The 53,731-nt window shown below is 70.3% G+C and carries 66 protein-coding genes and 2 pseudogenes (1 of these 68 only partly in view); 32 read left to right on the top strand and 36 right to left on the bottom strand.

Going from position 1 to position 53,731, the window contains the following annotated elements; all coding sequences use genetic code 11:
* Positions 1 to 684: DUF6192 family protein (locus AQJ67_RS10040; RefSeq protein ID WP_079055863.1), on the bottom strand; the 684-nt coding region annotated here is incomplete at its 3' end.
* Positions 685 to 846: 162 nt separating this feature from the next.
* Here AQJ67_RS10040 and AQJ67_RS47530 point away from each other — a divergent pair.
* Positions 847 to 1,092, top strand: coding sequence for a hypothetical protein (locus AQJ67_RS47530; protein ID WP_159058740.1), 246 nt, complete (start codon positions 847 to 849; stop codon positions 1,090 to 1,092).
* Complete coding sequence (locus AQJ67_RS47535; RefSeq protein ID WP_159058741.1) at positions 1,089 to 1,640, top strand: DUF6192 family protein; 552 nt, start codon at positions 1,089 to 1,091, stop codon at positions 1,638 to 1,640. The genes AQJ67_RS47530 and AQJ67_RS47535 overlap by 4 nt, the downstream gene beginning before the upstream one ends.
* Positions 1,641 to 2,198: 558 nt before the next feature.
* Here the strand turns inward: AQJ67_RS47535 and AQJ67_RS10045 are convergent.
* From AQJ67_RS10045 to AQJ67_RS10060, 4 genes are read right to left on the bottom strand one after another with little or no spacing between them, the layout of a single operon-like run.
* On the bottom strand, positions 2,199 to 3,620 hold the full coding sequence (locus AQJ67_RS10045) for an amidase family protein (protein WP_062717745.1): 1,422 nt from the start codon (positions 3,618 to 3,620) through the stop codon (positions 2,199 to 2,201).
* On the bottom strand, positions 3,617 to 4,825 hold the full coding sequence (locus AQJ67_RS10050; RefSeq protein WP_062717746.1) for an MAB_1171c family putative transporter: 1,209 nt from the start codon (positions 4,823 to 4,825) through the stop codon (positions 3,617 to 3,619). The genes AQJ67_RS10045 and AQJ67_RS10050 overlap by 4 nt, the downstream gene beginning before the upstream one ends.
* Positions 4,822 to 5,334, bottom strand: a complete 513-nt coding sequence (locus AQJ67_RS49140; RefSeq protein ID WP_244190412.1) for a hypothetical protein — start codon at positions 5,332 to 5,334, stop codon at positions 4,822 to 4,824. The genes AQJ67_RS10050 and AQJ67_RS49140 overlap by 4 nt, the downstream gene beginning before the upstream one ends.
* Before the next feature lie 41 nt (positions 5,335 to 5,375).
* Complete coding sequence (locus AQJ67_RS10060; RefSeq protein ID WP_062717747.1) at positions 5,376 to 5,816, bottom strand: hypothetical protein; 441 nt, start codon at positions 5,814 to 5,816, stop codon at positions 5,376 to 5,378.
* Between the two features lie 876 nt (positions 5,817 to 6,692).
* On the opposite strand from AQJ67_RS10060, the gene AQJ67_RS10065 reads away from it, so the two are divergent.
* The 10 genes and pseudogenes from AQJ67_RS10065 to AQJ67_RS10110 all read left to right on the top strand — a co-directional run bounded on the left by AQJ67_RS10065 (position 6,693) and on the right by AQJ67_RS10110 (position 15,469).
* Positions 6,693 to 7,595 (top strand): helix-turn-helix domain-containing protein, encoded by a 903-nt coding sequence (locus AQJ67_RS10065; RefSeq protein WP_062717748.1) that lies wholly within the window; start codon positions 6,693 to 6,695, stop codon positions 7,593 to 7,595.
* A 2-nt stretch (positions 7,596 to 7,597) separates the two neighbouring features.
* Positions 7,598 to 8,314 (top strand): zinc finger domain-containing protein, encoded by a 717-nt coding sequence (locus AQJ67_RS10070; protein ID WP_062717749.1) that lies wholly within the window; start codon positions 7,598 to 7,600, stop codon positions 8,312 to 8,314.
* Between the two features lie 164 nt (positions 8,315 to 8,478).
* Positions 8,479 to 9,120, top strand: a pseudogene (locus AQJ67_RS10075) (WhiB family transcriptional regulator); the annotation flags it as partial.
* 227 nt (positions 9,121 to 9,347) lie between these two features.
* On the top strand, positions 9,348 to 11,084 hold the full coding sequence (locus AQJ67_RS10080; protein WP_062717751.1) for a hypothetical protein: 1,737 nt from the start codon (positions 9,348 to 9,350) through the stop codon (positions 11,082 to 11,084).
* The gene (locus tag AQJ67_RS10085; RefSeq protein ID WP_055493674.1) at positions 11,081 to 11,272 is read left to right on the top strand and encodes a hypothetical protein; all 192 of its coding nucleotides are present in this window, start codon (positions 11,081 to 11,083) and stop codon (positions 11,270 to 11,272) included. Before AQJ67_RS10080 ends, AQJ67_RS10085 begins: the two co-directional genes overlap by 4 nt.
* 87 nt (positions 11,273 to 11,359) lie before the next feature.
* Positions 11,360 to 11,590 carry a hypothetical protein gene (locus AQJ67_RS10090; protein ID WP_079055864.1) on the top strand — a complete coding sequence of 77 codons (231 nt, stop codon included), beginning with the start codon at positions 11,360 to 11,362 and terminating at the stop codon, positions 11,588 to 11,590.
* Positions 11,587 to 12,213, top strand: a complete 627-nt coding sequence (locus tag AQJ67_RS49145) for a hypothetical protein (RefSeq protein WP_244190413.1) — start codon at positions 11,587 to 11,589, stop codon at positions 12,211 to 12,213. The genes AQJ67_RS10090 and AQJ67_RS49145 overlap by 4 nt, the downstream gene beginning before the upstream one ends.
* Positions 12,210 to 13,952, top strand: coding sequence for a relaxase/mobilization nuclease domain-containing protein (locus AQJ67_RS10100; protein WP_107122835.1), 1,743 nt, complete (start codon positions 12,210 to 12,212; stop codon positions 13,950 to 13,952). Before AQJ67_RS49145 ends, AQJ67_RS10100 begins: the two co-directional genes overlap by 4 nt.
* Positions 13,953 to 14,256: 304 nt before the next feature.
* Entirely contained in the window at positions 14,257 to 14,703 is a 447-nt protein-coding gene (locus AQJ67_RS10105) for a hypothetical protein (protein ID WP_062717753.1), read from the top strand.
* A gap of 79 nt (positions 14,704 to 14,782) precedes the next feature.
* On the top strand, positions 14,783 to 15,469 hold the full coding sequence (locus AQJ67_RS10110) for a hypothetical protein (RefSeq protein ID WP_062717754.1): 687 nt from the start codon (positions 14,783 to 14,785) through the stop codon (positions 15,467 to 15,469).
* Positions 15,470 to 16,085: 616 nt separating this feature from the next.
* On the opposite strand, the gene AQJ67_RS10115 is transcribed toward AQJ67_RS10110, so the two are convergent.
* The 3 genes from AQJ67_RS10115 to AQJ67_RS10125 all read right to left on the bottom strand — a co-directional run bounded on the left by AQJ67_RS10115 (position 16,086) and on the right by AQJ67_RS10125 (position 17,664).
* Positions 16,086 to 16,904 (bottom strand): SPDY domain-containing protein, encoded by an 819-nt coding sequence (locus AQJ67_RS10115; protein WP_062717755.1) that lies wholly within the window; start codon positions 16,902 to 16,904, stop codon positions 16,086 to 16,088.
* 15 nt (positions 16,905 to 16,919) lie between these two features.
* Positions 16,920 to 17,210, bottom strand: a complete 291-nt coding sequence (locus AQJ67_RS10120; RefSeq protein ID WP_062717756.1) for a hypothetical protein — start codon at positions 17,208 to 17,210, stop codon at positions 16,920 to 16,922.
* Between the two features lie 79 nt (positions 17,211 to 17,289).
* Positions 17,290 to 17,664: an SPDY domain-containing protein gene (locus AQJ67_RS10125; RefSeq protein ID WP_062717757.1), complete on the bottom strand. Its 375-nt coding sequence runs from the start codon at positions 17,662 to 17,664 to the stop codon at positions 17,290 to 17,292.
* A 676-nt stretch (positions 17,665 to 18,340) separates the two neighbouring features.
* Here AQJ67_RS10125 and AQJ67_RS10130 point away from each other — a divergent pair.
* Entirely contained in the window at positions 18,341 to 18,538 is a 198-nt protein-coding gene (locus AQJ67_RS10130) for a hypothetical protein (protein ID WP_062717758.1), read from the top strand.
* A gap of 54 nt (positions 18,539 to 18,592) precedes the next feature.
* Here the strand turns inward: AQJ67_RS10130 and AQJ67_RS10135 are convergent, their stop codons facing one another.
* Entirely contained in the window at positions 18,593 to 18,757 is a 165-nt protein-coding gene (locus AQJ67_RS10135; RefSeq protein ID WP_244190441.1) for a DUF6207 family protein, read from the bottom strand.
* 121 nt (positions 18,758 to 18,878) lie between these two features.
* Between AQJ67_RS10135 and AQJ67_RS10140 the strand changes: the two genes are divergently transcribed.
* Positions 18,879 to 19,205 carry a hypothetical protein gene (locus AQJ67_RS10140; protein ID WP_159058742.1) on the top strand — a complete coding sequence of 109 codons (327 nt, stop codon included), beginning with the start codon at positions 18,879 to 18,881 and terminating at the stop codon, positions 19,203 to 19,205.
* Positions 19,202 to 19,726 carry a hypothetical protein gene (locus tag AQJ67_RS10145; RefSeq protein ID WP_062717761.1) on the top strand — a complete coding sequence of 175 codons (525 nt, stop codon included), beginning with the start codon at positions 19,202 to 19,204 and terminating at the stop codon, positions 19,724 to 19,726. Before AQJ67_RS10140 ends, AQJ67_RS10145 begins: the two co-directional genes overlap by 4 nt.
* A 3-nt stretch (positions 19,727 to 19,729) precedes the next feature.
* Here the strand turns inward: AQJ67_RS10145 and AQJ67_RS10150 are convergent, their stop codons facing one another.
* The 4 genes from AQJ67_RS10150 to AQJ67_RS10165 form a co-directional block, all read right to left on the bottom strand.
* A complete protein-coding gene (locus tag AQJ67_RS10150) occupies positions 19,730 to 19,966 on the bottom strand; it encodes a hypothetical protein (protein WP_062717762.1) in 237 nt (78 codons plus the stop codon).
* A gap of 156 nt (positions 19,967 to 20,122) precedes the next feature.
* A complete protein-coding gene (locus AQJ67_RS10155) occupies positions 20,123 to 20,401 on the bottom strand; it encodes a hypothetical protein (RefSeq protein ID WP_062717763.1) in 279 nt (92 codons plus the stop codon).
* Positions 20,402 to 20,563: 162 nt separating this feature from the next.
* Positions 20,564 to 21,124: a DUF6233 domain-containing protein gene (locus AQJ67_RS10160; RefSeq protein ID WP_425264143.1), complete on the bottom strand. Its 561-nt coding sequence runs from the start codon at positions 21,122 to 21,124 to the stop codon at positions 20,564 to 20,566.
* An 86-nt stretch (positions 21,125 to 21,210) separates the two neighbouring features.
* Complete coding sequence (locus AQJ67_RS10165) at positions 21,211 to 21,945, bottom strand: hypothetical protein (protein ID WP_062717764.1); 735 nt, start codon at positions 21,943 to 21,945, stop codon at positions 21,211 to 21,213.
* A gap of 233 nt (positions 21,946 to 22,178) precedes the next feature.
* On the opposite strand from AQJ67_RS10165, the gene AQJ67_RS10170 reads away from it, so the two are divergent.
* On the top strand, positions 22,179 to 22,952 hold the full coding sequence (locus AQJ67_RS10170; protein WP_062717765.1) for a GntR family transcriptional regulator: 774 nt from the start codon (positions 22,179 to 22,181) through the stop codon (positions 22,950 to 22,952).
* A 128-nt stretch (positions 22,953 to 23,080) separates the two neighbouring features.
* Complete coding sequence (locus tag AQJ67_RS10175) at positions 23,081 to 23,329, top strand: hypothetical protein (protein WP_063807308.1); 249 nt, start codon at positions 23,081 to 23,083, stop codon at positions 23,327 to 23,329.
* 107 nt (positions 23,330 to 23,436) lie between these two features.
* On the opposite strand, the gene AQJ67_RS10180 is transcribed toward AQJ67_RS10175, so the two are convergent.
* The 8 genes from AQJ67_RS10180 to AQJ67_RS10215 form a co-directional block, all read right to left on the bottom strand.
* Entirely contained in the window at positions 23,437 to 24,582 is a 1,146-nt protein-coding gene (locus AQJ67_RS10180) for an MSCRAMM family protein (RefSeq protein ID WP_107122857.1), read from the bottom strand.
* A gap of 10 nt (positions 24,583 to 24,592) precedes the next feature.
* A complete protein-coding gene (locus tag AQJ67_RS10185) occupies positions 24,593 to 25,435 on the bottom strand; it encodes an SPDY domain-containing protein (RefSeq protein WP_062717766.1) in 843 nt (280 codons plus the stop codon).
* A 72-nt stretch (positions 25,436 to 25,507) separates the two neighbouring features.
* A complete protein-coding gene (locus AQJ67_RS10190; RefSeq protein ID WP_062717767.1) occupies positions 25,508 to 26,002 on the bottom strand; it encodes a hypothetical protein in 495 nt (164 codons plus the stop codon).
* 32 nt (positions 26,003 to 26,034) lie between these two features.
* Entirely contained in the window at positions 26,035 to 26,895 is an 861-nt protein-coding gene (locus AQJ67_RS10195; RefSeq protein WP_062717768.1) for an SPDY domain-containing protein, read from the bottom strand.
* Positions 26,896 to 26,940: 45 nt separating this feature from the next.
* Entirely contained in the window at positions 26,941 to 27,594 is a 654-nt protein-coding gene (locus AQJ67_RS10200) for an HAD family hydrolase (protein ID WP_062717769.1), read from the bottom strand.
* Entirely contained in the window at positions 27,591 to 28,754 is a 1,164-nt protein-coding gene (locus AQJ67_RS10205) for an MFS transporter (RefSeq protein ID WP_079055866.1), read from the bottom strand. The genes AQJ67_RS10200 and AQJ67_RS10205 overlap by 4 nt, the downstream gene beginning before the upstream one ends.
* A complete protein-coding gene (locus AQJ67_RS10210) occupies positions 28,751 to 29,986 on the bottom strand; it encodes an ATP-grasp domain-containing protein (protein WP_062718512.1) in 1,236 nt (411 codons plus the stop codon). Before AQJ67_RS10210 ends, AQJ67_RS10205 begins: the two co-directional genes overlap by 4 nt.
* Positions 29,987 to 30,130: 144 nt before the next feature.
* Positions 30,131 to 30,733: a deazapurine DNA modification protein DpdA family protein gene (locus AQJ67_RS10215; protein WP_062717770.1), complete on the bottom strand. Its 603-nt coding sequence runs from the start codon at positions 30,731 to 30,733 to the stop codon at positions 30,131 to 30,133.
* 423 nt (positions 30,734 to 31,156) lie between these two features.
* Here AQJ67_RS10215 and AQJ67_RS10220 point away from each other — a divergent pair, with 423 nt between their 5' ends.
* The gene (locus AQJ67_RS10220) at positions 31,157 to 32,194 is read left to right on the top strand and encodes an IS110 family RNA-guided transposase (protein ID WP_244190414.1); all 1,038 of its coding nucleotides are present in this window, start codon (positions 31,157 to 31,159) and stop codon (positions 32,192 to 32,194) included.
* Between the two features lie 15 nt (positions 32,195 to 32,209).
* Here the strand turns inward: AQJ67_RS10220 and AQJ67_RS50655 are convergent.
* The 15 genes and pseudogenes from AQJ67_RS50655 to AQJ67_RS10290 form a co-directional block, all read right to left on the bottom strand.
* Positions 32,210 to 32,599, bottom strand: a pseudogene (locus AQJ67_RS50655) (deazapurine DNA modification protein DpdA family protein); the annotation flags it as partial.
* Complete coding sequence (locus AQJ67_RS49150; protein WP_244190415.1) at positions 32,491 to 33,183, bottom strand: VUT family protein; 693 nt, start codon at positions 33,181 to 33,183, stop codon at positions 32,491 to 32,493. The pseudogene AQJ67_RS50655 and the gene AQJ67_RS49150, both read right to left, overlap by 109 nt.
* Before the next feature lie 52 nt (positions 33,184 to 33,235).
* Positions 33,236 to 33,538 (bottom strand): hypothetical protein, encoded by a 303-nt coding sequence (locus tag AQJ67_RS10230; protein WP_062717771.1) that lies wholly within the window; start codon positions 33,536 to 33,538, stop codon positions 33,236 to 33,238.
* 33 nt (positions 33,539 to 33,571) lie between these two features.
* Positions 33,572 to 34,807: an MFS transporter gene (locus AQJ67_RS10235; RefSeq protein WP_062717772.1), complete on the bottom strand. Its 1,236-nt coding sequence runs from the start codon at positions 34,805 to 34,807 to the stop codon at positions 33,572 to 33,574.
* Entirely contained in the window at positions 34,804 to 35,322 is a 519-nt protein-coding gene (locus tag AQJ67_RS10240; protein WP_062717773.1) for a hypothetical protein, read from the bottom strand. The genes AQJ67_RS10235 and AQJ67_RS10240 overlap by 4 nt, the downstream gene beginning before the upstream one ends.
* Entirely contained in the window at positions 35,319 to 36,161 is an 843-nt protein-coding gene (locus tag AQJ67_RS10245; protein WP_062717774.1) for a winged helix-turn-helix transcriptional regulator, read from the bottom strand. Before AQJ67_RS10245 ends, AQJ67_RS10240 begins: the two co-directional genes overlap by 4 nt.
* 42 nt (positions 36,162 to 36,203) lie before the next feature.
* Entirely contained in the window at positions 36,204 to 36,617 is a 414-nt protein-coding gene (locus AQJ67_RS10250) for a hypothetical protein (protein ID WP_062717775.1), read from the bottom strand.
* Positions 36,618 to 36,627: 10 nt separating this feature from the next.
* Positions 36,628 to 37,071, bottom strand: a complete 444-nt coding sequence (locus AQJ67_RS10255; protein ID WP_062717776.1) for a hypothetical protein — start codon at positions 37,069 to 37,071, stop codon at positions 36,628 to 36,630.
* The gene (locus tag AQJ67_RS10260; protein ID WP_062717777.1) at positions 37,068 to 37,541 is read right to left on the bottom strand and encodes a hypothetical protein; all 474 of its coding nucleotides are present in this window, start codon (positions 37,539 to 37,541) and stop codon (positions 37,068 to 37,070) included. The genes AQJ67_RS10255 and AQJ67_RS10260 overlap by 4 nt, the downstream gene beginning before the upstream one ends.
* Before the next feature lie 99 nt (positions 37,542 to 37,640).
* Positions 37,641 to 37,997, bottom strand: coding sequence for an SH3 domain-containing protein (locus AQJ67_RS10265; RefSeq protein WP_244190416.1), 357 nt, complete (start codon positions 37,995 to 37,997; stop codon positions 37,641 to 37,643).
* A 148-nt stretch (positions 37,998 to 38,145) separates the two neighbouring features.
* Complete coding sequence (locus tag AQJ67_RS10270) at positions 38,146 to 38,895, bottom strand: hypothetical protein (protein ID WP_062717778.1); 750 nt, start codon at positions 38,893 to 38,895, stop codon at positions 38,146 to 38,148.
* 17 nt (positions 38,896 to 38,912) lie between these two features.
* Positions 38,913 to 39,611 carry a hypothetical protein gene (locus tag AQJ67_RS10275; RefSeq protein WP_062717779.1) on the bottom strand — a complete coding sequence of 233 codons (699 nt, stop codon included), beginning with the start codon at positions 39,609 to 39,611 and terminating at the stop codon, positions 38,913 to 38,915.
* 16 nt (positions 39,612 to 39,627) lie between these two features.
* Positions 39,628 to 40,113, bottom strand: a complete 486-nt coding sequence (locus AQJ67_RS10280) for a hypothetical protein (RefSeq protein ID WP_062717780.1) — start codon at positions 40,111 to 40,113, stop codon at positions 39,628 to 39,630.
* A complete protein-coding gene (locus tag AQJ67_RS10285) occupies positions 40,110 to 40,661 on the bottom strand; it encodes a DUF4913 domain-containing protein (protein WP_062718520.1) in 552 nt (183 codons plus the stop codon). The genes AQJ67_RS10280 and AQJ67_RS10285 overlap by 4 nt, the downstream gene beginning before the upstream one ends.
* Before the next feature lie 242 nt (positions 40,662 to 40,903).
* Positions 40,904 to 41,659, bottom strand: coding sequence for a DNA-methyltransferase (locus AQJ67_RS10290; protein WP_062717781.1), 756 nt, complete (start codon positions 41,657 to 41,659; stop codon positions 40,904 to 40,906).
* Positions 41,660 to 42,169: 510 nt separating this feature from the next.
* On the opposite strand from AQJ67_RS10290, the gene AQJ67_RS10295 reads away from it, so the two are divergent.
* The 14 genes from AQJ67_RS10295 to AQJ67_RS10350 form a co-directional block, all read left to right on the top strand.
* Positions 42,170 to 43,300, top strand: coding sequence for a C40 family peptidase (locus AQJ67_RS10295; RefSeq protein WP_062717782.1), 1,131 nt, complete (start codon positions 42,170 to 42,172; stop codon positions 43,298 to 43,300).
* A gap of 138 nt (positions 43,301 to 43,438) precedes the next feature.
* The gene (locus AQJ67_RS10300; RefSeq protein ID WP_062717783.1) at positions 43,439 to 43,753 is read left to right on the top strand and encodes a DUF6112 family protein; all 315 of its coding nucleotides are present in this window, start codon (positions 43,439 to 43,441) and stop codon (positions 43,751 to 43,753) included.
* Complete coding sequence (locus AQJ67_RS10305; protein ID WP_062717784.1) at positions 43,753 to 44,445, top strand: hypothetical protein; 693 nt, start codon at positions 43,753 to 43,755, stop codon at positions 44,443 to 44,445. The genes AQJ67_RS10300 and AQJ67_RS10305 overlap by 1 nt, the downstream gene beginning before the upstream one ends.
* Positions 44,446 to 44,481: 36 nt before the next feature.
* A complete protein-coding gene (locus AQJ67_RS10310) occupies positions 44,482 to 45,837 on the top strand; it encodes an SCO6881 family protein (protein WP_062717785.1) in 1,356 nt (451 codons plus the stop codon).
* 81 nt (positions 45,838 to 45,918) lie between these two features.
* Positions 45,919 to 47,391, top strand: a complete 1,473-nt coding sequence (locus tag AQJ67_RS10315; protein ID WP_062717786.1) for an SCO6880 family protein — start codon at positions 45,919 to 45,921, stop codon at positions 47,389 to 47,391.
* A gap of 61 nt (positions 47,392 to 47,452) precedes the next feature.
* Positions 47,453 to 47,920, top strand: coding sequence for a DUF6238 family protein (locus tag AQJ67_RS10320; RefSeq protein ID WP_062717787.1), 468 nt, complete (start codon positions 47,453 to 47,455; stop codon positions 47,918 to 47,920).
* A gap of 25 nt (positions 47,921 to 47,945) precedes the next feature.
* Positions 47,946 to 48,488, top strand: coding sequence for a hypothetical protein (locus tag AQJ67_RS10325; protein WP_062717788.1), 543 nt, complete (start codon positions 47,946 to 47,948; stop codon positions 48,486 to 48,488).
* Between the two features lie 47 nt (positions 48,489 to 48,535).
* Complete coding sequence (locus tag AQJ67_RS10330) at positions 48,536 to 50,050, top strand: VirB4 family type IV secretion system protein (protein ID WP_062717789.1); 1,515 nt, start codon at positions 48,536 to 48,538, stop codon at positions 50,048 to 50,050.
* A 117-nt stretch (positions 50,051 to 50,167) separates the two neighbouring features.
* Positions 50,168 to 50,968 (top strand): ParB/RepB/Spo0J family partition protein, encoded by an 801-nt coding sequence (locus AQJ67_RS10335; protein WP_062717790.1) that lies wholly within the window; start codon positions 50,168 to 50,170, stop codon positions 50,966 to 50,968.
* Complete coding sequence (locus AQJ67_RS47540; RefSeq protein ID WP_062717791.1) at positions 50,965 to 51,468, top strand: hypothetical protein; 504 nt, start codon at positions 50,965 to 50,967, stop codon at positions 51,466 to 51,468. Before AQJ67_RS10335 ends, AQJ67_RS47540 begins: the two co-directional genes overlap by 4 nt.
* Before the next feature lie 204 nt (positions 51,469 to 51,672).
* Positions 51,673 to 52,059, top strand: a complete 387-nt coding sequence (locus tag AQJ67_RS47545) for a hypothetical protein (protein ID WP_159058743.1) — start codon at positions 51,673 to 51,675, stop codon at positions 52,057 to 52,059.
* 91 nt (positions 52,060 to 52,150) lie between these two features.
* Positions 52,151 to 52,720: a hypothetical protein gene (locus tag AQJ67_RS10345; RefSeq protein ID WP_079055868.1), complete on the top strand. Its 570-nt coding sequence runs from the start codon at positions 52,151 to 52,153 to the stop codon at positions 52,718 to 52,720.
* A gap of 107 nt (positions 52,721 to 52,827) precedes the next feature.
* The gene (locus tag AQJ67_RS47550; RefSeq protein WP_159058744.1) at positions 52,828 to 52,998 is read left to right on the top strand and encodes a hypothetical protein; all 171 of its coding nucleotides are present in this window, start codon (positions 52,828 to 52,830) and stop codon (positions 52,996 to 52,998) included.
* A protein-coding gene (locus AQJ67_RS10350) for a hypothetical protein (protein ID WP_062717792.1) crosses the window boundary here: on the top strand, positions 52,988 to 53,731 show its 5' portion. The gene runs 186 nt beyond the window's last position; 744 of the gene's 930 nt are visible here — the first part of the coding sequence; the start codon lies at positions 52,988 to 52,990; its stop codon lies beyond the right edge, outside the window. The genes AQJ67_RS47550 and AQJ67_RS10350 overlap by 11 nt, the downstream gene beginning before the upstream one ends.

The following is a 53,731-nucleotide window of genomic DNA, read 5'->3' on the forward strand; positions in this document are numbered from 1 at the left end:
GCCGAGGGGAGTGGCTTCCTCCTCGAACTCTTCCTCCACCTCCGCGGCGTCGTCCGCTGAGGCCAGCTCGGCTTCGGCTTCCGCTGCCTCGTCAACCTGCTGCCAGTGCTCGTACTGAGCCTCACGCATCAGGCTCCGGGCATGCTGGTCGGATGCGAGACGGGCCCGGACGTCCGGGCGTCCGAGCATCTCGGTGACCGCCTTGGCCGCATCCTCATCCGTGTGGAGCAGGCGCCGGGTGTGAGCCAGACGCTCTTCCTGGTTGGTCGGCGTCCCGACCGCACGGTGGGCGACCTTCTGGGCCTCGTTGACCGTCCAGTGGTTCTCATCGGTGAACGGGTCGTAGGGGTCCTTACGGATCAAGGTGTACCGGCTCCGGACGTAGGCCAAGGTTTGGTGCACCGAGAAGCTCACATCCTCCCGGCGCTTGGCCTCCGGCCACTGCCGCGCCACGTCGTAGTAGGTCCGCAGTGTCTCCGGATTGGCGCCGATCTGATGCGCCAGGATCTTGATCACCAGGTTTACCTCGCCGTGTCCGCGGCCGTGTCCTTCGAGAGCGTCAATCACGAGATCGCCGAGAGCCCACTGGATCCCGGACTTCTGCTTCATCAGCTTCTGCCCGCGGCGGACGATCTTCGTCCAATCGGCCTTCGTGTAGCCGTCGGGAACAGTCAGGGTCGTCACGAGGAGCCTCCTCGCTTGTCGAGCGTCAAGGCCATGGGTACAGCGCTTCCACGCCCCCCTGTGACCAATTTACGCCACTTTGTTAAGATAATCCTGTGTGCCGTAGCCGGGTGAAGCGCTTGCCAACACAGGGGGTTTCCTGACGGGCCTGCGGGGTGCGAGATGTCCCACCGAAGCTTTCCCTCCGACTACTCCGACGAAGAACGTGCCGCACTGATCGCTCGGGGCCGCATGCTGGTAGCACAGCGCAAGGAAAGCCAGCGGAGGCTTGGCTGGTACGTACTGGACATACTCACCTTCCAGGGCCCCGACGCCGTCAAGCGATTCGCCGAAGCGATCGACATGACGCCCAGCACTCTGATCAGGTACGCCGAGTCCGCCGCGCAGTCCGATGAGGGGCAGTCGTGACGAAGCGAAAACTGATCCCCTCGGTCTGGTACTGCAAGTACTGCTACCAACAGCAGCCGATCGACATCGGCCCTGACGGGAGCCTGATCATCTGTACCGCATGCGGATACGGGCTGGCCCCGCTCGATGAAGTCTTCGCCGCCGGATCCATGCTGACTTGGTGGGAAGGAATCTGCGACAAGTTCTACGCCGAAAATGCCGCGTACCAGGTGAAAGATCACAAGGGTAAGGCGGCAAGGTTCCTGCTCGGGGATCTGGCCCTGGGGTTGGTACCCCTGAACGCCCCCTTCACCGGCAGAAGGCTGTCAAATTACGCAGAGTCCGTCGGCCTCACGCCAGAGGCCATGAAGCAGTACCGACGAGTAGCGGCAGCATGGCCCGCGGCCCGGCGAAGCGACGATGCCTGCTGGTCAGTTCACGCCATACTCGCCGCCCATCCCGACCGTTTCAACCTTGTCAAGTCCCCGCCGCCACAAGGGGGACGGTGGACGTGTGCGGACGCTCATGGAGTCATGGATGCAATGCACGCACATCCAGCCCGCTCGTGAGCAGGTAAGCAGTGCCTCGCACTGTCGAGTCGAGGCCACGGCGGGCAGGAACCACGGACCGGTCAAAGCAAGTACGACACGTCCGAGGCAGCGGGCCGGCTGACCACTCACGCGGTATCGGCGAGGCGATACGGAACGGCATCACGGAGGGCGCCCGTTCCGTATCGTCTGGACTCCGAGCGCCCGCGCACAGGCACCGACCCGTCGGACACGCCCTAGTGCCAGCGGGCGTGAGCATCGTGTTCAACACGGAGTGGGGCCTGGAAGCCGATCTCCCCGACACACCCGTCCCGGACGCCCCTCGCCCCGGATCACCACCGCGCTCATGGAGCATCTCGTCGAGACTGGAGGGCTCGAATGATCGCGCACAAGTTCTTCGTGTGTGGCTCGCCCTTCGCTTTCGCCAGCGAGACGTAAGCGTCCCGGGTCTGGATCCGCTGGTCACCCTTGAGTCGGCGTTGGGCGCCCGTCGCGTTCCTTAAGGGTGCCCGCCATCCCTGACGGCGGACTTCCGCGGAGCTCCCGGACCCGCAGGCCGATTGTCCATCGGTCTTTGGATCAGAGCGAAGTGGACGGCGGAAGGAACGTTGCCAGCGTGTCGGCCAGCGCGAGCAGGACTCGGTCGGCGTGCGCCCGGCCGACGATCTGAACGCCGATCGGTAGCCCTTCCATGGTCGTGGTCACGGGCAGGACGAGGCTGGGCAGACCGACGTGGCTGGTGAGGTTGGCCCAGCCGGTCTGATCGAAGAAGTTACGCTCCTGGCCATCGACTTCAAGAACGTCACTGCCTGCAGGGATCGCGGGGGTCGGCGCGGCCGGCATGACGACGACGTCATGCTCCGTGAAGAACCGGTTCCAGGTCTCACGGAGCCGGGCACGTTCCTCGGCCGCGCGGAGCCAGGTGCGATGGGTCTGGGTGCGGGAGCGCAGGAACGCGGCGCCAGGGCTGGCGTCGTCGGCTCGCAGTTCTCGTACGGCGGCGAGTTCTGCGCTGGCGGCTTCGTCACTGGTGGTGGCTGTCGCCGTGGCGTGCAGGAGTTGCTCGAACAGGCGAGTGGAGTCGCCGAAGTTGATGGGGCTGGCAACGTGGCGGACCACGGCTCGGGTCCCGGACAACGCCTTCTCGACGGTGGCGAGGGCCTGGGCGGTTGCGTGGTCGACAGGGCAGCTCGCGTCCTCGGCCCAGATCGCGACGCGGAGCTGCGCGGTGTCCTCGCTCGGGGTAGGGAGGTCTAGGCGCCAGGGTGTGTTCTCTGTCGGCGTGGGGGTGGTCAACGCCGCGAGCAGCAGATCGAGGTCGCGGGAGTGGCGGGCCAGGGGACCGGGCGTGACCATGTCGCTGCTGGTGAGCCATCCAGGAGGTCGGGGGATGTGGCCGCGGGCTGGAACGAGGCCGTGGGTGGGGCGCAGGCCGTACACGCCGCAGTAGTGGGCAGGAAGGCGCAGCGAGCCGGCGAGGTCACTGCCGAGTTCGGCGGGTGTGAGGTGTGCCGCGATGGCTGCGGCGGCTCCGCCGGAGGAGCCGCCGGCCGTGCGGGCTGGATCGTGCGGGTTGAGGGTGGGGCCGAACAGGGCGTTGTCGGTGTGGAGGCCCTGGCAGTAGGTGGGGGTGTTGGTCTTGCCCATGATCACCGCGCCTTGATGGCGGAGCCGTGCGACGGCGTCGGCGTCCCGCTGGGGAACGTGGTCTTTTAGGTCCTCGGCGCCACTGGTGGTGCGCAGGCCGACCGTCTCGAAGCTGTCCTTGATCGTGAGTGGGAGGCCGTCGAGGAGGCCGGTGCTCTCACCGCGGGCTCGGCGTTCGTCGGCGGCACGGGCAGCAGCACGAGCTGTGTCGTCGTCCCGGGTGACGACGGCGTTGACGGTGCTGGCATCGATCCGGTCGAGATGGAGGTCGAGGAGCTCCCGGCTGGAGATCTCGCGGCGGTCCAGCGCGCGGAGCTGGACGTGGGCGGGCCGGTGGGTCAGGTCGGTGGTCATGCGGAGGCTCGCTCACGGTGGGGGGCGCGGGCAGGTTCGCGGGAAAGGCGGCGGGCGACAGCCAGGAGGGCGTCGATGTCGTCCATCGGCTTGCTGATGTCTCGGTCGGCGTCGGCGAAGTCGGTGAGCCGGTCGGGGGCGGGACGATCCCCCCGTGCCCGGGCGGCGATGCCTGCGATGATCTGGTCTGCGGTGACGGCGGCGTCAAGGTCCTCGCCCTTGAGCCCTCTCGCCTTGTGGTGGGCCTGGCTGCGCCGGCGCACGTCGGCGTCGAGGTACTGGCGGATGACGAAGCGGCCATCGCGTATTTCGGTTGCCCGCCGGTACAGCTTGAACCCGATGCTGCGGCTGCGGCGTCGCTGGGCGTGGTCGAGCTGGTCGACCGGGAGTTCGATCTCGGGCGCCACGCTGTGGAAGGCCAGCCACAGGTGGCGCAGGCGGTGGTGACTGAGGTGCTGATTGATCCAGTACCAGGCGCTCTGGGCCTGGTCGCTGATCGTGGGCACCAGCCAGCCGGTGAGTGTGAGGATGGCGCCGATGTCACCGCAGATCCAAGCGAAGTCCTCCCAGGCTGCGAGTGAGGCGTGGAAGAATCCGGCGATCACATTGCCGATCCGGACGGCGCTGTAGCCGAGGGTGATGGTGGCGCCGATGGCGACGATGCGCAGGCCGACACGGACGGGTCCATGGCCGTTGCGGCGCCCCAGGCGCCAGCATGCCCGGGCCAGGAACAGCTCACCGAGGGTGTAGGCAGTGATGTACAGGGTGAGGTAGGCGGCGTACACGTTGTCGTGTGCGTAGTACAGCGTGAAGTCGAGCGGCCGGGGCGCGCTCGGTGTCAGCAGGGCGAACAGCACCAGCAGGCCCGCGATCACCCCGAGTCCGGCGCCGAGCCACGCCCGCGCCCTCCTGCGGGCGTGCTCGGGCGGCGAACCCCAGTAGGTGAGGACGACCTGCTGGCAGGCGATCAGCGCGATCACGCACCCCTGTGCCAGCGGGACGGCGATGTTCACCGTGCCCAGGACGCTGTCGAGGTACGCCCACATCGGGGTGATGGAGAACAGGAACGACAGGCCCGAGAGGGCGAAGACTGCGGTGAGGGCCAAGGTGGCAGGGTCACGGCGCCGCGCGGGGACGTCCCGCAGCATGCACAGGAAGCCCAGGACAGCGACAGAGAGGCTGACCGGGTGGAGCAGGTCCTTCACGGCCGCGCCTCCCGTCGGCGCAGCAGGGTGTGGGTGACGCGGTCCTGGACGTCGTCGCCGGAGGATTCGTCGCTGCGCAGCCAGCGGTCGATGATCCGGCGCTGCAGGAGCGAGGCGCGCAGCTCGGCGTCGCGTTCTTCGGCCTCGTCGTACTTGGTCCGCCCCAGCATCACCTGCACGGTGGCGGGGTCCACGTTGGTGAAGAGCGTGGGCGCCAGGGCGGACAGCGGGCGGGTCTCGTGATGCCTGAGCAGGAGGTGCATGAACTCGTGGGCGATGATCTGGTCCTGGTGCCAGAGGCTGGTACGCGGGTCGTAGGACACGTAGATCGCCTTCTCAAGGACTGCGCATGCCCCGCAGACCGCCGGCGCCTGCTCCATCGGCATCAGGATCACCTCACGGCCCGTGCGACGAGAGATCTCGTCCCGTAGGTCTCTGATGCTCGTGACGGCCGGGAGATTCAGCTCGGCCAGGAGGTCACCCTGGCGCGGGCTAAGTGCGGACCACATTTCCACTCCTTGATCATTTTTTAACTGCCCCCGTAATCCGGCTAGTTGTCGGGCGGAAGTCCCTCCATCTTCCGCACCCCCTCCACGAGACCAAGCACCGCATCCTTTCCGTCCGCCGAGACATCGGACAGACGAAGGAGCACGCTCTGCATCCTCGAATCGCGAAGCATCGCCAGCAACTTCAGTTCCTGCGCAGTCTTTTCGGCAACCTGGTCATCGAACCAATAGGCAGGCGACACCCCGAAAAAGGCAGCCAGGGCTTCAAGATGACGCTTCGTCGGATTGTCACGCTTCCCCGTGCGCAGCATCCACAAGTAGGTGTCACTCACCGTTTCCAGCCCTCGCTCGGCCATCAGCTCAGCAACCTCGGCGTTGCTGTACGGGCCGCGATCGGGTGGGTGCACCGCGTCAAACAGCTGGTTAAGCCGGTCCTTGAGCTCGCGCGGACGCGGGCTCACCGACTCCTCCGTTAGCTCTTCCATGATCCTTTCCTGGATGGGATTCACAGTGGTTCAGTCACTGTATCCCGCCATTAACGAGAGTTGACGCATCGATCTTGCGTATGAAAAGTTCTACCTTGCAAACGCTTTCCGCGTTTGCACGTCCACTCTTCGGGACGGTCTGCCCGCATTTACCTGCGGGCGCACACCGATGACGTGACACGTGTCACTTTCACCCGGGGGCATGCATCACGTTCCGGTTTGCCGGACCAATTTGATCTTCGATATGGCGGGCAGGTGGCAGTGAAAAGCCTAGATCGACTTCGCTATACCGGTGCGACCATTTCCGTACCGGCATTCCGCTTCAAGCACATCGGCGTGCTTCCCGGCATCCAGGGTTCCCGCTGCGCCGGAACGCCCTGCGGCTCCGCGAAAGTCACCTGCCGGTTGCAGTCACGGAATCTGCGCTTCCTGTGACTCTGCGCGACTACTACAGACTTTGAGAACCAACTCTGGATCTTGACGCGGGACTCTGCGTATGTTCGTCGTCGCCTCGGGCAAATCGACCCGGTGCGGCGAACGTGAGGAGCACGGCAGGCACCGACTGACTTGCATAGGCCCGAACACAGCGACGGCGCCCGAGAGCGGTAACTCGCGGACGCCGAACGCTAAGCGGCATACCCGCCCCGGCAAGGGCGGAGATTGCCCACCATCACCACGCTGATCCCTTCCACGGGGCACGTCAGCGTGGCAACACTGCAACGAGGAGTATCGCATGCCTCCTGCCCTGCGCAAAAGGCCCTTCCGTCTGGCCTGCGCGGCAGCCACCTCCGCCTCGGCGCCTCAGCGCCCCGAGCCGGATCGCCCCATTTCGGCCCAGGCGAGCCGCCGGTCCCGCCCGCTCGCCGGGAGCAGCCGATGAGTATCGAAGCCAGCGAGTGGGTGTGGGAGCACAGCTCCAGCCGAGGAGCCGCGCGTCTGGTCCTGTTGTCGATCGCCGACCGGGTGACCGACAACCAGTGCATCGCCTGGGCCTCGCTGTCCAGCCTGGCCAAGCGCACGCGCGCCTCGGTCTCCACGGTGCGCGAGGCCGTCGAGCGCCTGATCGACGCCGACGAGCTGGAACAGCTCGACGACCTCGTCGGCCCGCAGCGCAGCACGGTCTACCGCCTTCCTTTCGCCGCCGAAGCGGTCGCCCAGGCTCAGCGCGAGCAGCAGGAACAGGAGGAGGGCGGTGAGACGGCAGCATCAGACGATCCTGCTGCCCCTGCGAAGCTCCAGCTCTCGGCTCTGCGGCGGTACGGAATCCGCCTCCGTGAGGTGCCGGAATCTCCCGCGAGGGTCCGGAAACCGGCAGTACCGGAAACCGGCAGGTCGAGGCGGAAACCGGCACGTCGAGGTACCGGAAACCGGCACCCCGGTGTACCGGAAACCGGCACACAGAACCGTAGTGAACCTGATTTGAACCGGAGGTACAGCAGTAGTGGTGCCGCCGTCGTGGCGGCTGCCGAGTGGCAGGTCGACCCCGCCGCCCACGCCTGGGCCCGCCAGCAGGGACACCTCGACCGCCTCGGTGAGCAGGGCCTGCAGGCAGCCGACGCGAAGTGGCGTGCCCACCGGGCCAGCTTCAAGCCGAGGTCGGCGGATGCCTGGGCTGCTGACTGGCGCTCCTGGGTCGCCCGAGAGCACGCCCCCAGCCGCCCGAACCTCTACGCCGTCCCCGGAAAGAGCACTGCCGCGCCGGGCGGCATGACGCGGGCCGAGGCCCACACCGCCGCCCTGCTTGCCGCTCTCGACGAGCCGACCGGAACGGAGGGCTGACCGTGGACCGCCGCGAAACCGCCGCCCTGCTGGCCTACATCGGCCGACTCGACCCGCGCACCATCCGCACCGACCAGGGCGAGGCCCGCGACCAGCTCGCCCAGTGGCATGAGCTGCTCGGCGACGTGCCGATGGCCACTGCGCACGGCTGGGATGCCTGCGTCGCTGCCCGCCAGCACATCCGCACTTCGCCGTACCAGATCCTGCCCGCGGACGTGGCCCGTCCGTGGGAGAGCTACCGGCGCGACCGTCTGGCCCGGCACTCCGATCCCACGCCGTCCGCCGATCCGGACGACCAGGCCGCGTGGACTGCCGAGTTGGTCGGCACGCGCCGCGCCGTCGCCGCCGGCACCGCGCAGCCCGCGCAGGCCCGGGCCATAACCAGCGGTCACGACGGGATCGACCCGAAACTGGAGGCGCGGTTGCGGCAGGTCGGCTCCTGCATACCGCCCGCCGCCCGAGCCGCCCTCGCGCCCTACCGGCCCGCCCGAGCAGCACGCGAGGCAGCCGTCGCGCAGGGGCTGCCCGACGCCCTGAGTGTGCGCTGCGAGTGGTGCCTGGCCCAGCCCGGCGAGCCGTGTCGCCGCCGCCGGATCGGCCCCGACGACGGGGTACGCGCCACCGCCCCGCGCGCCACCCCGCATCCCGGCCGCCTCGACCTCGCCGTCGCCCAGCAGAACCGGCCGATCGAGCAGGCCCAACAGCCCGCCATGGCCTGACTGGCGCAGGCGGCCGTGCATCCCGTCCGGTGCACCGCCACCCGAACATCACCGTCCCCCCACCCCGGCTGCCGCGCACGCCCTCGCGCCGCAGCCGGTACCCGACGCCGCATCCGCCGAGCACCGCCCCCGCCGGCCGACGCGGCAACACATCGGAGATCCGCTTGCGCCACATCACCACCCACGACGCACCGGCCACCGGCCTGCGCGGCATCGCAGACACCAGCTGGCACGTTCGCGGAGCGTGCCACGGCATGGACGTCGAGGACGCCGACGCCGTGTTCTTCCCCGGGCCCCGGGACCACGAAGAGATCGCTGAGGCGAAAGAGCTGTGCGGCTGGTGCCCGGTACGCCGCGACTGCCTCGACTTCGCCCTGGAGAACGTCCTCAAGGAGGGCATCTGGGGCGGCCTCACCGAAGACGAGCGGCGCCCCTGGCACGACGGACTGCACCGGCGCCTCGACTACCGGCGCGTGACCGGGTTCTTCCAGGGACGCGACGTGCATCTGACCGAGGACGAGCGTCAAGTCGTCATCGACCACGCCTACGTACGCGGCTGGCGGCCCGCCCGGCTCGCCACAGCCCTGCAGATCAGCCACAAACACGCCCGGGACCTGCTCCGGCAGGCCGCCAACAAGGTCTTCGACCGCGACCGCACCTACGGCGTGCCGCGGCCCAAGAAGAAGCGGAAGAAGACCACCCCGGCAGCAGGCAGCCCCGCGCCCCCTGCTCTCGGCACACAGCAGCCGGTAGCCCGACCAGCGACGCCGTCCTCCACGGCTCCGGAAACCGCCGGCGGTCCTGCCCTGCCAGCGGACACCGGCCCCGCCCCGGGTGTGCGCGGGACGGTCCCCGCGCCTTCCGGCCCCGCCTCCCCGCCAAACCAGCCACCGCAGAAGCGATGCCACTCCTCACCCCCGGTCAAGCCCATCGAAGATCGCGCTGCCCGGCGTGGAGTCACCCGCCGCGAAAGCTGGGACCAACTCTCCTTCCCGGAAGCGCCCTTGGCGCACGCCCCTGTCGGAAAGGCTGCATGACACACCTCATCGCGGTGTCCTTCGGTACCACCCCGCATCCGTCCTTGCTCGTCGGCATCGGCGCCGCTGGCGCCGTGTTCGCCCTGGCCCTGACCGTCTGGGCGATCCGGCGCCGGGCCGTGCGCCCGCAGAACCGCCTCGGCGGTCCGGCGGTCAAGGTCGCTGCCGTTGCTGCCCTCGGCTGTACCGCCTACAGCGCCGACACCTCGTGGCGCTTCGCCGCCGACTACCTCGACATGGCCGGCACCGCCGAGCGTGCCGGGATGTTCGCCGCAGCCGAGCTGGCGCTCTTCGCGACCGCGCTGATGGCGCGCCAGAACCTGACCACCCAGGGTGCTCCTGGTCTACCGGGCACTCTGGTCTGGGTGATCACCGGCGTGCAGGTGATCCCCGCCTACGCCGAGAGCGGTCCCATCGGCGGCACCGTCCGCGCCTTCGTCGGGCCGGTCATGGCGGCGATGCTGTGGCACCTCGCGATGGGGATCGAGCTGCGCCTGCGCACCCCGGGTGCCGCCTCCCACGGGCTGATCGCCGTCCTGGGGCGGGAGGCACGCGAGCGGCTCCTGTCCCGCCTCGGCATCGCCGCACGCGACCGCGACGCCGCGCAGATCACCCGCGACCGGGCCACCGCCCGAGCGGTCGCCCTCGCCGCCCGCCTCGCCGCACGCACACCCGAGCAGCAACGGAGCCGGCGCGGCCGGCAGCTCACGCGCCGCCTGTCGAAGGCGGTCGGCAGGGCCTCCGTCGGCACCGACCCCCTCCAGCGCGCGCAGCTGCTCGACCAGCTCGCCGCCCGCCGGCACGCACTCGCGCTCGCCACGGTCCCGCTGCCCTCGCCCTGGTCCCCCGTGCACAGCACCGCAACAACCACGGTCCCCTCGCAGTCAGCCTCGAAGGCACCGGTCCCCGGAGCCGGTCCCCACGGTTCCAACGAGTGGGACGGGGACCGGGGACCGAGCATCCCGAGGGGACCGGGGACCGAGATCGAGGACTCGAAGGCGTCGGCATGCGCGGGGACCGAAGGCGAGAACGCGGGGACCAAGGTGGGGACCGAGGCACCAGAAGCAGGCGCGGTCGCGGGGACCGGTCCCACCAATCCGGAAGCCGCGCAGAGGGACGCCCGAAGAGCGGGGACCGCGCGTCTAACGCGAGAAGTGCCTGCTCAGGGCCCTGAATCGCGTCGGGGACCGAACGCCGCCGAGTCGGGGACCGAGCCCACCGGGGACCGGGCACCGACCACCACCGACACGGGGACCGAGCCCACCGGGGACCGGGGACCGACCACCACCGACACGGGGACCGAGCCCACCGGGGACCGGGGACCGACCACCACCGACACGGGGACCGAGCCCACCGGGGACCGGGGACCGACCACCACCGACACGGGGACCGAGCCCACCGGGGACCGGGGACACAAGGTCCCCCTCCGGCGGAAGACAACCACGAAGACCAGGGCGAAGAACAAGGGGAAGCGCGGCCGGTCCCGCACCCCGCAGACACAGCGCCCGCCACGCGAGCCGGAGCAGTCGGTGGACCAGCTCGTCCAACAGGTCCGCCCCCACGTCCCCGCCCTGCTCGAACGGGACGGCAACGAGTCCGTCACCCGGGTCCAGCTGCGCGAGATCCTGCGCCGCGAGGGCCTGAAGGGCGGCCGGAACGACCGGCTGAGCCTCGTCCTCCAGGAACTGCGGAGCGACGACACCAGCAAGACAAGGAGCACCGCCGTCCGATGAAGACCTGCCACCAGTTCGACACCGTCCGTGCGGAGTACGAGCGGGAGATCGGCTTCATGCTCGCCCACTCCAAGCGGCACGAGGGCAGGCCCGCGGCGAAGTCCAGCGCGAAGCAGGCTGCCTCGACGAAGCAGCGGATGGCCCGGGCCCTCAACAGCCACGTCGGTCGCTGTCCCGAGTGCGGCTGAACCGGCAAAGCCCCAGTTCAGCTCCCCTATCCGCGACGGGTGGTCCGGCCCCGAGCCGGGCCACCACCCCGTTCCAGGAGACACGCAGTGATTCCGCGTCCCCCTCGCTCTTCCGACCCCACCGCCGCCGAGGCCAGCGCCTGGGCGGACGTCCTGCTCCGCCGACGGCTTGTGCACGCTGCCGTCCTCGCGCCGACCGGCCAGTGGCTCATCCAGGCCCGGCCCGACGGACCCGTCCGCGTCCTCGACGGACCGGCCGACGTCGTCGCGCTGGCCGCGACCATCCAGCACCACACTCGGAGGCCCGAAATCCGATGACGAACCCCACTCAGAACGGCACCACCCCGGAACCTGATCGCGACTCCAACTCGGTCTCGGGGCGAGCAAGTTGGGGCGGAAGCGTAGCTTCCGCCGAACCCGCCCCCGAGGGGGCGGGAGAGGACCTGCACCGGGGGGCGCAGGTCCATCGGGCTTCGACCGAGGGCGGATCGAAGCCGGGGCAGGAGGAGAAGCAGCCCGTGCCGCGCGTACGCCGACAGCGCGCTCCTCGCGCACGCCAGCGCCCGCGCCAGTCGCCCGAGAAGAAGCGCCTGCACCAGCCCAACACACGTTTCAACGACGAAGAGTTCGCCCTGATCAAGTCCGCCGCCGCCCGATGCAATCTGTCCGTCGCCGGGTTCCTCGCACACTCCGCGCTCGCCGCCGCCCGCGACCTCGACCGCACCAGCGCCGAGATCGCCGACGAACGTGAAGTGATCACAGCCCTGTTCGACAGCCGACGTCGCCTCGGCTGGGCCGGCAGCAACCTCAACCAGGCAGTCAAGGCACTCAACTCCGGTATAGACGCTCCCCAGCTCGACGCAGCCGTCGCCGCCGTACGGCGTGCCGCCGACACCGCGCACGCAGCCGCCACGCGGCTCATCGCACGCCACGGCTCATGATCCCCAGCGTCAACAACTCGGGCTCCCGGACCATCGGTCTCCTCAACTACCTCTACGAGACCGGCCAGTACGAGGATCACACCGACCCCCACCTCGTAGCCTCCTTCGACGGCATGTCCCCCGACCCCGGCCGCGACCCCAACGCCACCCTCAACGACCTTGCGCAGCTCCTGGACCAACCCGTGATGGCCCTCGCCGGGCACGCCCGCCCGGCCAAGCACGTGTGGCACACCTCCGTCCGCGCCGACCCCGGCGACCGGATCCTGTCCGACGAGGAGTGGGCCGGCATCGCCCGCCGCATCGTCGCCGCCACTGGCATCGACCCCGGCGACGGACAGCCCGGCTGCCGCTGGGCCGCCGTACGACACGCGGACGACCACATCCACATCGTCGCCACCCTCGTGACCGAGGACGGACACCGCCCCGACGACTACCGCTCCGGCGCCCGCGCCCAGGCCGAAGCCCGGCTTATCGAGAAGGAACTCGGCCTCCGCCAGGTCGCGCCGGGCGACGGCACAGCTGCTCAGCGGCCCACCAGTGCCGAACGCCACAAGGCCGAGCGCCAGGGCCGCGAGCGCCCCGCCCGCGAGGAACTGCGGGAGACGGTACGGCGGGCGGTGGCTGGCGTGACCAGCGAGGAGGAGTTCTTCGACCGGCTCGCCGCCGCCGGCCTGCTGATCCGTACGCGCGCCGCACCCTCCGGAGACCTCCTCGGGTACAAGGTCGCCCTGCCCGACGACCTCAACAAGGACGGCGAGCCGGTGTTCTACCCCGGCGCGCGCCTCGCCCCCGACCTCTCCCTGCCCCGCATCCGGGAGCGCTGGACCGGCGACACCCGGAACGATCCGGCCCCCCGGCCGGAGGACGCAGTGCGTACGGGGCTGGGCGCTCCGGCCGGTGCCCGCCGGACGACGGCATCGGCCGCGTGGCAGGCCGTGATGCTTGTCTGGCAGGGCGACGACGCGGTCGTCGCCGCCCATATCGCCGCGGCCGGCGAGGTCCTGGACGCGCTCGCGAAGACGTCCGCCGCCCACACTCGCCGCGAACTACGCGACGCGGCAACGGCCTTCGAGCGGGCCTCGCGCTCCCACATCCGCGCCGCACGCGGACACGACCGCGAGCTGCGGCAGGCCGCCCGCGAACTCGTCCACGGTGGCCCCGCCCTCGGCCGCGGTGAGGACGGCGCCACCACCGCGATGGCGATCGACATGCTGTTCTTCCTCATCACCGCCGCCGCGCACTGGCACGCGAAGAAGGGCCACGCCCAGCAGGCCGAGGCCGCCGCGCGGACCGCCGAGCACCTGCGCACCGCCTACCAGGCCGCCGCCGCCCAGCCCCTCGGCGTGCTCTACCAGCGAGGCCGGCGTCTGAGCCGGCCGATGCTCCAGCGGCAGACCATGCTGCTGCGCGAGGCACTGCCGCAGCTGGCCGAGCAGATCCTCGCCGAGCCCGGCTGGTACGCCCTGGCCGCAACCATCGCGGAAGCCGAAGCCGCCGGCCACGACCCGGCCGCCCTCCTGACCGCCGCCGTAGAGCGGCGCGAACTCGACACCGCGGACTCGGTCAGCGACGTGCTGGTGTGGCGGCTACGGCGAACAGCCGACCTGCCCGCCGACGCCTCGCCCCTGTCCGAGAACGGCACCACAGGTGGCCAGCCCACAACACGCACAACGGCGACCCGCCCCAACGCCCCCGGCAGCCGACGCAGCGGAGAGGAGACATCGGCCAAGACCCGATAAGCCCTACCGAGGGCCGGGGGCAGTCTCAGCGCACCACCGAGAGCAGGACACCGCCACCGCCGCGCTCGCGCCCCACACCATGGCCGTACGCCACAACGGACCTCAGCGGAGTACAGACCCGCTGTGGGTCGCGAGCGCTGGTGCACACGCAGGAGGGAAGGCACTGCACTCGTCCCGGCCCCTGGAGGCACGGAAACGCCTTATGACCTGCCCGAAGGTGACTGTGGACTTTGTGAATTGAAACCAGCGGGAGCCTAGGGCACGATCATGAAGCGAGCAGGACGAGGTAAAGGAGAACGCCAGGGTGTTTCACCGAATACGCCGCCGGACCAAGAAGCCCAGCGAGGCACAGCGCCGGTTCTTCGAGTGGTCGGCGCAGCTGCAGAATCAGGTCCCGCCCGGGATCGGGGTGCCGCCGGCCGAGCCGGCACGACCCGAGCCGACAACCGCGGTGGTGGACGACTTCCTTCCGCCGGAGCTGCGGGTGCCCAGCCACGACCAGCTCGACGGCAAGATGATGCCGTGGAAGCAGCCCCTCGTCCTCGACGGTGAGATGGCCGCCTGCGCCGAGTGCGGCGCGTACCGGGACTGGCTCATCCTCTCCACCCGCGACCAGATCTGGCTGCGGTGCCGGGTCGGCCACCAGCAGCAGGAGACCCGCCTCGACACCGCCTGGTTCAACCGCAACTGCGGGCCGGCGGACGCGACGCACGCCACGTTCGAGGACTGCCTGCGCTACCTCGGGCACTGACCCCCACTCCTACGACCCCACCGGGCCCGCAGGCCCGCACTGACCACCCGTCGCCAAGCACCAAGGGGTCAGTTCCGTCATGCACGTTCGCGTCGCCACCACCGCCCTCGGCATCACCACCGCCCTCCTCGCCGTACCCGCCTGCTCCACCGACACCACGCCAGACACCACCGCCTCCGCCCGTACCGGGAAGCCGGCCGACGCAGTCCAGAAGGCCACCGTGCTCTCGTCGGCTGTCCTGGAGACCCGCCTGCTCGACGAGCACGACCTCGGCAGCGGCTACCAGCGCAAGCCGGAGCGCCCCGCCCAGCACGCCGACGTCACCGTCAACGGCTGCCATGCCCTGAGCGAGCTGGGAGGCGACGCGGCGACCGGCGGCACGCTCGCCTTCCCCCGCAAGGCGAAGACGGCCTTCACCTACGGCGGCAACTCCTCGGAGATCTCCGAGGAGCTGTACAGCGACAGCGCGAACAAGCTGTCCGACGGCATCGGCCGGATCTTCGACGCCATGACCGGCTGCCCGACCTATCAGGTCGTCGCGGGCGACACCCCGATCGACATGGCCTCGCAGAAGCTGACCGCCCCCCACGGCCTCGGTGACGAGCGGTGGAGCCAGCTCCTGACGTTCTCCACCGCAGGGCGGAGCAGCGTGGTCAAGCAGACCGCGATCCGCGACGGCGGCCTGCTGCTGGTCGTCTCGGGCTCCCCCGCCCTTGTCGACCGCCACCTCGAACAGGCCCTCACCAAGGCCACGGCAGCCGGCTGACCGCCCCCGACGCACTGCTGCCCCGACCACGATGGTCGGGGCAGCAGCGCTGTGCGGGTCGCGCCGCTGCACAGTCCGGCAGGTTCTCAACGGGACGTGAACCATGCTGCGAGTCCACTCCCCATCGTGGTGACAAAAGCCGCCACCAGCCAGGGCGAGTGCGTTGAACGATGACGTGCACTCCACTGCAACGGAGCTCAAGAGGCCAGCTGCTGCTTCTCTTCGGTTTGAGGCAAATGGCTATCCAGCCGCACTGGAATGTGGCACCGCTACGCCATGCCTTCGCCACTTCACCCCACTTCAACGGGCCACCGATTACCACGTGCTGAGCAGCACGACTACGCCAAAGTGTGGCCACTTTGCCCCGTTTGAGACGCTGGGATTACCACGCGAGTAATCCCCACCGCCACACCGAGCAGACCCCACTTCATCCCACTTCCCCACCTTGGGCCCGAGACGATCACCGATACCGGGCACCCGACACCTCGTGCTCGTCCCACGGGTCGCCCTCCTCCGAATTGATGGCGCGCCCCAGCCCTGGAGGGAAATACCAGGAGCCCGGCCCTCATTCGGGAGGACCGGGCTACTGCCGTCTGGCCGAGGAGCGCCGTCGACGCTAGGCCGGCGCCCGTAGCAGCCGCTCCCGGGTGGCCTCGGGCAGCACCCGGCGCAGGACGGGTGCGGTCGAGGTGAGGGAGGCGGCGAAGGCTGCCACGAGGTCGTGCGGCGCGCTGGAACCGAAGGAGACCGCCCACAGGCAGGGGGCACCGAGCGCGGGCTCGGCCCACGCCTGCCATCCGGCTGGCCCCGCCTCGTCGGCTGCAGTGGTCAGGGCGCGCGGGTCGGCATCCTGGATGAGGGGCGGTACCTCGCCGAGGCTGATGTGCGAGGTGAACGTCGGGTCCGTCGCTGCCGCCTGGGGCTGGTCGATGTCGCGGAGCCAGCCGTGTGCGGCGACGGCGTCGAGGACCTTCTCGGGGGCGGTGAGCGGCACGGCGGGCTGGTCGCGGGCGTCGAGCGCGACGAGGAAGTCGGCCACGGCCTCGCCGGGGACGTCGGTGGTGAAGTAGGACGACCACGCCGCGAGCGGGCTGCTGGTGTCCGCGCGGGCGGAGATCTGCCAGGCGATCGGCAGGTCTCCCAGGTGGAACGGCTCGTCCGGCAGATTCCACTGCGCCCATCGGAGGGCGTCGGGGCTGATGTGCAGGACGGTGCTGCGCAGGACCTGGCGGTCCTCCGGCTCCTCGTCCGGCTCCTGCCGTCCGCGGACGATCGTCAGGCTCGTCCAGCCCAGACCGGAGAGTGTGTCGGCAACACCGTCGTAGAGGCGCCCGTCGTCACCCGCCAGATGCCGGGGGCCGACCCAGAACGCGGGCTGGCCGCCGGGCGGGGTGGACGGGTCGAGCGGGAAGTCGGGGTACAGGGGCGCCTCCAAGGGCTCGGTGCGGGGCTAGTTGCCGCCGGCAGTACGGCGGGGGCGGCGCGGGGGTGCCTGGACGGGCCCCTGCCAGGTCAGGGCGACGGTGACCTCGGGCGGGAGATAGCCGAGTTGCGCGTCCGCGTCCCGCCCTTCGGCGAGGTAGACGACTCTCCGGCCGGTTTCGTCCACGGACTGCACGACCTGGGCCAGGCGGTGCGCCATCGGGAAGAACGGGTTCATGGCCTGGCGGACCGGAGCATCCCGGTCGCAGGCGGACAGCAGGTCGATGAGTTCACCGACGGTCATCTCCGAGGACGTCACGAACAGCCTCCTGGGGTGAGGGGAAACGGCGAGCCAGGAAGGGCGGGGGCCGTCAGCCGACCGTCCGCCAGAGCGAGGACTACTCGTGGCCGTCTGGCTGTCGTACACGCCGTGAGGTCTCCAGCACGCGCGCCACGGCGGCGGCGACGATGTCGGCCGGCGTCTCCGTGTCGAACGACAGGTGGTAGCCACGCACCTTGGCCGTGCCGGTGACGGCGATCTTCCATCCCTCGCCGTCCGTACCAGGACGGCCGAGAGGGAACCAGCCGAGGTAGAAGCGGCCGTCCTTCGAGCTGACGTGCACGTCCGCGCGGTCGTCCACAATCAGGTGGAAGTCGTCTGCGGAGAACTGGTCCATGACGAGAGTGGGCTGGCCAGGGCCGAGCTGCCACTCACGCAGCCGCAGGGCTTCGACGGTAGTGGAGAAACCGGGGCCCACGGGCGCCACGGTCACAGGCAATCACCTCTCTGACCTGGGGATTCTTGCAAGGTCGTCTACGTTGACATGCTCTCGCACCCGTTGGCCAGTGATTCCGCGGTCTTCCTTGTCTGCCCCCGGCGAACTGTTGTCCGTGGACAGTTGCGGGGTTTCAAGTTCCGTGTCATTTTCTCCGGCGCAGTCTCAGGCCGATGTCATGTCGCAGGTCAGCGGCTCGCATCGAACGTGTGCACTGAGGAATTGACACGGAAGCTGAGACAGCTGACGGGTGACAAGGCGTGAGACACCAGACGGAACCGCCGGTCACAGCGGCGCCGTATGACACGCGCCCTGAGAACCTACAACCGCGAACACCCTCATGCGCCACTGCCACATCGCCGCTCAAAGTGACGTCATAGCCGCTAACTGGCCTCAACCGGGCTACAGTTGGCTCCGGAGACCAATCCACCGTGCTCCCCGGGGTCCGACGTTCCCCGGGCAGGCAGTGACCAACGCCCCCGCGAGGGAGCGCAGGCCACGCACGGTTCGGAACTTCCGTCAATGCAAGAAGGAGGGTGGCCAAGGAAAGCCCTGGCCAGGCACCGAGAGCCTTGTACGTCGGCACGGCCTCAGCGAGACCACACTCTGTCAGGTGGTGGTCGGCTGAGGGCTGAGTGCCGGAGGTTCGACCACCAGGAAGGTAGTCGGACCGTTGAAGCTCACTCTCGGTGTCAAGGTGCTGGTGATTGTCACCTGCACTCTGTTCTCCGTCATCATTGCCATCGTGGCGGGATTGTTGAGCCACACTTCTGGGGCACCGGTCAGCGAGGCTGTCCTATGCGGCGGTGGCGCGTTCGCCGGCTGCATGATCCTTTGTTTGGCGGTGTTGACGTCACTCGGCGTGCTGTGAGGTGCGCCGCGCTGCGCCCGGCACGGAGGACGGTCGGCACCCGGCCGCAAAGATCTACGCGTCGGGCGCCCGGCGCAGGTCCAAGAAGCAGAGCAGCCGCACACCGGGCTCGCCCGGCTCCCGCGTCGTGCGGTCTGCTGGCGCGATCGCGCACCACGCGACGAGCAGCTGCTGGATAGCGAAGGCGGTCTGGTCGTCGCAGGCCGCGGCCTGGACCACAGCCAAACCCGGCTCCGCCACTTGCACTTCACTGATCAGCTTCGGGCACAGCAATACACGCCGACAGCGGCGGCGGTTCTCTCACCCCGGCGTCTTCACCCGACCGAGTATGGTCACGGTCATGGCAACGACTGAGGCGGTGCTGGCTGCGATCGCGGAACTCAGCGAGGATCTCGACACCGGAGCATGGGTGCCGGACGAGTACGACCGAGCGATCGCCGTGGCGGTGCAGACAGAGGGCAGGGCGAAAGCGGACACCATTCGGGCCGGGCTACGGACTGCCGGGCCGGACGGGACCGGGGCGCGTCTCGCGCCCGTCGCGGCTCGGTGCGGGTACTTGCTCGATGGTATGAGCGGCACGAGCGCGGAGGACCAGCGTGCGATTCAGGACGCACTGGGGGATCTGCTGGACACGGTGGTGCTCGCAGGCCGCCTCCGACGGCCATGAATCCCGACCCGAAAGCTGACGAGTGGGAGCAGGCACTGGCCCGGGCCGGGTTGATCGCGGCAGCGGATCAGCCGCCCGCGCTCTGCACAGAAGCCCACTGGGACTACGTCGGTATCCGTGGCGTCCTCGCCGTCGTCCTCCAGGCCCTCGCCCAGCAGACGGGCCGCACCCCTGAGGACGTGCCTCTTGAAGTGCTGCAGCGGCACTGCGAGCGCGGCCCGGGACACGTACGGGATCTGGCCGTGGTCCTGGTCGGCGATAGCCTGGCGTATAGCCTCGACACCGACCCGGCCGCGCCCGTGCCCGCTGCGGGGGACCCTGCGCGCGCGACGTGGCTGTGGCTGACCCGTCTGTGGCCGCCGGAGCCGCCCGACGATGTCGACGGCCTCCCGCCGTCCCGGCCCCGACCGCGCTGGGACGGCATGCCCCGTGGCATTGCGCGCGGCAACCCCGGAGCCGCCGTCGACCTGCTGCCCCTCTCGGCCGCCGACGCTGCCACGGCGGCGATGAACGCCATGTAGCCGTCAGGTCTGCCGGTTCTGCCCGTGCCGTTCGTCGTACGCGGCCTGCGCCATCCCGCGCATGAACGCCGCGGCATACGCGACAACTGCGCCTACGACGACCGAGACAACCGCGGACTGCGCGCCCCAGGTGTAGAGCACGCATGTGACGACAACAGCGATGACGCTGAAGAGGTACCGCGGCATGCGGTACCACCACGGCGTTGTGTGCTGGCCGGTGTTCCCCCTCGACTGATCCATGGCGGGAGTATTCCAGCTGCGCCGCGACGGCCGTCCGGGGCAGCCCCCGGAAGTTGTTGCACGAGTTCATTCGGGAGGTGACCAGGCGGACCGCCGACACTGACCCGGTTCGAGGTGATGCTGTTCTGGGGGCGCGAGGCCCTGAAGCGGGCCGTCTCAGTTCTCTTCCGGGACGGGTACAGCGGTCGGCTGCACTGCGGCGACCCTGACCCACATCTCCGCCAGGGCGATCGGCTGCTCGGCACCCAGTCGTTGGTTCTTGTCGAGATGGTCCAGGAGCCACCGCTGCCACTCGCTCAGCTCATCCGGGGAAGAGTTACTGAGAGCCCTCGCCTGCTCCCACTCCTTCCACGCGCGCTCCGGGCTTCCGGCGACCTTCGCCCAGTTGTACGCCTGAAGCGCCGCATCGGCACGCCTGGCATCGGACTCGTCCATCAGTATCCCCCTGCTCCGGCTGGCGGTTCGGTGCCCAGACCCTACCCGCGATCACGGTGAGGTCCGTCGAACGCCGTCTTCATCGAGGACAGCGTCGGGACTGGCGCAGTCCCGTACGCCACGGTGCCGGAAGGGCGCAGACGGACACGGTGCAGTACGAGATCAGGAGTCGTTGATGTGATCGAAGCCGCGCAGCAGGGGTGTGAGCTCCTGGGCGCAACCGCACAGGGTGCACAGCCGCGTCGTCGGCTTCTCCGCGACGTCCAGGGCGCGCCGCCAGTCGAGCAGCGGAGCATCCTTCGGTGCCTCCTCGCAGTCCCGCGCGTGCAGAACAGCCTGGGCCGCCGGGCCCCGGACCCCGGGCACCGTCTGCAGTACCCATCCCGCAGGCCGGCGCTCTCCGAGCACGTCTCGGACCTCCGACTGCGGTGACGGCTCCAGCCGCTCGGTGACGACCTGGTCGTAGTCGACGCCGTCGACCGGCCGCACATGCTCCGGGGCGCGCACCCATACCCGGTACTCCGCCGCCTCCACGTCGCCGTCCTCACTGACTCGGTACGACGGCAGCCCCACGAGGTAGCACCAGCCCGCCTGCGTCTGCCGTCGCTTCCACAGCCGCGCAACGATCTCCTGCGGCTCGGTGCCCAGCACAGGGTCGGCAGGCAGCACTACCCGCACGGGCACCGGTCCGGACCCGGCGCTGCCATCGGAAGACGCCGTCACGCCCCCACAGTAGGCAGCCAGCTGCGGCCGTCGCTTCCCGGCGAGACTCCCCGACCAGCACCGGGGCAGAGGAACGCCGGAGACCGCTACCTGCGGGCCTGTGCTGCCCATGAGGCACCGAGTTCCACGAACTCCCGACGGAGTAGGGCTCGTTGCTCCTCCAGGACCAGCGAGGTCGGTGACAAGAGGTAGACGTTGTCCCGGTAGAGGAGGAACCCGATCTTCTCCCAGCCCTCGGCAATGCTGGTGGTGACGCGATCAAACTCGGACCGTTCGCGCAACCGGTTCGCGCTGAGGTCGGAGACTCCGGGTGAGCAGGCCACGGCTCGGCATCCGGGCATCAGCCGGAAGATGGCCTCAGCGGCAAGAATCACGCCCAGGCCATGCCCACGCCAGCCCTCGTCCAGGGTGACGCGATCCATGACGAGCAGGGCGGAGCCGCTGTACGCCAGCAGTTCCCCGGCCTCGTCCGTGTAGTAGCCCGTAGCCGGGTCGAGGAGCACGTGAGCGATCTCGGAGAGGTCCTCCGACAGCTCCTCCATGGCCACGTACGCGTTGCACCCGCGGTCGAGATGCACACGGTAGAAGGTCATTGACCCGACGGCAACGTCATCCACGACGTTGGCCGGGCAGTCGTCGCTCGGGCATTCACCAGGCGAGGACGGGCAACGACGTGCTTCGTGCACGCGGCGGCGGTGGCGGATCGCCACATCCCACTGCTCCAGGGTGTCCGCATCGGGGGTGTCGCGCAGATCATCGGCGTAGGAGATACACAGGTGCAGCTCGCCGGGGTCCGCGGGCAGCGATGAGGACTCGATCACCGAGGAAGCCTAGCGAGGGCCCCTGCCGCCCGGTTGCGCGAACCCCCGCCTGAGGCAAACCGCCGTCCGGCCGGCGGCCCTGCACGTCACAGGCCCGTCCTCCGCAAAAGAGGTTGCGATGTACCGTCAACCACTTATCCTCATGAGTTCCCGCGTGCGGATCATGCGCCACCGGCAAGCCCGCCCGACGAACAGCACCGCACCCGGACCTGCGGCCGAGGAGGACATCAGCCATGACAGCAGCAGAGCGCATCGAGCGCGCACCCGCGATGTACCTGCAGGTCGCCCGGTATCTGGCCGATGACATCCTGCGAGGCCGCTACCAGCCCGGCCAATTCCTGCCCTCCGAGGCCGAGATGGAAAAGAGGTACGGGATCGGCAAGCACACCGCCCGTGCGGCCGTTGCCGAGCTGCGCCGGATGGGGCTGGTCGAATCCTTGCAGGGCAAGGGCACCAAGGTGCTAGCCCGGGGCATTCTGCCTGCGGCCAGCGTGGACCGCTCCATCCGGCGCACCACGAAGGGGGGTTGGCACGTTCCGGAGATGACACGGACAGGGTCTCCCGTGATCAACAGGACCGTGCTCGACGGGCCCCCTGCCGTCCTGCTGGACCAGCAGGACGGGGATGCCATCAGCGTTGACCGCATGATCCACGATCCGCAGACCGGGACCCGCATGGCCCACCGTGTCCTCATCCCGACGGCCACGGCCGCCGCCGTGCCCGCTCTCGCCGAGCATCCGGGCGCCGAGATCCACGAGCTGTACCGTGAGCTTTCCGACACCGGCCTGAGCCTGTCGTTCACCGACCATGTCACCGCCCGCGCCTGCACCCCGGGCGAGTACTCCGCCCTCGGACTGGGCGACGCGAGCCCTCTCCTGATCGCCTACCGCATCACTGCCGACGCCGACCAGGGCCGCCCGCTGCTGTGCGAGGAGCTGAAGGCCCCCGCCTCCGACGCCTGCATGCTCACCTACCCCCTGACCCCGACGCAGGCAACCGTCCGGTGACAATCGACTGGCGGGGTGTGGGACCGCAACGTTGGGGCCCGTCACCGGAGCCTGAGTTATCCACAGGCCACAACAGGTTTCGGGTACTTCCCCTACCGTGCTGCTCCTGTGGATCACAAGGGGGCGTTATGCACAGGCACGGAACCGTGTTCGAGGAGCTTGCAGTCGAGGTCATGGCGCAGCTTCCGACCGACGAGGCGCGACGCGAGGTGCTCGACCTCGTCGAGCTGGTGCGGACCGATCCGCGGGCATGGCCGGACGTCCGGGATGCCGGCAGCGTCGAGGAGATCCGCGAGGCGTTCGGGGCGCGCTGCTGGATCCAGTACATGCCGCATGCCGGGGCGATCGAGGTTCGCGAGATTGGATGGGCCGACTGACCAAGCCTTCGAGTACTGGGCGGTGTTCGCTGCCGGACCGAGTTGCGGGCAGGCGAAAGCCCCCGAAGTCCGCGAGAGGATTCGGGGGCTGTGACTGCCGGGCGGTATCAGTCCTGGATGCTGTGGCCGTCGTCCTCGGTACGGCGGCGGGCGGCGAAGACGGCTCCGGCGCCGGCGGCAAGGAGGATGCCGGCGCCGCCGAACAGCCAGGGGGTGGCGTCGGCCCCGGTGTGGGCGAGTGCACCCGTAGCGGTGGGTGCCGTGCTGCTCGGCGCGGTCTCATCGCCGGCCAGGGTCTCTGACGGTGCGCTCGATGACGAGGCCGTGCTGTTGCCCTGGGCCGGGGTCGTGGTGCCCGGCGTGGTCGGGACGGTGGTCGGCTCGTCGGACGGCTTCGCGGAGGACGTGGGGGCTGGGGTTGTGCTGCTGGTCTTCTTGGCGTTGGTGACGGTGACGATGACCGGGTCGCCGGGATTCGCGGTGAAGCTCTTCGAGGGCTTGTAGAGGGCGTATCCGGCGGGGGCCGCGGTCTGCTGAAGCCAGAAGTCGCTGCCGGTACGGGAGTTGATAGGCAGCTGGGCGCTGGCCGTGCCGTCGGAGCCCGTGGTCAGGGTCAGGATGGTCTTGTCCCCGCTGCCAATGTTGACCGTGGCGCCGACCAGCAGCTTGCCGCTCTTGTCGTCCTTCGCCTTGAGCGTGACCTCGGCGGGCTTGAACGGGTCGATAACCGTGAGCGGGGCGACGGCGCCGGGGGTGACGATGACGTCCTGATCGGCGACGACGTCGTGCAGCGGGCTGCCGCTGGAAACTTCCTTGAGACGGTAGACGCCCGGTGCCAGGTCCTGGAAGATCAGCTGCCCCTGAGCGTCGGTCTTGCCGCTGCCTGCCTCCTTGCCCGTGGAGTCGTAGAGGGTGAAGGACGCGCCGGCGAGGACGTCGCCGCCCGCGTCCTTCTTGAGGATGGCGACGCCTCCGCCTTCTGCGGCAGCGCGCGATGTGGGCATGGTGGAGGCGGCCGGGGACTGATCCGGGGTCTGAGCGAAGGCCGCCGGGGCCCAGATCAGGGAACCGGTCACGGTGGCGGCAACGGTGAGGGCCGCAGAGGGGAGATAGCGGGCGGAGGGGGTGTGCAAGTAGGAACTCTCCAGGGACGGGAAAGGACTGCCCGGCGGTGAGGGGACGGTCAGCGGGCACGGCTCGGGCCGGGGAGCGCTGGGGGTGTGGCGGCCGGCGGTGAAGGGGTCGGTCGACATAGCCGGGTCCTCAGCGGCGGCGGGCAGGCAGGCCGGCACCGGGCGCGGCCGGTGGGAGCGTGGTGGTGCTCCAGCGCGGGACGCTGCGCGTGCCGAGCGCGGGCCGGCGGCGGGCTGCGGCGATCTGCTGGACGTCGAGCGGGGTGGGCGCGGCAGGCTTCGGTGGCTCGACGGGGGTGAGCTGGGCGAGTTGGGCGAGCCCGGGGCTCAGGTCGTCCTGGTAGCGGGCGATGGGGTCCGGTGCGACGAAGGAGGCGGCCATGGCGGCGATCAGATGCTTCGGGGTGCGCGCGGTGAAGTTCGCCTCCGCGCGAAGGACCCTTCGTTTGTCAGGGCCGGCCCACAGCGTCACCACTTCGGCATCGGGGTCAGTCCTGACGATGTCGATACTCGCGCCGGCCAACTGGTCCGGGGAGACGATTTCGACCGAGCCGTGCTTGAGCGGTCGGCGTTCCCAGCCCGCGTCGAGTAGCGGCTGGACGGCGTCGGTCCAGTAGTACGAGTGGTTCGTCAGGAAGCTCTCGCTGTCCTCGTCCCACTCGTCGGCCAGGGCGTGGACGAAGTCGCGGACGATCTCGGGCGGCATCTTGTCGCTGATGCTCGCCGTCCAGCGGGAGGCGGAGACGGCGTCTTCGGCAGCGCTGATCTTCCACACGTCGAAGTGGTCGCCGAACCAGCCGATCTTGATGCGGTGGTCCGGGGAGGTGATGAGGAGCTGGCACGGTCTGTCGCCCAGGTGGTGGTGCGGCCACTCTCTGACGGACTCAAAGTACATGGGGTCGACATGGCCGAGGCCGGCGAGGTAGCGCGGGGAGACGTAGACATCCCCCTCGATCGGGGTGGGGTCGTTCATGGGTATATCCGTCGGGGTCGGAAGGAGGAGGTCAGCGACTGGCAGCCGGTTGCATGGCGGTGGAGGCGCGGCTCAGCGTGCGCGGGTCCCGCTGCGGGCGACGGGCACGGCGGGGGCCGTGTGCGCGGTCCGGCCCCGGTCGCGGCTCGGCGCGGAGACGGTCCAGGCGCCGGGGAACCAGACGGCGGTGTACTGCTCGATGGCGTCGCGCAGTCCGATGGTGTGGGCGCCTTTCCATGGCACCAAGTCGGGCCGGTCGCGGTGCTCGTAGATCGTGCTGTACCCCGATTGTCCTGGTCTGCGGCCAAGGGTCGCGTCGCGGTGATCGAAGGTCTTGTGGTCCTCGAACCGCAGTGCCACGGCGTCGAGTTCGCCTCTGTCTTGGTGGATGGCGGCGAGGCGCAGACCGCCGTACGTGTCTGCGACGAAGGCGCGGCTGAAGGCGATCCGTAGCCGTAGCGGCCCGCCTGGGATGGGGGCGGCTAAGTAGGTGTTGCCGACGACAGTGGCCTCGGTGAACGGGAGCTTCAGGTGCTCCATGAAGAACTCGCGGGCGTACAGGGCCAAGCGGATGCCTCCGGTCGGACGGTCAGGGGTGGTCAGCGGCGGGGGCCGGGCAGGGCGGGTCGGCTGGTGGTGCTCCAGCGCGGGACACTGGCCGCGGGCAGGACGGCCGGGCGGCGGGACACGACGGCACGCTGCACGTCGAGCGGGGTGGGGGCCGGCGGGCCGGGCGGGAGGATAGGGGTGAGCTGGGCCATGCCCTTGATGTAGCTGAAGGTCGCCTCGCGCCATCGGGGCAGTGGAGCCGGGTCGGCGACGCACTCGGTGACGGCGGTGAGCAGGGCGACGGGGGTGTCGGTGCTGGCCGTGGCGTACCAGACGGGCCGGTCGATGGACATGCCCGCCCACAGCTGCCAGCGGGCGTCCCGCGTCGTCAGCTCGGCGTCGGGATCGAGGTCGCCGGTGGTGAACTCCATGCCGGCGAGTCCGTCCGGGGCCTGGATGGCGAAGACGCCCCAGCGCGGGCGGTCGATCTCCCAACCGTGTTTCAGCAGGGGCACGACGGCGAGGAAGGGGTCATGCTCGTCGTTCCCGGAGACGGGCTGGGCGAGGTAGGCGTCCGGCCCCTGCTCGTACGCCGTGGCGAGGGCGGTGGTGAACGCGGTCACGAACTCGGTGGGGACGCGGTCGTTGAAACAAACCCCCCAGACCGGCGGGCCGAACGCATCCTTGTAGGCGTTGATGCGCCAGAGCCCGTCGTCCTCACCCTCGGGCAGGTAGCCCAAGCGGACGCGCCGGTCGGGAGCGGTCACATAGAGGTTGGAATCCTCGTCGTACTGGAAGTCCCAGCCAAGGCCGAGGAGAGGGGCGAGGGCGAGGTCGCCGGTCCCCGTGGTGGAGGCGAGATGGCGCGGGGAGACATAGACGTCGCCGTCGAGCGTTTCGGTGTCGGGCACGAATGTCCTGGGGGCAGAGTGGTGACGGTTGGGGCGGCCCGCGGGTCAGGCACCAAAACTGTCGGCCGGGGCGGGCAGCAACTCCTGTGCCAGATCAGCGAGTTGGCCGGTGTAGTGCAGGGTGCGCAGGCCCAGCTCGGCGGCGGCCTGGCAGTTGTCCTCGCGGTCATCGACGAACAGCACGCGTGACGGGTCGTCGACGCCGGTGGCGGCCAGGGCGTGTTCGTACGCGGCCGGATCGGGTTTGCACAGGCCCAGGCGGGCGGAGTACAGGGCGTCGTCCATCAGCTCGCGCCGCCAGTCGGTGGCATTCAGGACGTTGCTGAGGTGCGCCGGGGCGTTGGAGAGCAGCACCATGGGCAGCCCCTCGGCGCGGGCGAGGTACAGGGTGTCGAGGACGAAGGGATCGGTGCCGGTCCACATGGCGGTGTCGGCGGCGATCAGGGTGCGCAGCCACCGCGGGCTGGGGTGGTGGCCGAGAACCTTGGCCCAGTACGCGAGGTCGCTGAGTTCTCCGGCGTCGTACGCCTCACGAGGTGCCCAGAAGGCATCCCTAAAGGAGTCGAGTTGGTCGGCGGGCCATTCGGCGAGGGCGGCGAGGCACCTCCACATGAGCGTGCTGGGCTGTCGGCCGATTACGCCGTTGTAGTCAATGATCACGGCGTCTACGGCGGTGGGGGAAGTGGCGGGGGTGGTCAAGGGGCGGGGTTCTCCAGGGCTTTGCGGGACAGGAAGGCGACAGCGGCGGCGAGGAGGGCGGGCAGCAGCAGCGCGGTCGTCAGGGAGGTGAGGGTGGCGAGGGCGCCGATGAGGGCGGGGCCGGCGAGCAGGCCGACGTAGCCGGTGACGGAGACGTGGGCGACCGCGCGGGGGCCGCCGGGGCCGGCGGCGGTGATCAGGCTGGGGACCGCGACGGACAGGCCCAGGCCGAAGACGGTCCACCCGGCCAGCGCGAAGACGATGGTGGAGTCGGCGAGGCCAGTGGCAAGACCGAGGGCAGCCAGGGCGGCACCGGTGCGTACGACCGCGGGGACACCGTAGCGGGCGGTGAGCCGGTCTGCGGCGAGGCGTCCGGCAGCCATGGCCCCGCTGTAGAAGCCGAACGCCGCCGCGCTGACCGCAGCCGTGGCGCCGAGGCCGTGCAGGTGGACGGCGGCCCAGTCGGCGGCGGCCCCCTCCCCCAGCAGCGTTGCGGCTGCGAGCGCGCCCAGCAGCCACAGCTGGCCCCGGGACAGACCTCCGCTGGTCTGCGGGACCGGCCGGCAGGGATCCGGGGCGAGTTCCGGCGCGGTAGTGACCAGGCATCGGTTTGCCCGGGCCGCCGCGCAGGCTGCTGCCCCGGCCACGGTGCCGACGGCGACGAACAGGAGGGTGTACGAGAGGTGGGCGCTGACCGCGGCGAGCGCGGCGCCCAGGAGGGCGCCGACGCTGTAACTCGCGTGGAAGGCGCCCATGACGGGCCGCCCGATGGCGTCCTGGCAGCGGACCGCGGCAGAGTTGACTCCCACGTCGAGCACGCCGTGCGCGACACCGAAGAGAAGCGCCACCACAAGCAACGCGTTGAGGCTGTCGCAGGCTCCGAGCGCGGCCAGGCAGGCAGCGAGTCCGATCGCGCCGCCGGTCACCAGAGCGGGGAGCCGGGCCGGGCGGGCGAGGCGTCCGGCGGCCTGGAGGCCGGCGACCATGCCGAGCGCGGCGGCCAGCAGGACCAGGGCAAGACCGGCGGTACTCAGCCCGGCGGCTTGCTGGACCGCGGGCAGGCGGGCCCCCCACACGGCCATCACCAAGCCGAGACCAAAGAAGTACCCGGTCAGCAGACGGCGGCTGCGCACCAGCTCGGGCACGGCAGGACCGCTCACGCGGCACCGGCCTCCCCCAGCGCATCCACCTGCGATGCCGAGGCGACCTGGACTTCGAGGTTGCGGTACGCCTCCTGCAGGTGTGCTTGGGCGAGGGCGGCGGACGGCCCGGTGGTGATCAGGTAGCCGATGCGTGCAGTGAACAGATCACCGCCGTCCTGCGGCAGCACCACCGGCTCCCCCACCCGCCGCTGGAACCGGACCCGCTCCAAGCCCTCGGTCTGCTCGGCGAATCGGCCGGTGAGCCGGCAGGCGGTGAGCAGCCCGGAGTAGGCGGGGTAGACGAACCGGATGGCCGCCGCACGCTGGTGCGTCGGGGCCAGGTCAGGGGCGTGTCCGCAGGCGATGTCCGCGGCGGCGCGGGCGAGGTCGACGCCGGTGGCGAGCTGCACGAGGTGGCCGATCAGGTCGCCGGCAAGGCGGGCGTTGACCTCGATCAGCCGCGGGCGCCCGTCGACCAGCCGCATCTCGACATGACTGACCCCGTCCGTGACCCCCAGCGCGGTGACAGCTGCCTCGGCGGCCGGGGCCACGATGGCCAGCAGCGGATCGGCCGCGTCCACACAGTGCGCGATCTCCTCAAAGCCAGGCTGAAGGCCGAGGGTCTTGCGGGTGACGGCGACCACCGCGGTCCGGCCCCGGTAGGTGGCACACTCGACGCTCACCTCTGGTCCGTCGAGATACTCCTCGACCAGGACCTCGGTGTTCTCCCCGCCGCGCCCCACCACACGCTCGGCGACGGCGTACGCGGCATCCAGTTCGCCGGGGGTACTGGCCCGGGTCACGCCGATGCTGCCCGCGTGTGCGGCGGGCTTGATGACGACCGGGTAACCGATCCGAGCGGCGGCTGTGCGCGCCTCCTGCACGTCGCGGACGCTCACCGAGGTCGCTGAGGGGACACCGTGGCGGGCGAACAGGGCCCGTGCGGCGGCCTTGTTGCGGCACGCGCGCAGGGCCTCGGGTGCGGTGGTGGGCAGGCCGAGCCGGCGGGCGAGGCGGGCGACGGGGACGAGGTACCACTCGGTCCAGGTGACCACCCCGGCGAGCCGGTGGCGTTCGGCCAGGGCCTGGCCAGCGGCGTTCAGCGCGGCCTGGTCGGTGGGGTCGGTCACGACCACGCAGTCGCGGATGTACGGCAGCTGCCACGACGGCTCTTCGCCGGTGATGAGGACGATGTCGTAGGCGGCGGCGACGGATTCGAGGCAGTGGCGGCGATAGTGCTCGGCCTCCATGTCGGCCGCGGCCACGACCAGGACGACCGGACGATCCGACGAGTCACGGGGCGAACGGGAGGTCACATTGAGCGAGGGATTGGGGTGCGGCATCCGGGAGTTGGTCCTCCGTAGAGACGTGCGGTACGGGTTGGGGGGGCGGATCTAGGGCAGCTGGGCGGTGACGCGCTGATACCAGCGGCTGACCCAGTCCCAGCAGTTGGCGCAGCTCTTGTGGCTGTGGCCGGGCAGCGGAGCGGAGCGGCGGGCGCCCATCGACCAGGCCATCGAGTCGGCGGAGACCAGAGCGTCGGCGTAGGCGCCCAGCCCTGCGGTCTTGACGCCGAAGCCGTGCAGGCGCAGCCCCCGGCGGGCGAATTCACGGACGATCAAGGCGATCTCATCGGTGGCCTGGCGGCGGCAGACGGAGCCGATCCCGACGACGGGCTCCGCCGCGAGATCGATGCCCGCGTCGGCGTACAGCTGCGCGCAGTGAAGGTAGTGGCGCAGCTCCCAGCCCTGCAGCACGGGGATGAACGGCAGGTCCGGGGCGATGGTGCGCAGCTCGATCAGGTTCGCCACCGTGTAGCGCTGGTGAACGGCTATGGCCGCGTCCATGTCCTGGTCCGGCTCGCCGGGCGACAGGCCGCGGGCGGTACGTGTGCCGTGGAACCAGCCAGGGCTTGCGGACGGTGGGTCGCGTTTGCCGAAGATCACCCAGGGTTCGCACTGGTAGTTGTAGACCTGCTTCGCCGTCGGGTCTGACACAAGTTCGCACGCGGGCCCGACGTGCGGTTCACGCCCACCTAGGTGCCTTTTGGATGAGTTGTCGGCCAGGCGGCGAAGCGTTCTTCCAAGGTGCCCCCGGCCGTGATCTTCGTGGTGGGATTCTGCGCAGTGTGTGCTGTCCCTCCCCGCGCTGGCTCCGTATCTCGCACTGACGCCATGTCCTGTCGTTGACCCGCCGCCCGAGGAATTCAGGCGGCGCGACAGTGCCGACGTGGAACCGGAAGTGACCTGATAGGAGCTTGATCGCGCATAAGCAGCGCGGCTCATACCAGTGATGTCCAGCGGTTCCACGGCGCCACAACCAACGGCAGCGACGGAGGGTATGACACGGTGACCAGCACGGACGTACGGCCAGGCCGAGGAGCACGGCAGCAGGCGACTGCCCTGGAGGTCTGGATAGGCGTGGACACCCATCGGGACTTCAACGTGGCCGCAGCACTGGACGAGCGTGGCCGGAAGCTCGGCACGCTGACGGTTCCAACCACCAGCGCGGGCAACCAGTCGCTCCTGGCCTGGGCACGTTCGCTCGGCGAGACCGTGCGCGGCTTCGCTCTGGAAGGCACCGGCAGTTACGGCGCCAGCCTCACCCGCCACCTGCTGACGGCGGGCGAGTTCGTCGTCGAGGCCACACGGCCCCGGCGCGACCGACAGGCCAGCCGCAACGACGGAAAGAGCGACTTCATGGACGCTCTGCGCGCGGCCAAGGCCCTGCTGGCCGAGGACTTGGACATCGCCCCGAAGCACCGCGACGGCGACGTGGAGGTGCTGAGGTTGCTTCTCATCGCCAAGCGCAGTGCGGTCAAGGCCCGCACACAAGCCGTGAACGCGATGCGCGCCATCCTGGTTACCGCGCCCGACGAACTGCGCAACCGCCTCCGCGGCACCAGTAAGGACGAGCTGATCGAGCGGTGCCTGCGGCTGCGCCCGGCCGCCGAAGGCTTGGAGGCCGCCGCGAAGCGCACCCTGCGGCACCTGGCGCGTCGCTGCCGCATGCTCACCGAAGAAGCCGACCAGGTGGATGCCGAGGTCGCCGAGATTGTCAGGCGAGCTGCCCCCGAGCTGTTGGAACTGCACGGCGTCGGCACAGGCACAGCCGCCACGCTGCTCGTCGCTGCCGGCGACAATCCAACCCGTATGCGCAGCGAAGCGAGCTTCGCGCATATGGCCGGCGTTGCGCCTCTCCCCACCGGCAGCGGTCTGACCAGCGGCCGACACAGACTCAACCGCGGTGGCAACCGCCAGGCGAACAACGCGCTGTGGACCGTCGTCGTGACCAGGATGAGGACCGACGAGAGGACCCAGAAGTACCTCGCCCGTCGGACCGCCGAGGGCAAGTCGAAGAAGGAGATCGTCCGGTGCCTGAAGCGGTACGTCGCCAGGGAGATCTACCGCACCTTGCTCGCCCGGTACCGGCGTCCATCCGCACTTGCAAGCACATAGGAGCGTCATCCAGTCCTGCGGAGCCGCCCACGCCATCCGGCCGATCGCCTCGGCGTACCGCCGTACCTCGGCGGCATACTCGGCGGCGGAGATGGTCCATCGGCCGTGCCGCTGGAGCTCGGTGAAGCCGCCGGAGTCCAGCGCCCACGCGGTGCGGGCACGCGGGAAGGTCTTGCGCTTCTTCAGCCGGTTGCGGGATATGAACAACGGGATGTCGCTGTCGGCGAGCCAGTTCACCATGTGGGTGCCGAGGTAGAACGTCGGGCCGCCCGCTTCGCCGACCGCCGCAGTGGCGGCTACGCGGTCACCGTCCGGCGGCGGCGCCGCACGACCGCGATCACGGTGAGGGCGGCGAGGGTCATCAGCGTCTTGCCGAGCAGTTGGCCCGGCAGGAAGGCCAAGGATCCGAAGGCGAGCGACAGGAAGATCACCGAGTCGGCGACCGCGCCGACGGTGTTGCTGACGGCCACCGCCACCATCAGGCTAAGACGCCTAAGGGGCTCATAGACGGCCGTATCGAGCAGTTCCGACAGCACGAACGCGGCCACCGAAGCCAGCGCCAGACGCGGCTCCGCCAGGAGCCACGACACGGCGCCGCCCGCTGCGACCGCCGCGAGCACCGCGTGGGGGCCTAGTACTTCCCGGGTCAGGTCACGCAGGACCAGCGCCAGGCCACCCAGGTAGACACCGGCCGGAGCCATCATGCCGAGCCCGACCGGGACCGTACCGACGTGTGCGGTGAGCAGATTCGCCGCGGGGACCGTGCCCAGGTATGCGGCGGCCAGCAGACCACCGTACGCAGCCTGTTGCGATCGTTGACCGGCGAACGGCCATGTGAGCGGACGGGCTGAACGAGGCGTCCAGGTCCTCAGAGCGTTGTGCGAGACCGGGCGGGCCGGTGATTCGGTGCCCGGGGCGCGGCGGCGGACAGCGGCCGGGCAGGCATTGAGCAGTCCCTGGTGGCCGGGATGACCGGCACGAGCGGACAAGAAAGGGGGTTCTCCGTATCGGTGGAAGGCAGGACGAGCGAAGAGGGGGGTTTCAGGCGGCACGGCGGCGGCGCAGCTCGAAGACGCTCACCCAGTGGGGGTGGTCGTCGATGAGGCGGCGGGCGTAGAGGGCGGTGAAGTTGTTGTTCAGCCCGGCGACGCCGTACGGGAGTTGGCAGCGCAGCTCTTCGAAGAGGTCCTTCACCCCGACTCGTGTGGCGCCGGCGGCCAGTCGGCGGGCGGCCATGCGTTCCAGCGCGCGGTAGACGTGCGGGTTGCGCGCGTCGAAGGCGTGGAACCGTTCGGTGATGGTGCGACCGCTCGCGCGGTTCGTCCCGGGGACGGCGGTGGGCATTGAGGTTCTCCACAGGCTGGGGGCGCAGCAGGGTCAGGTGCGCAGGGCGGGGCCGGTGCGCAGGCGGGCGAAGGCGTAGAACAGGCCGAGGGCCTGCAGGGCGGCGCAGGCGGTGATGACGTGGCCCAGGGCGTCGGGTGGGGTGAGCGCGGTGAGTACGCCGGCGACGGGGAGGGGCAGCAGGAGGATGAGGATGGTCGCCGACAGGGTGCTGCCGAACTGTTCCGGTGGGATCAGGCGGGAGCGCAGGGTGCGCAGGACGACCGTCATGCCGCCGTCGGCGGCCATGAGGACCGCGACCAGGACCAGGTAGGACAGGTAGTCGGGGGCCTGGGCGGCGGCGAGGGCGGCGAGCGAGGCGAGGGTCGCGCAGGCGGCGCCGACGGGCCACAGGCCCAGGCGGTCGATGGCGAACCGGCAGATGGTGACGGACAGGAGGGTGGCCGCCGCGGCGGCGGACCAGACCAGGCCGACAGCGGTGGTGGACTGCCCGAAGTGCTCAACGACGATCACCGGGCCGGCCGCTTGGAGGAGCCCGGTGGCCAGGTTGGACAGGGTCAGCCCGGTCACGAGCCAGCCGAGCGCGGGAAGCGAGCGGATGGTGCGCCACCCGGCGAGGAGTCCGCTACCGGAACGCCCCTTCGGCGCCCGGGCCGGGGCGACGGGCGAGGGGGGTGTGCGCAGGGCGAGCAGCGCGGCGAGAAGCGACAGCACGGTGATCACCGCGAGCATCGGCGGCGGCCCGGCAAGCAGAAGTACCCCAGCGAGGGCCGGGCCGGCCAGGGTCGCGGTCTGGTCGATGCCGAGCAGGACGGCCTGGACACGGTGGGCCCGCGTACCTGCTCGTCGGCCTGCGGCGGCGCCCGCCGTCTCTGCCGCGATGTAACTGAACTCGGTGAGCACGCCGGTCGTCGCCGCGAGCACCATCACCGTCGCGCCCGCCACGGCGCCGGACGGGTGGAGGTAGAGCAGGACCGCGCCGGCGGCGAGGGCCAGCGCGCGCCCCAGGGAGGCGAGGTGGAAGACGACGGCCGCCCCTCGCCGGTCGACGACCGATCCGGCCCACCCGAACGCCGCCAGCCGCGGGATCCACTCCAGAGCGAACGCCGCTCCCGTCAGCGCGGCGGAGCCGGTGCTCGCCAGGACCAGCAGCGGGATACCGTAGGTGGACATCGCGAACGCCAACGCGTCCGCCGTGCGCGGCAGGTAGATGCTGCGCATCAGCCCGGCGGTGTGGCCTGCATGCCGGGGTGTGACCGCTGCGCTCACGCGGCCGGCTCAGGCGCGGATACTCCGGTGACCTGGGGGTTGCCGGCCAGCCACTGGATCAGCAGAGCGCGGGGACGGGCAAGGTCCGCATCGGCCTCGTCGCCGGGCAGGCGTGCAGCGGACCGCCGCGCGAGGCTGTCGGTGCGCTGGGTCGCGAGCGAGGGCGCCAGGAGGTCGAGGACGTGTCGGATGCGAGTGCTGAACTCGCAGACCGGTTCCGGGAAGGCGTGGCGTCGGGCCCAGCGCGCCGCCGCATCGTACAGGTCGGCCAACTGTGAGCCCTGCTCGGTGAGTTCCAGACCGGTGCCAGGCGCGAGACGGACGAGACCGTGGGTGCAGGCCGTTTCGGTGGCGCGGCGCAGTTGGTGCGTCGCGAGATCGGGAAGGGTGTCGGCCAGCCGTCGCGGCGGTATCGCCCCGTTGTCGTCGATCTCGGTGACCAGGCGGATCAAGGGGCGCGACGCCAGCAGCTCGACAGCGTTGCGGGCTTCGGCAGGGGTGAAGAGGGTGGTCATCGGCGCGGGCCTCCTGCCTGGATGGCCGTCTTCGGGCGGGCGGTCGTGGCATGGGAGAAGAGATCGCGGTTGTGCCACGCCGGAGAGGACTCACCCGTCCGGGCCTGCGGGAGGGTTGCGGGGGTCGGCCGGGCCTGGCTGCTGACCCACGGCCTCGGTGTCGGCTTCGCCTGCGGGTGCCCCCAGACCGGGTGCTGGGCCGCGGTGTTGAGGGGCTGCCCGGCGGACCATGCGGACAGGGCACCCAGAACGGGGCCCAGACTGTCGCCCGCCGCGGACAGCTGGTAGGGCTGGCCGATGCCGTCGGTGTCGACCAGACCGTCGGCGACGAGCTGCCGCAGCGGCGGATACACGTTGGTCCAGTCCCTGCTGGGCATCACGATCCGGGCCAGGGCCCGCCCGCTGACCTCCTCGCGGGACTTCAGCACCCACAGGATGGCGGCGGCGTGCCGCCGGGTGAGCAAAATGAGGCAGTCCTCGATCTGCTCGATCGCGGGCAGCGGCCGGTCCGCCTTCTCCAGATGCTCCTCGGCCCAGGTGACGACCATCGGCAGGACCGGCAGCAGGGCCACGCCACGCTCGGTGTGGCCGTAGGTCACATGCCGTGCGGTGTGTTCGGTGCGCTCGACAAGACCGGCGTCACACAGCGCTTTGAGCTTGGGGTGGAGCTGGCCGTCCTGCAGCCACGACACCTTGGCCGCCAGCTCGGTGTAGCGCTGCGGCGGGCCGGAGAGTGCCAGCAGGATCCTGACGTTCCAGCGCGGGGTGATCATGGCGAGGGCCTCGGAGACCCGGGCGATGTCGGCGTCGGTGTCAGGGGGCAGAGCGGTGATGGCCAATTGAGGAACTCCTGGGTGAATGAAAGGGGGATCGCCTGCGGGTCAGCGGCTGTGCGCCGTGCTCTCGGCTGGACGGGGCGGAGCCGGCAGCGGCGGCGAGGGAGTCGGCGGGGACGGCGCTGGGGCCGGGACGCGGGCCAGGCTCTGCAGGACGGCGGCTGCCGACTTGGCTTGGACGTCGCGGACTGCGACGGCTTCGGCGAGCCGGCGGGATCCGTCGAGAAGGTGGGAGACCTCGTGGCGGCCGATCTGCCGCTCGGGGTGGATGAGCCGGGCGAGTTGGTCGCGGTGGAGGTCGATGCTGCGCTCGGCGTCGGCGAGGTCGTCGTGCATGCCGAGCAGGGCGCAGAGCATGCCGGGCGGCTGGTCCTGGGCGTGGGCTTCGAGGCCGGCGAGCGGCGCGCCGTACAGGTCCTCGATCCGTCCGGCTATCTCAAGGGACGTGAGGTGGGGCAAGCGGGGGCTTTCACGGTTGGCGGGCCCGGGCCGCCCCGGCACGCGGGGGTGCCGGGGCAGCGGACGGGGGCAGGGTTGCGGTGGCCCGCAGCTGCGTCATGCGGACGGGACGGGCCCTCTGGTCGGGCGAAGGCATGGTGCGCAGCAGCTCGCCGAGGGCTGCGCGGTAGCCGTCGCGGGCATCCAGCGCCGCCTCCAGCCACTGCGCATCGAAGCGAAGCTTGTCCGCCGACAGCTCGCCCATGTCGCGGCCTGGATCCATGTCCGCGTGCACGCGGTCGCGGACGCGGGCGACCTGCTCCTCGGTCAGGGCCAGGAAGGAGCGCAGCTCCAGAGCACGGGCGAGCGCAGGAGAGGCATCGGGTCCGGCAGCCGCCTCATGCAGCTCGGGGACAGGGTTCCCGAAGACATCCTCCAGATCGGCGTCCATGGTGCTGGTCTTGAAGCGGCTCATCGGACGGGCCTTCCCGCCTGCCCTGCCGACGCCTGCGCGGGTGTACCCGCGGGTCGGTGGGGAGGGCTGGTCTGCACGGCCGGACCGGTTCGGGGGCGGTGGTGGGCGAGCCGTTCGGCGGCGAGGTCCTTCTTGCCCCGAGCGTCCGGGTCGAGGAGCCACCGCACGACCAGGGCCCTGCCGTCGCGCGTGGTGACCGCCGCGCTCACGCGGTGGGCAAGGCCCACCGTCGGGTCGAAGACGAGGTCGGGGCCGGTCTCCAGCGCGGCGAGGAGGTCGTCCTCCGCGCGGTCGAGCACCAACTGGGCCTCGACGAGAAGGCCGTGCCACCTGACGACAACGGTGGCTTCAGGATTCGCAGTCGGCGCAGCGGCGACCGCGGCCTTCAACTCGTCGACGTCCATGGCGAAGCGCGCTTCGATCCGTTCGGTGAGCACGCCCACGACTTCCTTGGATATGCCGTCGGACAAAGGGAAACTCCTGTTCTGGAAAGGCCGATGCCTGGCGGGAATGTGAGGGACGGCCGTACCCGGCGGCTCAGCCGCTTACGGGCACCTGCGGAATTCCTGTCAGCTCAGGCACATACGGGTGTCGCGGTAGACGTAGGTGCCGGAGACCCAGCCCTTGACGCGAGTGGTCCGGTCGGTGATGTAGAGCCAGTTGCCGCTCTTCTTGTGCACGGTGAACTTGTGGCTCTTGTAGAGCACTCCGACCGCCGTGGACTTCGAGCTGGCCTTGGAGCGGATGGTCACGGCGGATGCGTGGACCTTGTACGGCAGCGGCGGAAGGTCCGGGCAGGGCGTAACAATGCTCGTGGCTATCGAGGTGGCAGCGGCGGGGGCCGCGCTCGCGGGCGCAGTGGACAGGACCGGGAGCGCGAGTGCGCCGAGTATCGCGGCGGATATGGCAATTCGGGTGGAGCGCATGCGGAAGAAACCTCCGGGAAGGCATAGGGATTGCGTGGATGGGTGCCGCGGGGTTGTCCCGGCGGCTGTATAAGAGTCCGGAGAATCGCCGGTTTGGCTAACCGGCGATCGTCGGCTATGTTGCGCCGCGCCCGGTCGGCTCGGGCGTTTAGCGCGAGCGACCGATGGGGCGCGGAGCAGGGGTTTTCGGCCGGGCGGCCGGGCGGGTGGCTGCCGCTGCCGGGCGGACCAGCGGCAGGGGGTCGGCCTGGCCGGTGAGCCGGTCGTCGCACCACTGCAGGGCCTCGCCGACCGTGTCGAAGCCGCCCTCGCGCAGGGTGTGCGTCCAGGCGTCGGTGTCGACTTCCTCGACGACGACACGGAACGGGGAGGGTGCTCCCTCATCCAGGGCGCGCAGGGCCACGACGGTGACCATGTCGTCCGGGTCAACGCTGGTGTAGGAGTAGCCCATGGCGTAGTGGTCGCCGTCGCCCGCGAGGCGCCGCGCGAGCGCTCGCGTGGCCTCGTCGGCCGGCGGCGGGCCAAGCTCGGGGTTGAGGCCGATGGCGTCGGGCGGGCAGCCGCGGTGGATGAGCCAGGACTGCGCCATCGCGGGCAGCGGCAGCAGGGCCTGCTCGAAGTCGAACGTCTCCTTCTCCCGGTCCCGCTTCAGGTGCACAGCGACGTAGGACGGCATGCCTGGGTGCCCGTAGGCGGCGGAGCGGTCGAACAGGACGTAGTAGCTGTGCGCGCCGTCGGGGCTGTGGTGTTCGGCGAGGGGGACGAGCATGTCCTCGCGGACGGCGACCTGGCGGTAGAAATCGAGGTACATCTCCTCGTCGGCATCGAAGGCGTCCAGCTCGAAGTCGACTTGGGGTGTGGATGTCCGGGCCGGCGCCGGTTCGGTGGGAGACAACAAGGGCCTTTCGGTGGAGTTCAGCGACGCTGTGCCGGGGCGGACGGCGGTGTGCCGGACCGGGCCGGGAGCCGCGGCGCCTGGGTCGTGGGCGCGCGTCGGGTGGCGAGCAGCGCGGCGCGTCCGGCGTCGGTGAGTGCGACGGGCTGGCCGGCGTGCACGGGGTGGGCGGTGTCCCGGACGAGAAGTCCGGCGTCCTCCAGCCGCCGCAGCTTGGTGTGCGGGATGCGGGTCCCGGAGGCAGCTGTGACGGAGAGCCGGCCGGTCAGCAGGTGTTCGTAGAGCTTGGCGCCGCCGGCGATGGCGAGCAGAGCCGCCTGGTCGTCCGTCGAGAGCGGCTTCGCACCGGGCCCCGAGGCCGCCGCGGCGGCCTCGACGGGCTCCAGAGCGGCGAGCACCTTCCGGGCAGCGGCGTCCCGCGCGGCGGCGGCCTCCTCCAGTTGGTCCACGGTGCGGTCGATGCGTGTGAACAGGGCGGCATCGACGTCGAACTCGCCGCTGGACAGGCGGCTCAGGAGGCGGAGGTAGAAGGTGACGCCGGTCTGGGCCTTGGCCAACTCGCGGTGCCGGTCGACCAGGTGGGCATGCGGCTCGTCGAGGACGCCCCGGTCGCGGTAGGCCCACAGGGTGTCGATGGTGTGGCCGGTGACGGCTTCGATGCGGTCATCGAGCGGGGAGACCGCACGCCGGTCTGGTGCCGGCGCGGGATCAGGGGGCATAGGCGACGCTCCGTGTTCAGCGGGTGTGATGGTGCGCGGGGTTCTGCGCGGGACGGGGCAGACCCGGCAGCGCGGTGGGCGGCGGACCGGGCCGGGGCGCGGGAGTGCGGGCGGTCAGCTGCGGGGAGCGGGAGCGGGCCGCGTGGGTGCGGGCACTCAGCGGTCGGCGGGTCATCCCCAGGCGGCGGCCGACCTCGTCGTAGACGTCATTGCCCGCACGCGGCCGGACCGCGACGACGTGAATCTCCTTCGGATGCGCGGACTCCGCAGGCGCCGGGCGGACGCCGTAGACGACGCGCCAGTCCTTGCGCGCGTCGATGAACAGCTTGCGATAGCCCGCCAGGTCACCGTCGAGGCGTAGCCCGAAGCGCTGCGCGTTCACGACTTCCTGCAGGTAGGCGAGGGTAAGGTCGCGGATATCGCCGGGGGCCTGGAGGAGATCCGTCAGGGCCCGGGGGTCGAAGCTCAGTCCGAAGGCGGGCTGTCCCGCTCCCACGGTCATGACGTCGGCTCGTCGGGCTCGGCGGTCCCGGCGCTCTCCGCCGTGGACGCCGTCTCCGTGCGCGCGGACGGCGGCGGGCCGGGCAGAAGGCGGTGCGCGGGCCGGTCGGGAGAGGTCATACAGGCCGACAGCGGCCCGCCCGATGCGCGGATCGCCGCAACGGCATGGGTGAGGAAGTCCCGGTGCCACACGAACAAGCCGCTCAATCCGGCTTCGGGGTCCTTGTGCTGCTGATAAGCGAGCCACAGGGCGTGGAGCCAGGCCACGACATCGTCGTGCTCCTGCCACTTGAGGCACCAGGGCGCCGCGGTGGTGACTTCCGCCCCGTAGACCGGGAGGAGGAAGTCGTCGACCCAGTCCGACAGGGCGTCGAGTTCGTCCTCCCGCTCCTCCCCGTCAAGTTCCAGGATCGGGCGGGGTTCCGGCGGAGCAGCGGCGGGCGGCCCGCCGAGCCCCGGCATGCCGAACGCGGCGAACGGCGATCCACCCGGTGCCGGGGCGGAGGCGAGGTGGTCGAGTTGCTGCGCCTGTTGCGCCGACTGCTCCATGAGCCGTCGGACGCTCGCCTCGATTCCCTCCAGCTGCGGATCCGGAATACGAACCGGCTCCAACTCCCCATCGTCAGAGGGGTTTATGGATTCGGGCATGAAAGAGTTCGGCCTCCTACAGGACGTGCTCTGAGAGAAGGACGGAATGCGCGACGAGCGGACCGGGCAGCGAGATAGATATCCGCGCCGCCGGATTGCCGCCCAGGGGCGCCGGCCGTCTTGACGGGTAGCGGGCTCGCGGCTCAGGCGGTGAGAATCACGCCGTCTTGCGTGAGCGTCTCGCGAATCGTCTCGGTGAGCCGGTCGGCCGCAATCGACGCATAGTGCTCGGTCTTCTCCACGCCGATGAAGTCCCGCCCTTCCAGCAGGGCGGCGACGCCCGTGGATCCGGAGCCGGCACAGAAATCGAGCACCGTGCCGCCCTCGGGGCTGATCTTGACCAGCTCGCGCATCACCTCGACGGGCTTTTGCGTGATGTGCTGGCGCTTCGCCCCCGAGGGCTGCGACGCCGAGTACAAGCCGGGCAGATAGACCGGGTTACGGGAGCCGTCGATCGCCCCCTTCGAGGCCCAGACGATGAATTCACAGTTCTGGGTGAACCGGCCCTTCTGCGGCCTGGCCTGCGGCTTGTGCCAGGCCAGCACCCCACGCCACAGCCACCCGGCCGCCTGGATCGCATCCGTCGTGACGGGAAGCTGACGCCAGTCGGTGAACAGCAACGCCGTGCCGCCGGTCTTGGTGAGGCGGTGGGCTTCGGTCATGATCTGCGTCAGCCAGAACCCGTAAGACCTCTGGTCCATGTTCTCGCCGGTGAAGTCGGCGAGATCGTTCTTGGCGTCGGCGGAGGTGTACTTCTGCTTCGCGGAGCGGGTGGTGCGCTCCTTCGCGGTCCGGCCCCCGCTGTTGTACGGCGGATCGGTGATGACGGAGTCGACGCAGTCGTCCGGAAGGCCGGAAAGAACGCTGAGGGCGTCGCCCTGGTGCAGGGAAAAAGGCAAAGAGGAACCCCAATTCGGGTGCGGAAGCGCGGAGTGAACTCACCGCCTCGCAACGGAGTCCTCACGGGCCGGAATTGGGCATGCAGAAGCCCAGGGCCGCAGACCGAGGAGGGCGAGGGGGGAGTCCAAAAACTGTAGAGGCAAAAGCGCCGACGACCAAGAAGTGCGTTGCCGAGGTGCCGGATTCCGGCACCTCACGCCGACTTTTTGGTCAACCGCCGATCCACGTCTACTGTTTTTGAACCGCCCGGCGCACACCGCCGCTGGCCACTTCCCCGCCTCACCTCACGGAGGTACCCCTTGCCCCGGCACACCTAGCGGTCCGGCCACGCGGAGCGAGCGGCAACTCGCCCGCACCGGCCCGCCCCGATCGCCCACCCCGGCCGCCGCGCCCTTCCACCACGCCTCGCGCACGCGGCAAGCCGGACACCGCACCCCGAAGGACACGTCCATGACGTCTCGACACCCACCCCTGCCCGACAACGCTGAACCCCGAGCGGTCCGCTCCGGTTGAAGTGGCTCGCCGCCACCATCGGCGTCGTCGTCCTCTCTCCTCTCCTGCTCGCGGGCACCGCCATGATGATGGCGTCCTCCAGCGAAGCCACGACCACCGCATCCTTCAGCGGATGCCTGACCGGCATCGACACCGGCAAGGTGACCAAGGAAGTCACCAAGCTCCTCGACGGTGCGTCCGGCAAGGACGTCCACATCCAGGGCCTGGACCTTCCTGCCGAGCAGATCCCCAACGCGCAGACCATCGTGGCCACCGGCATCAGCCTTGATGTACCCAAGAAGGGGCAGATCATCGCGATTGCCACCGCGATGCAGGAGTCGCGGCTGCGCAACCTCAACTCCGGGGACAGGGACAGCCTCGGCTTGTTCCAGCAGCGCCCCAGCCAAGGGTGGGGAACCGCGCAGCAGATCCGCGATCCGGTCTACGCCAGCGAGCGGTTCTACAAGGCCCTGCTGAAGGTCGACGGCTGGCAGCAGATGAAGGTCGTCCAAGCAGCCCAGGCCGTCCAGAAATCCGGCTACCCCCACGCCTACGCGCAGTGGGAGGACCTCGCCACCGCGCTGCAGAAGGCCATCGCTGCCACGTTCCCGAACGCCGACAAGGACAAGCCCGCCAAGGACACGGCCAAAGACGAGGACACCGACTCCAATGCCGGCGGGTGCGCTCCGGGCAAAGACGGCACGTCCTTCGGACGGATCCCCGAGGGCAGCGTCCCGAAGGGATACACGATCCCCAAGGACTCCGGCCCGAAGGCGCGCAAGGCCATCGAGTGGGCGATGCACCAGCTCGGCACGCTCTACCAGTGGGGCGGATCCTGCACCAACGCCCACGGCCCCGACCCCATGGACCGCTGCGACTGCAGCTCGCTGATGCAGCAGGCGTACGCGCACGCCGGCGTCACGCTCACCCGCACCACGTACACGCAGGTGGGCGAGGGCAAGGCCGTCTCACCCAAGGCCCTGAAGCCCGGTGACCTGATCTTCAGCCGTGGCACCGCCGCCCGGCCCGAGCACGTCGGCATGTACATCGGCGAGGGCCTCGTGATCGAGGCGCCCCGCACCACCAAGCCCGTCCGGATCACCCCGCTCAAGGACTGGACGATTCTCGCCGCCCGCCGCGTCCTCTGACGCCGCCCCCGCCCGGCACCGCTCCGGGCGGGACGCCGCCGCGGCCACTTCCGCGTCCCGAGCGCACCTCCCCTCCGCTTCCCCCCTTCCCGCTGGCCCTCGCCTGGCCCGGCGTATGCAAGGAGCCCCACCACACCTATGTCCGTCCCTCTCGCAGACCGCCTCATGCAGCTCGCCTATGACCCAGGAATCCAACCCAAGGGCGGCGGACTGCCCGGACTGAGCGTCCTGAAGAACGTCGTCAACTCGATCAACCTGTACGGGATCATCGCCGTCGTCGGTGCCCTCGCCGTGAGTCTGGTCGTCTGGGCCTGGGGTCACCACACCGGTGGTCACCAGGCCGAGGCAAACGGCAAAAAGGGTGCGACCGTCGCCGCAGGTGCCGCCCTGGGCCTCGGCGCCGCCAATGGCATAGTCGCCTTCTTTTCCGCTCTCGGGTCGCAGGTCCACTGATGCGGAACCCGTTCCCCTCCCGCTCGCTGTCCTCGTACGGCGCGGGCTGGTCGGCCAACCGGCGCATCGCGATCGTCGCCTGCGCCGTCGCCGTCCTGCTCGCCATCGCCGGGGCCGTCGCCTTGCTGACCGGCAACAGCAGCGGCCACCTGGCCCCGGACACCGCCCGGCCTGCCCCGGCTGACAGCCCGTCCTCCTCCGAGGCCGCCCCGATGCCTTCCTCCGGATCCGGGTCGGTGCCCAAGCCTGCGCAGATCGCCGAGCCGGTCGCCTACGCCAAGGCCGCGGCCCGGATGCTGTGGTCCTACGACACCCGCGACACCAGCCGCGACCAGCAACTCGCCGGCATGCGCGCCTGGATGACCACGGAGCCCAAGTACACCGACTGGACCTCGGTCTCCGGCCAGGTTCCCGATCCGGTGCTGTGGTCGCGGATGACCGACCAGGACCAGCACGCCACCGCCCACGTCACCGAGGGCCACTACCCCTCCGCGTTCAAGCAGGCCCTCGCCGACGACCCGTCCGCGATCACCGAGGCGTACATCTACGTCGTCACCGTCAACGGCAAGCAGCAGATCGCCTGGAAGAAGGGCGGCGGCGGAGCCGAGGAACGGGCCGTGACCCTCGCCGTCCAGTGCCGCCCGAACCACGACTGCCGCCTTGCCGCCATCGCCCCGAGCGTCACGCAGTGACCCGCGCCTGAGACAAGAAAGGAGGATTAGCTCCCCGTGGGTTTCTGTGACTTCCCCCTGGCCGACAAGCTGTGCGCGGTCGGTGACGCGGTGGCGTTCGCCTCGGATCCCGGCAAGGCCATCGGCGACTGGATGGCGAAGTCCGCCGGTGAACTGGCCGCCGCCGCAGCCGACCTGGCCGCTGACGCGGTCAACACCACCACCAAGGTCGACCTGAACGCCGGGTGGTTCCGCGACAACTACGAGATGCTGCTGCCACTGGGCCTGGTCCTGCTGGTCGCCACGTTCTGCGCGCAACTGGTCCGGGCCGCCGTCAGACGCGACGGACAAGCCCTCACACAGGCTTTCACCGGCACCATGTCGGGCGTCCTGTTCGCCTTCTGCGCCATCTCCCTGACCACCGTCGCCGTCGAAGTGGTCGACGCCCTGTCCGCCGGCCTGTTCAAGACAGCGCACCTGAACATCGAGTCGGCCGTGCGCCGCATCGTGAAGGTCAACCAGATCCCGGGCCTGTCCGGGCTGGGCTGGCTCGTCGCGGTCGTCGCCGGTCTCGGCGCCGCCATCGGCGCGTTCCTCTACTGGTGCGTGATGATGGTCCGCAAGGTCGGCATCCTCGTCATGGTCACCCTGGCGATCTTCGCGTCCGCCGGCGGCGGCTGGGAGGTCGCCAGGCGCTGGCGCAGGGGCTGGATCGAAGCCACCGCGACCCTCGTCGTCTCCAAACTGCTGATGACCGTGATCTTCGTACTCGGTATCGCCGCCATGGGTAAAACCGAGGCCAAGGACGGCATCGGCGCTCTGGCCGACGTCATGGCCGGCATCGCCATCATGGCCTTGGTGTTGATGTGCCCGTACGCCACATTCAAGTTCGTGCACTGGGCCGCTGAAGGCTCGGACGGCGAGTCCATCCACCGGGCCGGTGGCGCCGGCGCCCAGATCGCCAAAGCGCACGCCGAGAAGGGCGCCCGCAAGGCCGCCGCAGCTGTGGCCACCGCCGGAACCGGTGGCGCTGCCGCCGCAGCGGGCGCCGCACCGCAGGGGCCCGACGCCGCCGGCGGAGGCGGTTTCCCCGGCGATATCGCCGCCCACCCGACCGGCGCAGGCGCAGAGGGCAAGGAAGGTTCGCACAGCGGCGGAACGGGCGTCCCGCCCGGCGGCAATGCCGTCCAGCCCCCACCGACGAGCGTGTCCGACGACACCAGCGGCCAGACGGGCGGCAGCCCGGCGCCGGCCGGATCCGGAGCGAACGCCGCCTCCGGCCAGGGCGGCGGATGGCAGTCCGCAGCCCCGAGCACCACCCCGCCGCCGCAAGGCGCACCCCCGGCCCCCGGCTCACAGACCGCCACCTCCAGCGGGGCGGCCTCACCGCCGCCGCCTCCGGCCGGCCTCTGACCCGCTGCCCGACTCCCGGGGGCGGGTGTGCGCACCGCCTCCCGCCCCCGGGTTCCACCCGCGCCTCCAGGACTCGCCCCTTTGACTGATCTCTCCGTCGCCCCCCTCACGGTGAAGTTCCCACACCGGTCCCGCCGCGGCATCCTCCTCGGCCTCTCCCTACCCCAACTCGTCCTCGTGTCGTGCACGCTGGCGCTGCTGCTGATGACGGTGGTCTCCACCGGACTGCTCGGCACCATCGTCCTGGCCCCGCTGTGGGCAGCCTCCGGTGCGCTCGTCGCGATCCGCCGCCACGGCCGCTCCCTCATCGACTGGGCGCCCATCGTCACCCGCTACGCACACCGCCGCCGCAGTGGCCAGACTCTCTGGCTCGCCCGGCCCGTCACCCGGCCCCGGCAGGACGGCATCCTCCACCTGCCCGGCACCGCCGCCTCCCTCAAGGTGGTCACCCCCGGCGACTCCGCCAACGGCGCCGCCGCCGTCCACGACCCCCACCAGCAGACCCTGACCGCCGTCGCCCGCGTCTCCAGCAGGGCCTTCGCTCTCCTCGACCCGGCGGCCCAGAACCACAACGTGGCCGGGTGGGGGCGGGCCCTGGCGGGTATCGCCCGCACCGGGCACGTCGCCACAGTGCAGGTCCTGGAACGCACCGTGCCCGACAGCGGCGACACCCTCGCCCGCCACTGGAGTCAGCAGGGCCACCCCGAGGCTCCGGTCGCCGGGCAGGTCTACAGCGAACTCGTCGCCTCCGCAGGACCGGCCGCCGCCCCGCACGAGACCTACCTGGCGATCTCCCTCGACCTCAAGGCCGCCAAGCGCCTCATCAGCCAGGCCGGCGGCGGCCTGCCCGGCGCCTTCACCGTCATGCAACAGACCACCGCGTCCGTCGCCCAGGCCGCACGCAGCGCCGGGCTGACGGTGACCGGCTGGCTCACCGCGCGGGAGATCGCCGCCGTCATCCGCACCGCCTACGACCCGGCGGCGCTGTCCGCGCTGCAGCAGTGGTCGGAGTCCGGGCGGGCCGAGGCCGACCCGGCCGCCGCCGGCCCGGTAGTCCAGGTCGAGGAGTACGACCGGCTCGCCACTGACTCCGCCCGGCACGCCACCTACTGGGTCGAGGACTGGCCCCGCACCGAAACCTCAGCGGGCTTCCTGCACGGGCTGATGTTCACCGCCGGTGTCCGCCGCACCCTCTCCCTTATCTACGTGCCGCAGGGACTCGAATCCGCGCTGCGCGACGTGCAGCGCAAGAAGGCGGCGATCATCGCCGACGCCAACGAACGCGCCCGCCGCGGGCAGGTCGACTCCGAAGCCGACTCGATCGAATACGCCGACGTCAAGGCCCGCGAACGCCAGCTCATCGCCGGGCACGCCGACGTCGCACTGACCGGCCTTCTGACCGTATCCGCCGAGACCGACGCAGCGCTGGACGCCGCGTGCGCGCAGATCGAGACCGCCGCCGTCACCGCCCAGATCGACCTGCGCCGCCTGAACTTCCAGCAGCCCGCCGCGTTCACGCTCGGCGCCCTCCCCCTCGCCCGCACAGCCCTGTAATCCCCGCCCTCCGGAATCCGCCGACGTCCTGCCACCACGGCAGGAAGGAACCCTTCACCCTTTGACCTCTGCCCTCCCCGTCGGTGACGCGTACCCGTACCTGCGGGCCGCCAGCGCCGGCATCCGCCACCACGCCCGCACTCTCACCCCACGCACCCAACACACCGCTGCACCCGCGGATCGCGTGCACCTCGACGCATTGCACGCCCATCTGACCGCACTGCACCAGCTGCTCGACCGGCTCGCCGCATATACCCGGCCCCCGCACCCCGCCGCCGGCCGCCACCTCGCCACCGCGCACACCCGGCTGTGGCAGTCCGCCGCCGCCGTGCACGACGCCTTCCACCTCCTGCCCGTCGCGGACGAGCCCTCGGCGAACACGGAATGCCATCCCGAGCGCCTCCCCGAAGGACCGCCCGTCCTGACCATCTGCCAGCGCCACCTCGCCGCCGGCCACGCCGTACGGCGCAAGACCACCCCCAGCGACCTCAACACCCCACTGCACGGCCACACCACCCGCAGCCAGTAACCGCCCTCCCCCGAAAGGCCCCCACATGCGCAAGCTGAAGCGTTCCACCACCACCGCCGCCATACTCGCCGCGCTCGCCGGCACCACCGCCCTGGCCACCGCCACCCCGGCCACCGCCGCCGGCTACCAGTGCAAGACCAGCAGCCACACCGCCGACGACGCCTCGTACAACGGTCCTGAGACCGACAACTGGGATCTTGACGTGACGGTCTGCGCCATGAGGTCCGGCGGCTACATCTACACCAACGCCACCGTGTACTGGGACGGCCCCTACGCGTCCCGCCAACGCGGCACCTGGACCTTCGACAAGGCCAAGTTCCAGCTCCAGACCAAAAAGAGCGTCCGCGGCACAGACCCGGTCGTGAAGTCGTCCGCCCACACCGGGCTTGAGTACGCACTCGAACACAGCAACAGCCGAGGCAACGGCTCCTACTCGACCGGCACCCTGAAGCACAGGGCGGGCTCCGGCAGCCGCTACCTCGCCGACGGCTACATCCAGCTGGACTGGTCCGGCGACGGCAAGAGCTACCGGAGCCCGATTCTGTTCACCGCCTCACCGGTCGTCTGACCCCCGCACCGCGTCCAGACCGCCGCCTTCGTGAAAGCCGCCCCGTCATGAGCCACCGGCCCGCGCGCCGCGCCCGCCGCGCCTCGGCCTCTCCCCTGTTCACCCCGCACGGCACCGACCGCGCCTCCCGCAGAGCCGCCCGCCGGCAGCTCGCCGAGGCCGCCGCGAAAGCCCGCGCCGAAGCAGCCGCCCACCCCGGCGGCGCCAGCGTGGAGGAACAGGAGATGCCGCCGCCGCTCTTCCCGCCAGCCGGGCGGCCCGGCCCGGCATCGGCCCGAAACAACAGGCTCAAGCTCCCCGCCCACCGCATCACCACCGCCACCGCTTCCGGGGCGTACCCATTCCTTGCCGAAGGCGGCCTCGGCGCCGAGGGCATCTACATCGGCAGCGACGTCCACGCCGAAGCCTCCTTCTGCTTCGACCCATTCGCGCTGTACGGCAAGATCGAAGGCTTCACCAACCCGAACGTGCTGCTCGCAGGTGTGATCGGGCAGGGCAAGAGCGCCCTGGCGAAGTCCTTCGCGCTGCGCTCGATCGCCTTCGGCTACCGGGTCTACGTCCCGTGCGACCCGAAGGGTGAATGGACGCCCGTGGCACAGGCGCTGGGCGGCACCTCGATCGCCCTCGGGCCGGGCCTGCCCGGGAAGCTGAACCCGCTGGACGCGGCGCCGCGGCCCACCAGCGTCTCCGAGACGGACTGGGCGGGCGAGATCCGCAAGCGCCGTCTGCTGCTGCTCGGCTCTCTGGCCCGCACCGTGCTCGGGCGGGACCTGCTGCCGATGGAACACACCGGCCTCGACGTCGCCCTGGACGCCGTCGTCACCCGCGCCGCCGCCACCGGACGCACCCCGCTGCTCGGCGACATCGCCGCCACCCTCAACAACCCCGACGAACTCGACCGGGCCGCCGGCCTGATGTCCGGCCGCCTCGGCGACGCCTCCCGCGACCTCGCCCACGCCATGCGCCGCCTGGTCCACGGCGACCTCGCCGGCATGTTCGACGCCCCCAGCACGGTGGCCTTCGATCCCACCTCGCCGATGCTGACCATCGACCTGTCCCGCCTGGGCGGCTCCGGCGACGACACCGCCCTCGTCCTCGCCATGACCTGCGCATCCGCGTGGATGGAATCCGCGCTCACCGACCCGAACGGCGGCAGACGCTGGATCGTCTACGACGAAGCCTGGCGGCTGATGCGCCACCCCGGGCTGCTGCAGCGCATGCAGTCCCAGTGGAAACTGAGCCGCGGCCTGGGCATCGCCAACCTCATGGTGATCCACCGGCTGTCCGACCTGCTCACCGCCGGCGACGCCGGATCCCAAGGGCGCGCCCTGGCCGAAGGACTGCTCGCCGACTGCTCCACCCGCATCATCTACCGCCAGGAGAGCGACCAACTCCACGCCGCAGCAGTCCTGCTGGGCCTGACCTCGGTGGAGAGCGAAGCGATCTCCCACCTCAACCGCGGGCGGGGGCTCTGGCGGGTCGCCGGACGATCTTTCATCGTCCAGCACCTCCTTCATCCGCATGAGCTGTCGCTCTTCGACACCGACGCCCGCATGCACTGAAAAGCGCCAGGCCCACGACCACGGCACACACACCTTCCCACGGCCAACCACCCGCCACGAGCCACTCGTGAGGAGCCCTCCATCCAGTTCCATCCGACCATCCAGCTCTTCCCCGCCATGGACGAGGACGACCTCAATGCCCTCGCCAACGACATCCAGCTGAACGGGCTTTTGCAGCCCATCGTCCTCGACCCCGAAGGACGCCTCCTCGACGGCCGCGCACGCCTCGCCGCCTGCGAACGCACCGGCACCGAACCGGACTTCGTCACCTACGACGGCGACACCCCGGACATCTACATCCTGTCGGTCAACCTCCAGCGCCGCAGCCTGACCAAGGGACAGGCCGCGATGATCACCGTGAAGGCCCGTTCCGTTTCGGGACAAGAAGTCCGTCCCGACTCGGAACCGAGCCCGCGTCCCGAAAAGGGACAGACGGTCCGCGACCTCGGGGAACAACTTGGGGTCGCCCGGGCCGTGATCGGGCGGGCAAGCGTCGTCTTGCAGCACGCACCCGACCTCGTGGACCCGGTCATCACCGGCGCCATGGGCCTGGACGAGGCATACTCCGTCGCCCGGGAGAACAAGGCCAAGGCCAACTCCGCAGAGGTGCAGCTCGCCCGCCTGCGCGAAGAAGACCCCGAACTCGCCGACCGGGTCGTCCAGGGCGAGCTGACCCTGGCCGGCGCGCGGGCGGAGCGCACCGAGCGCGTCGAGGAGGACAAGCGCCAGCGCCGGGTCGCCACCCGCCTGCTCGACGAAGTCGTCCCGCCGCTCGCCCAGACCCGAGGAACGAGAACGTTCAGCCGGTACGACCCCGCATACGCCAGCGGGGCGCCCGTCACCCGCGAGACCATCGCCCATGCCATGACCGCGCTGGCGGAGATGGACCAGGTCTGGCAGGAGCGCGATCTGCCGTGACCACCCCCGCTGACATACGCCTGCGGCACATCGTCGAGCAGTGCGCCGTCGCCCTCACCGACGCCGACGGCCGGTTCCGCAAAAACGACCTCATCGAGGCGGTCCTCGAACATCTCGCGCGCGAGGATCTCGCCCCCGACCTCATGGTCGCTGCCCTGTCCAAGCTCGCTCAGAGCGCCGTCACCGGGTGGGGGGAGGAACACAACCCACGCCGCTGGCAAAGCACCGGCCGCTTCTTCCACCCCCGGTCCGTCATGAAGCTGGGCAACGGAATCTGGGTATGGATGGGCCGCTCCACCGACTCCGACATGGTCCAATGGCGGCGGCTGTCGAGGAAGAACCGAGCACGCGTCGACCGGGCCGACGACGAAGTCCAGGACTACTCCGACGAAGTCCTCGACGCCTACCGCGCCCACAGGGACATCCTCTGTCTCGAAGACCTGGAGCGCGTCGCCTTCGGCTGGAGCGAAGACCAGGTGGATCAGGCCGTCCTCTTCTGACGCTGCCCAGTGCCGCCAGCGGTTCCGGGCACCTCGTCGCAACTACGCCCGGTCCCAGCTCCGTTGCGACGTCCTCGACGATGCTCCCGACGAGCTACTCCAAGCCCTGACCGGTGAACCCGAACGCCCCAGCAGCAAAGACGACTCCCGCCGGCCGGACGACAGCAGCGTCGCCCTCACCGACAGGCCCCGCACACACCATCCATGACCCTCTCCTTCCTCCCTCACAGCACACTCACCGCAGACGACATCGCCGCCTTCGAACAGCTCATCACCGCCTACCGCGCATACGGCGGCTACCCGCCGCAGCAGGAACCCGCCGAAGGCGACTGGGTGCTCGTCTGCTACACGACGCTCACCGCACCGGATGGCCAACGGCTGGAAACCGAAGGTTTCTTCAAGCGCTGGCTATCCACACACCTCAGCTCCGACGGCCGCACCCACACCGCGTTCGTCGACATGCAGTTCACCGAAGAGGGCCAGGCTCTCCCAGGCTGCGGCTACGGGACCTGCCCGGAGTCTGCGCCACACCACCCAGCGGCCTCTCCACGGGTGCCACCTCCCGCACCATCACCAAAACGGAGGCGCTAGTCATCCCGGCCCTCCACCCTGCAGAACCCGGCTCTCCAGCTCGGACGGACCCGACCGCGCTGACGGCCCTACAGGCAACCGCAAGAGGCTCATGAAACCCGAAATCCAGCGCGAACTGATACCGCGCGACGACACCCTCCGCCTGATCGGCGCGCTCAAGGCGATGATGGCCAAGTTCTCCGACAACTCCGAGCAGTGGAAGCTGCTGGACGAGAGAGGCCACGTGCCGGACGAGCCCTCCTTCGCCGAGCTGTTCCAGCACGCCACCGGTGCGCAGGACCTCTCCCGCGACGTTCTCCGGCTCACTGCCGAGTTCGCCGCGAGCCCTCACAGTACGAACCGCGCAGGCCGCGCCACCCTGGCCCACCTCGCGACGGCCAGCACCATGTCGGCCCACGCGACATCGCACTTCGCGGACACCGCCGAGACCGCCCTCGGCCTGCCGCGCTCCTCCAGCCCAACCGCCCAGCACTACCCGAAGAACCGCATGGTCATCGACCACGCCACCGCCCGCGCCTACCTGCGGCGCACCTCAGAGGCCCTGCGCGAAGCGATAAAGGAACTCGACACCCACCTCGACTTCCACCGCTTCTTCCGCGCGCCCTCCCACCACGAGCGCCCCGTGCCACCGCCGCCCAAACCGGCCGGTCGCCGCCGCTGACCGGCCGCTCCCACCCCTTCACAAGGAGTCCCCTGAACCGCCCCGCCCACCTCAGCGACGCCGACTGGGCCGAGTACCAGCACTGCCAGGCCGAGCACGACGACCTCATGGCGCAGGTCGCCGACCGCGAAGCCCAGATGGAACACGGCCTGATCGCCGCCTACGACGAGTACGAACTCGATTTCAGTCCAGTGCCGAAACCTGAGGCCACCCCCGATCGCCGGATGCCTCCGCCGCACCGCACGCCGGCCTCCCACAGGAGGAGCCGTGGACTCTGACGGCGCGAGCACCCCGGACGCCCTCCGTGCGGCTGCGCTCGCGCCGCCTCCCGACCATCGCAACGTGGACACCTCGTGGTGGCAGGAGCTGTGGCGCCGCCACGCGCACATCACCACGCCGCTGCGAGAGCGCGGGCTGGAGTGCGACATCGAGTTCGGCCTCAGCGCCTACATCGTGCGCGTATCACTCCCCGACGACAGCTACCTGATCATCAGCCCACCACAGGAGCCGTCCTGCGACCGTCCGCCGGGAGACCCGGAGGGCTGGACCGCGACCCGTGAGCACCCCGACGACCAGGCGCTGTTCGAGGTCGTCTACGACTCGGCTCCCTCCCACGACCCCGGTGCACTCCAGCGGCCCGAAGTTCGCCACGGCGGCAGCGCTCAGCCCCTGATCGAGGCGATCGACCATCGCCTCGCCCAGCTCGGGCTGCTGCCGCATCCCGGCTCGCCCACCACAGACCCGCACGCGGGCCCGGCTACGCCGACGCACCACGCACCGGAGGCGGCAGACCTGCTCGACAAAGCAGAGCGAGCTCCCGCCTACGTCTACGGGGACGCGATGCTCGCTCTGACCGACCGGCTCAACGGAGCCGAGTCGCATGCGGAAGCCGCCCTCCTGCTGCACCAGATCCTTGAGCCCACCAACGGCCTACTCGAACGGCTCGGCGAGTTCTTCGAAGCAGCTGGGGAGAAGGCCAAGGAAGCCGAAGAGGACGACGGCTTCGACCTG

Source organism: Streptomyces caeruleatus, assembly GCF_001514235.1.
Taxonomy (GTDB): Bacteria; Actinomycetota; Actinomycetes; order Streptomycetales; family Streptomycetaceae; genus Streptomyces; species Streptomyces caeruleatus.

Bases quoted from the DNA above. Each gene is read 5' to 3' on its own strand.
- AQJ67_RS47530 (WP_159058740.1), top strand. From the start codon at position 847: ATGTCCCACCGAAGCTTTCCCTCCGACTACTCCGACGAAGAACGTGCC.
- AQJ67_RS10045 (WP_062717745.1), bottom strand. From the start codon at position 3,620: ATGACCACCGACCTGACCCACCGGCCCGCCCACGTCCAGCTCCGCGCG.
- AQJ67_RS49140 (WP_244190412.1), bottom strand. From the start codon at position 5,334: ATGTGGTCCGCACTTAGCCCGCGCCAGGGTGACCTCCTGGCCGAGCTG.
- AQJ67_RS10060 (WP_062717747.1), bottom strand. From the start codon at position 5,816: ATGGAAGAGCTAACGGAGGAGTCGGTGAGCCCGCGTCCGCGCGAGCTC.
- AQJ67_RS10065 (WP_062717748.1), top strand. From the start codon at position 6,693: ATGAGTATCGAAGCCAGCGAGTGGGTGTGGGAGCACAGCTCCAGCCGA.
- AQJ67_RS10080 (WP_062717751.1), top strand. From the start codon at position 9,348: ATGACACACCTCATCGCGGTGTCCTTCGGTACCACCCCGCATCCGTCC.
- AQJ67_RS10085 (WP_055493674.1), top strand. From the start codon at position 11,081: ATGAAGACCTGCCACCAGTTCGACACCGTCCGTGCGGAGTACGAGCGG.
- AQJ67_RS49145 (WP_244190413.1), top strand. From the start codon at position 11,587: ATGACGAACCCCACTCAGAACGGCACCACCCCGGAACCTGATCGCGAC.
- AQJ67_RS10100 (WP_107122835.1), top strand. From the start codon at position 12,210: ATGATCCCCAGCGTCAACAACTCGGGCTCCCGGACCATCGGTCTCCTC.
- AQJ67_RS10110 (WP_062717754.1), top strand. From the start codon at position 14,783: ATGCACGTTCGCGTCGCCACCACCGCCCTCGGCATCACCACCGCCCTC.
- AQJ67_RS10140 (WP_159058742.1), top strand. From the start codon at position 18,879: ATGGCAACGACTGAGGCGGTGCTGGCTGCGATCGCGGAACTCAGCGAG.
- AQJ67_RS10145 (WP_062717761.1), top strand. From the start codon at position 19,202: ATGAATCCCGACCCGAAAGCTGACGAGTGGGAGCAGGCACTGGCCCGG.
- AQJ67_RS10150 (WP_062717762.1), bottom strand. From the start codon at position 19,966: ATGGATCAGTCGAGGGGGAACACCGGCCAGCACACAACGCCGTGGTGG.
- AQJ67_RS10155 (WP_062717763.1), bottom strand. From the start codon at position 20,401: ATGGACGAGTCCGATGCCAGGCGTGCCGATGCGGCGCTTCAGGCGTAC.
- AQJ67_RS10170 (WP_062717765.1), top strand. From the start codon at position 22,179: ATGACAGCAGCAGAGCGCATCGAGCGCGCACCCGCGATGTACCTGCAG.
- AQJ67_RS10175 (WP_063807308.1), top strand. From the start codon at position 23,081: ATGCACAGGCACGGAACCGTGTTCGAGGAGCTTGCAGTCGAGGTCATG.
- AQJ67_RS10180 (WP_107122857.1), bottom strand. From the start codon at position 24,582: ATGTCGACCGACCCCTTCACCGCCGGCCGCCACACCCCCAGCGCTCCC.
- AQJ67_RS10185 (WP_062717766.1), bottom strand. From the start codon at position 25,435: ATGAACGACCCCACCCCGATCGAGGGGGATGTCTACGTCTCCCCGCGC.
- AQJ67_RS10210 (WP_062718512.1), bottom strand. From the start codon at position 29,986: ATGGAGGCCGAGCACTATCGCCGCCACTGCCTCGAATCCGTCGCCGCC.
- AQJ67_RS10230 (WP_062717771.1), bottom strand. From the start codon at position 33,538: ATGCCCACCGCCGTCCCCGGGACGAACCGCGCGAGCGGTCGCACCATC.
- AQJ67_RS10240 (WP_062717773.1), bottom strand. From the start codon at position 35,322: ATGACCACCCTCTTCACCCCTGCCGAAGCCCGCAACGCTGTCGAGCTG.
- AQJ67_RS10255 (WP_062717776.1), bottom strand. From the start codon at position 37,071: ATGAGCCGCTTCAAGACCAGCACCATGGACGCCGATCTGGAGGATGTC.
- AQJ67_RS10265 (WP_244190416.1), bottom strand. From the start codon at position 37,997: ATGCGCTCCACCCGAATTGCCATATCCGCCGCGATACTCGGCGCACTC.
- AQJ67_RS10275 (WP_062717779.1), bottom strand. From the start codon at position 39,611: ATGCCCCCTGATCCCGCGCCGGCACCAGACCGGCGTGCGGTCTCCCCG.
- AQJ67_RS10280 (WP_062717780.1), bottom strand. From the start codon at position 40,113: ATGACCGTGGGAGCGGGACAGCCCGCCTTCGGACTGAGCTTCGACCCC.
- AQJ67_RS10285 (WP_062718520.1), bottom strand. From the start codon at position 40,661: ATGGAGCAGTCGGCGCAACAGGCGCAGCAACTCGACCACCTCGCCTCC.
- AQJ67_RS10300 (WP_062717783.1), top strand. From the start codon at position 43,439: ATGTCCGTCCCTCTCGCAGACCGCCTCATGCAGCTCGCCTATGACCCA.
- AQJ67_RS10305 (WP_062717784.1), top strand. From the start codon at position 43,753: ATGCGGAACCCGTTCCCCTCCCGCTCGCTGTCCTCGTACGGCGCGGGC.
- AQJ67_RS10325 (WP_062717788.1), top strand. From the start codon at position 47,946: ATGCGCAAGCTGAAGCGTTCCACCACCACCGCCGCCATACTCGCCGCG.
- AQJ67_RS10330 (WP_062717789.1), top strand. From the start codon at position 48,536: ATGAGCCACCGGCCCGCGCGCCGCGCCCGCCGCGCCTCGGCCTCTCCC.
- AQJ67_RS10335 (WP_062717790.1), top strand. From the start codon at position 50,168: ATGGACGAGGACGACCTCAATGCCCTCGCCAACGACATCCAGCTGAAC.
- AQJ67_RS47545 (WP_159058743.1), top strand. From the start codon at position 51,673: ATGACCCTCTCCTTCCTCCCTCACAGCACACTCACCGCAGACGACATC.
- AQJ67_RS10345 (WP_079055868.1), top strand. From the start codon at position 52,151: ATGAAACCCGAAATCCAGCGCGAACTGATACCGCGCGACGACACCCTC.
- AQJ67_RS47550 (WP_159058744.1), top strand. From the start codon at position 52,828: ATGGCGCAGGTCGCCGACCGCGAAGCCCAGATGGAACACGGCCTGATC.